The sequence below is a fragment of the Microvirga massiliensis genome (assembly GCF_001006805.1).
Lineage (GTDB): Bacteria > Pseudomonadota > Alphaproteobacteria > Rhizobiales > Beijerinckiaceae > Microvirga > Microvirga massiliensis.
The window spans coordinates 33,731-90,036 of the sequence record NZ_LN811369.1; the positions used below are offsets into that span (position 1 = coordinate 33,731).

Below are 56,306 nucleotides of genomic sequence, written 5' to 3' on the forward strand. Positions count from 1 at the left end.
TCTAAGATCGCTCATGGAGCGGCCTGCCTTTTCGGCCCGGCGCACGTGAAACGGAGTCATTGTCAAGCCGGGGCATACCGCATTCACGCGCACTCCGTGGCGCGCCTCCTCGAAGGCCAGCTTCTTTGTCAGTGAAATGATGCCTGCCTTCGTCACATCGTACTGCCCCATTCCGGCCCGTGGATTGAAGGCGTGAGTCGATGAGATATTGACAATGCTACCTCGCCCGGAGGCGCGCAGATCCGCAAGGGCTGCACGCACCAGATAGGCATAGCTCAGAAGATTGACGGACAGGATGTTGTGCCAGGTTTCGCTGCGCGCTTCCGCTAGCGGCTCATAAGCGCGAATGCCGGCATTATTGACGACTACATCGATGCGGCCGAACGCCTCCTTCGCGGCGACGACAATTCTCTCGGCTGCGGACTCGTCGCCAACATCGGCAGTAACCTCGACGACCTGCGCCCCGGGAACACCCGAGCGGATATCGGCCGATACAGCGGTAAGGGACTCGGCATCGCGATCGACGAGGACGACCCTGGCCCCCTCCTCGCAGAACAATCGCCCCGTAGCGGAGCCGATTCCACCGGCTCCGCCCGTAATGATTGCCACCTTCCCATCGAGCCGCTTCGTCATCGTGATGCTCTCGCCTTCTGTTCAACCGGTGATCGTTTCAGCGTTTCCAAGGCTTGGCTGATTCCTCACAACCCGCCAAAGTCCTGATACGCTGTAGACAGCCATAATGGCGCCGCATACCGGGAGGGCCGCGTACCAATAGGCTTTATCTACCCCGAGAAACGGTGTGATCTCCCCCGCATCGCGCAGAAACTCGTATCCCTTCAGTGCGAGGACGAGTGCAAAGGCCAGCATCAGGACATGGATGGAGAATTCGATCCCCCGCCGCATCCAGGAAGGAGCGGCCTGTTCAGCGAGCACGACACGGTAGAGCGTACCCTCGCGCCACAAAGCTAATGCTCCCAGAAAGGTCAGCCATGCGAACAGCAGCTCGATCACCTCGTCATAGCCGGCTATCACCAGAACGGGAACCATGCGAACCAGAACGGCAAGCAGGAGGAGAAAGAACAGGGCCGACAGGCACAGAATCACGCCCCACTTGCAAACGGTGGCGACGGCGAGATCGGCGGCAAAAATCCTCGTGATCACTGAATCACCCCAAATCCGAGCAGCCGGGGCAACCAGAGGGTAATTTCCGGTACATAAGTGATCACCCCCAGTACCGCGACCAGTGCAAGGAGGTATGGCCACATCTCCGAGGCGATCTCGGTAATAGGTACCCGGCTGATTGAAGAGACTACGTAGAGGCACAATCCGACCGGCGGCGTCACGAGTCCGATCATGATGTTGAGCACGATGATCACGCCGAAATGTACGGGATCCACACCAATCTTGAGCATGATCGGGAGCAGGACCGGGAAAGCAATGATGAGAATGGCGACGCCCTCGATGAACATTCCGAGTATCAGGAGGACGATGTTGACGATGAGAAGAATAAGCCAGGGCTCGGAGGATAGAGAAAGGATGGCTGCAAGCAGCGCATTCGGGATCTGCTGCTGAATAAGAATCCATCCGAATGGTGCCGCGGCGGCAATGATGAACATGACCTGTGCCGTCTGCCGACCCGATTCCCAGATGATCTCGAGCACGTCATCGAGCCGGAGTTCGCGATAGTACAATCTACCCAGCAGAAATGCGTAACCCGCTGCCACGACTGCGGCTTCGGTCGGCGTAACGATTCCGGTAAAGATCCCGCCAAGGATCAGCGGCGGCATGAGCAATGCCGGCAGTGCAGCCGAAACGACGGGCCAGGCCTTGCGCCAACCTGGGCGCCGGTCCCCACGCGGCAGGTCTTGCCGTTTCGCGACGACCGCAACGATCGCCATCAGTGCAAGGCCCATGAGGACACCGGGAACGATGCCTGCAAGAAACAATGCGCCGACCGACACGTTCGCCAGACTGCCATAGATCACAAAGGGTATGCTCGGCGGGATGATCGGCCCGATCGTGGAGGAGACGGCCGTCAGGGTGGCAGCAAAGCGTGCACTGTAGCCCGCCTCCCGCATTGCCTTGATCTCGACCACCCCCAAGCCGGCCGCATCGGCCACCGCCGAGCCTGACATCCCAGCGAAGAGCATGCTGGCAAGGACATTGACATGGCCGAGGCCGCCGCGAACCTGGCCAACCAGCAGATGAGCCACATTGAAAATGCGCGCTGTCATACCGCCGGTGTTCATCAGGTTGCCGGCCAATATGAAGAACGGAATAGCGAGCAACGGAAAGGACGTTGTCCCGGCATAGATCCGCTGTATGGAGATGGCGAGCAGATCGGGGCCGACCGCGATCCACATCGTGCCAATCGCAATGATCCCCAATGCGACGGCGATCGGCACACCACCCAGGATCAGCAAGCAAAGGGCGAGCAAAATCGCCGTTATGAACATGCGAGAGACTCACGGTGGCGCGTGCTGGCAGCACGCATACAGGATCAGGCGGAGCGCGCGGCGTTGACGAAGCCGGACCAAGTGTTCCAGGTCTGTTCGCCGAGAGCCTTGCGGAGCTGATCGTAGGCCGGAGCCATCTTCTCGCGGAACGGTGCAACCTCTGGCCGCGTGATCGCAACCCCGGCCTTCTGCATCTCGCTCAGGTACCATTCCTCCTTGTCCTGCACGCCCTTCCGTGCCGCGGCACCGGCCTTCTGTGCCTCCTCGGTGATGATCTGACGCTGCCCGTCGCTCAGCCTCCCCCACGGACGCGGATTCGCAGCAAACATGATCGGTGCGTAGATGTGCTTCGTCAGCGCGATATGGCTCTGCACTTCGAAGAATTTGGCCGCATAGGTCGTGCCGACTGGATTATCCTGGCCATCAACCGTCTTGTTCGCCAATGCCAGGTAGACCTCCTGGAATGCGATCGTCTGGATATTGGCGCCCAGCGCCTCGAATGCTGCCTTGATGGCAAGTTCCGGTGGAACACGGACTTTCAGACCCTGGATATCAGACGGAGCGTTCACCGCGCGACGGCTGTTCGAGAACGCACGGAAACCCCATTCAAAGTTTGCGATCCAGGCAAACCCGGCCGCCTTCATCTGCTCGGCCAGCCAGTCGCGGGCGGTGACGTCGAGAGTCCGATGCGCATGGTCGTAATTGTCGAATTGATATGGGATGTTGATCACCCCGATCGTCTTCGACAGCGCCTCGATATTCGCCGGATTGAGCAGGATGAAGTCGATTGCGCCAAGGCGTGTCTGCTGCGCTGTTTCCGTTGGAGAGCCGAGAGCGTTGTTCGCGAAGATTGCGATTTTCACCTCGCCCTTGGTCCGCTCGGCGATCCGCTGCACCATTTTTTCCGCTTCGATGTGCACAGGGTGCGCCGTGTCGGCAGGATGGGTGAGGCGGAGTTCCACCGCAGCACAGGCAGATCGGACATTCGCGGCAAGTGATGCGCCGACCCCAGCCAGCAACAGCGATCGACGGCTCAAATCCGGCATATGTTTCCTCCATCGGGTTGTGCGCGGGCTTATGATTCTTACGCGCACTCTTTCTCAAGCTTCTGACGCGGGTTCTTCCGCGCCGGCCTCTTCCATTTTGCATGCAAGTATTTGCGACGGTCAAGAGAGGCTCGGATGCCCCGGTTTGTTCTCCTAGTCGCTGTGCAGGCCGGTCGGGTTTTCGGGCCGGGTCGAAGCGGGCGCCTCACCGTCCTTGGCCGCTTCGATGACGACCGACAAACCATTTCGGACATGACGGTTCAACAGCCGGGAAAGTTTCTTGCCACCACGGACGATCAGCGCCTCAAGTATTTCCCGGTGTTCCTTCAAAGCCTCAGGCCAGCGTTGCGGTCTAAGGTTCGAGACGTGGCGGGCGCGATCCACGCGTAACGCAAGCAAATCCCAAATCCACAGGAGAACGGGATTGTTTGCTGCCCGGATGTTCTCCCGATGAAATGCTTTATTGGCCTAAAAATACTCCGGCATCTGATTGAGCCGCTTCGGACCTGCATTTCTTGACGCACTGCTGCAATGCGGGAGATCTGCGCATCGGTTACGACCTCGCCGGGGTCGTCAGCCAACCCGTCGACTGTTGCGACTACGATCTCGAGCGTCTTGACCTCCTTGAGATCCGCCTCCGTGACGACCGGGCTTCGGTTCGGCATGGCCCGGATGAGCCCCTCCTGAAGAAGAGCCTTGATGGCCTCTCGGACTGGGGCGCGGCATACGCCGAGCTGCTCGCAGAGTTCCCGCTCGCGGAGACGCTTTCCCGGCGGCAGGGCACCGGTGATGATCATGTTCCGGAGAACGGCCGCAGTCGAGCCATATAGGTGCCCCTTCTGCCGTGCCTCTTCGGAAATGGCCGCCCCCTCGCGGAAACGGTGCGGTGGATACGCTGGGATCCGTCATGCTCGCTCGCTTTTACCTCGTCTACCAGATGAGGGGACGACAGGAGACTGACTGGGTCTTGTATGCGAGAATGGTGGGCTTTCCCCGGGGCGGTCGTCAAATCGCTCGGGTAGGCTGTATATTCGAGAGCTGGGCCCCAATTGAACTTGCGGTGAGGCACCAATGCCGCTCGGCCCATTGTGGAATCCATGGCTATGGCCGCTCGCGGCAGCAACGCGAGTCGGGGAAGCGGTGGTGCGATCCTGGGCCCAGGTTTCTCCATCATCGGGACCGGCACCTCCCGAGAACGCTGGACCGATCTGGACGACCGATCATTCGGTCGCGCTCGATCTGACCTCGCTTCGGCTCCTCGACTTTTCGACAGTGCAGCGTGGCCTTCCGACGATCGTCGTTGCGCCTTTCGCTGTGCACGACGCTACGATCGCCGATTTTGCGCCTGGCCACAGCCTAGTCGAGCGCCTGCTCGTAGAAGGGATTCGGCGACTGCTTCTTATCGAATGCAAGTCGGCAATGTCCGAGACACGGTTTCTCGTCATCGACAACTATCTCGCCGACCTCCTCGTTGCTGTCGAGGAACTGGGCGGACGGGCGAACCTAGTCGGCTTGTGCCAGGGTGGCTGGCTATCAGCGATGTTTGCAGCCCGTTTCCCCGGAAAGGTCGCAAAGCTCGTGCTCGCGGCCTCGCCGATCGACCTCGAATCCGCAGGATCGGCAATCGTCGATGCGGCCCGCCTCACCAGCGCGGACGTCTTCAGGGCTCTCGTCGGTTCGAGCGGCGGGCGCATGCTCGGGTGCAACATGCGGGCGTCCTGGGATATGCAGGATCCGGATGACGCGCTGCTCGGGTCGATTCTCCAGGTGGACGACGACCGACCCGAGGTTTTCGAGAGATTCCGGGATTGGGACCGTCGAACGGTCGATCTGCCTGGAGCCTATTATCTCCAGGTCGTCGAGCAGCTCTTTCACCGAAACGAGCTCGCCCGCGGCGAATTCATGGGGCTTGGCCGGAAGCTCGATCTGAAGGCGATCCGGAGCCCGTTCTTTCTTCTGGCGGCCCCCGACGACGATGTCACGCCAGCCGAGCAGGCCCTTGCGGTCCGCGATCTCGTCGGGGCCGAACCCGGGCGCGTGAGATCCATGATCGCCACGGCGCCTGGGGGCCATCTCTCGCTGTTCATGGGCGCACGCACCCTTGCCCGTGAATGGTCCGCCATCGCGCGCTGGCTTCGCTCCCGTGCGGCAGGTTCATCTCCCGGCAGGGCGGCAGAATAGATCTCCCTCCCCGCCTCCGGCCACAGACACGCTACCGCTGCAGGACGTAGGTGCCGGGCGCATCACAAACAGGTGTGTAGCTCGGCGAGCCCAAGTGCGGCGGCTCTGTCGGCGCACCTGAACGTTTCTCGAGCCAATGGATCCATTCGGGCCACCACGAGCCCTCTTGGCGAGTGGCCTCGGACACCCATGTCTCCGGATCAAGATAACGGTCGCGGGCGGTCCGGGTCATGACAGAATAGCGGCGTCCCCGATGCCCCGGTTCCGAGACGATCCCGGCATTGTGGCCGCCGCTCGTCAGCAGGAACGTGACCGCGGTATCGGTCAGAAGGTAGATCTTGTAGGCGGATCGCCAGGGCGCCACGTGATCGCGCTCGGTCCCGACGGCGAAGATCGGGACGCGGATATCCGACAGAGCGACGGGTCGGCCATCCACCCTGAAGCGGCCTTCCGCCAGGTCGTTGTTCAGATAGAGCTGGCGCAGATATTCGGAGTGCATGCGCGCCGGCATGCGGGTCGCATCTGCGTTCCAGGCCATCAGATCGTTCGGGGGCGCACGCTCTCCCATGATGTAGTCCCGCATGATGCGCGACCAGATCAGGTCGCTGGATCGCAGGATCTGAAAGGTGCCCGCCATCTGGCGCGTGTCCAGGTATCCCTGGCTCCTCATGAGATCCTCGAGGAAGTGCACCTGGCTCTCGTTGATGAAGAGCCCCTGTTCGCCCGCCTCGGAGAAATCCACCTGTGCGGCCAACAGACTGATGGTGGCAAGGTACTCGTCTCCATCGCAGGCCATGGCGGCCGCAGCAACCGACAGCAGCGTGCCTCCGAGGCAATACCCGACGGCATGGACCTTCTGGTCCGGAACGACATTCCTCACGGCATCGAGCGCCGCCAGGAACCCGAGGGTGGGTAGTCGTCGAAGCTCAGGCCCCTGTCGTCTTCGACCGGGTTCTTCCAGGAGACGATGAAGACCGTAAATCCCTGATTCCTGAGATACCGGACGAGCGAATTCTCCGGCGACAGGTCGAGGATGTAGTACTTCATGATCCAGGCCGGCACGATCAGTACCGGTTCCGGCCGGACCTTGTCGGTCGTGGGGGCATACTGGATCAGTTCGATCAGGCGGTTCCGGAAGATCACTTTGCCGGGTGTGACGGCGACGTCGCGCCCAACCTGGAAATGCTCGGTGCCGACAGGGCCTGTCCCGAGGAGAATCCGGCTGTAATCGTCCATCCAGTTCTGGAATCCCTGAACGAGGTTGGCGCCGCCGGTCTCGAGGGTGCGCGTGAGGGCGACGGGATTCGTGAGGAGGGAATTCGACGGGGAGAGCGTGTCCAGAACCTGACGGCTCGCGAACTCGACGACCTGCTCGTGCTGCTTCGTCACACCGTCGATGCCGGTTGTCGCGTTGTGCCACCATTGCTGGTTCAGCAGAAAGGCCTGGGAGATCACATTATAGGGCCATTTCTGCCACGCCTCGTCCGCGAAGCGGCGGTCCTGCGGCAGAGGCTCGATGCAGCAGCCGGAATCCCGGCCGAGCATCGTGCGGCCGAGATACTCGTTCAGGCGGGCCGCTTTGCGGACTCCCTTGTGAACCAGTTGCAACTGCTTGCCGGGCGAGAAAGCAAGGTGAGCAGCCCAGTCCATCACCGCCCCGGCAAGCGCCATGGGCGAGAGGCCGGAGGTCAGACGGGCCAGGGCAGCATGTGCGACGCGGTCGATGGCAACTCCCGCAGCATCCAGCGGATCCTTCCCCCACTCATCGGTGGAAGGCCGCTCCTCATCCCTGCTCCGGTTCGCCCTGGCGGGCAACGCGAACACTTTTCTGGAGGAACTCGCTTCCGCCTTTTGAATCGTATTGCCCGCCATGGTCAGTATCCTCTCTTGTTGTGTCCTATTCCGGTCGTAGCGCCTGCAGGATCTCATCCTTGAGTTGAAGCCGACGACGACGCGCCTCGGTCTCCCTCTCCTCGGAGGCTGGTTCGATGCGCGCCTCCATCCGGTGAATCGCACGGTTCACGTCACGGTACTCATCGACGAGTTTGGCGAAGTGACGATCGCTCATCTTCAAATCGTGAATACGCTCCGCGTGCTCCGGAAATTCAGCCTGCAGGTCGTGGGCAACATGGCTCATGGGTTCTACTCCGGTCGGGGCATAGCCCTGCTCTACTCTATGGCAAGGCTTACGCGCCCCTCCGGGGCCGGTCCTTGATCGAGGTCAAGGATGAGGTAATACGAATTCCTTTGATCGAGCCGGTGAACAACACGGTTTTGCTTGCATGCGGCTCGCGCAAGTCCTCTGCGCTGGTGAGGAGCAGCACTTCATGGCTTCGCTCATCATGGTGGAGCGAGCCTCCGCTCCACTTTCATCATTGTGAGCCGTGGACGAAGCAGTTCATCCGTCGACGGGTAGATTGCTTCACTTCGTTCGTAATGACGAAGAGGGCGTGAGGACGCGAGGAGTACTGCCGGAAACGGAGCGACGCCGGACCCACTTCCGCCATTGCGAGCCAAAGGCGAAGCAATCCAGCGGTGTGGGCCCGCCAGCACCGACAGTCGACTCCATAGCCAGCTAGATCCGAGCGAGGTTCTGGAGCCCTATAGCCTCCTGCCCTGCTCCTTACCGGCCGCGGTCGGGACCACTATCTCCATACCCCACAGTTCCAGACCCTGAGACGGACGGCAGGCAGATGCGTATCCGGTACAACATGGATTGGAGATCGAAAATGAGAGGAATTGCAATTGTCGCTGCCTTTTGGGCTGCCACTGCCTTCGCGGCTCCCGCCTCGGCGGAGATTGTCGGCAAAGTCGGGACCGACTGGACTGGCAACGACATCGTCGTTGAGGCCATCCAGGATCCAAAGGTGCAGGGCGTGACCTGCCATCTCACATATTTCGACCGGAGCATCATCGACAGGCTCCAGCAGGGCAACTGGTTCGAGGATCCTTCGAACTCCTCGATCGCATGTCAGATGACGGGACCGGTGACCATCGGTGATATCGACCTCGATCGGAGCGGCGAAGAAGTATTCAACGAGCGCCGCAGCCTCGTGTTCAAGCGCCTCGTCGTGAATCGCATCTACGACCGGCAGAACAATACGCTTATTTACCTCGCTCATTCGCGGCAAATCCAGCAAGGCAGCGCGAAGACGTCGATCTCGACCGTGCCTCTCTACAATGCGCAGGTCACGTGGGCCAAAGAGCGGCCCCGGTAATGCCGATTGGAATCCCTGCTCGTGGCGTGGATGCCGACTTCTCTCGGTGATTGACTTCCCGGCTCCGGGCTCGGCAAATGAAGTCCGGCAACGGGTGGAGCAAATTGCCGGCGAGCTGACATTCGCTCGACGGCCGTGAGTGTGCGTCGGCAATATCCGGAGCGCCGGCGGACAGATGTGAGCTGGAGGAGGCGAAGATGCGGATGCGTGATCTCCTTGTTGTGCTGGGCCCCGAACTCGAAGCCGCAGGCCGCTATGCGTTATGGCTTGCGAAGGAGCTCGATGCCGGTCTGACAGCGGCCTCTCCAGTCCTCGAGCCGAGCCTGGCCTATATCAGTGCTGAATTGCCGAGCGAGATTCTGTCGAAGATCCAGGAGGAAGCCGAGCACGCGGCAAACATCGTCCTGACCGACTTCGCCGACCGGGGACGCCAGAGAGGCGTGAAAGTCGAAACGCAGCTCGTGAGAGCCTTGGCGGGCGAGGCTGGCCGCGAGATCAGAAAGATCGCTCGCTACTACGATGTCACCATTCTCGACCAGGGCAATCCCGAGAATGCCCGTTCGGGCGAATTGATCGAAAGTGCCCTGTTCGGATCCGGCCGGCCGATCCTGGTCGTGCCTTACATCTTCGAGGAGCCGGGCAAGCTCGAGACAGTTCTCGTGGCATGGGATGGCAGCCAGGCGGCCGCGCGGGCTCTCGGGGACTCACTGCCTCTCCTCGCCCGAGCCAAGCAGGTTCAGGTCGTCACCGTGGAAGGTGTGCGCGAGCCCGCGAATGACCACTGGCGGAAAGAGGTTGTCCGCCACCTGAAGCACCACGGAATCGAAGCGGAGGCCGACACTCTGATCAGCGCAGGCGACACTGCGAACACGCTCCTGTCCTATGCGGCGGATTCCGGAGCCAATCTCATCGTCATGGGCGGCTACGGCCACTCTCGCATTCGCGAGATGGTCCTCGGAGGCGTAACACGGGAGATTCTCCGCTCGATGACCATTCCGGTTCTGATGTCCCACTGATCGCGAGGAGCACGGTCGAGCTTGGCCGGGGGCACCTCAGGAGCGAAACTCGTGCCCAGCTCTCTTAGCGACCAGATCGCCGCAGCAGCCGTCTCCATGCACGTCCGCGGCGTTGTGTGTGAGTCACCCGCCCGGGAGTTGTTCATCTCCGAGTCCTTCCACGTGGTCTGCCCGCATTGTGACGCTGTCAACCGCATTCCGCGCGAGCGACCGGCGGCGAGCTCCGGGTGCGGAAACTGCAAGCATAAGTTGTTCGAGGGCCACCCGGTCGAACTCGATGGTAGACGCTTCCAGCGCCACGCCGAGCGGAACGATATTCCGGTGATCGCCGATTTCTGGGCTCCATGGTGTGGTCCGTGCCGCACCATGGCCCCGATCTTCGAGCGCGCAGCGCAGGAACTCGAACCCAAGGCGCGGTTCGTCAAGGTGAATGTCGACAACGAACCGGAACTCGCCGGCAGTCTGGGCATCCAGGGGATCCCGGCCCTGTTCGCCCTGAAGAACGGCACCGTCGTCGCCCGTCAGGCCGGGATCGCCAATCTCGGCACACTTCAGAACTGGGTCAGGCAATTTGGGGAGGGTTGAGCTCCTGCATTCATTGCATTCCCCGTCGCAATGAGCCGCAGTCATCCAGCCTGACGCGGATCCACTCCGTCAGTGCAGGCCGCCGGCGTGATGCGTAGCCCCTCCCGCCGCACCTCCGTCATTGCGAGCGGAGGCGAAGCAATCTACCCGTCGATGGTGGCGCTCCTGGATTGCTTCACTGCGTTCGCAATGATGGTGAGGGCATGAGAAAGGGAAGAGCACTGCCGGAAACAGAAACAAACTCCTGACTTGCTGCATCATTGCGAGTCTGAGGCAATGCAATTCAGGAGGAACTAGGGGCCAACCTGGATAACTTCACGCCACCTGCGATGACGATAGTAGCAGCCAGGACTCGAGCGCCACCCTACTCGGGGACCCGAGGCATCCTGTACATTTCGTCCTTGACGGCTCTGACCCCAGGCGTGGTCTCGGCCGCAACCCGCAACGCCGCTCTCTGCTCTTCAGAACTGGCAGGGCCGCGGAGTTCGGCAACGCCGTCATCGACTGTGACGGTGAGCAGCCAGGGCATGCCGCCCGGAGCTGCCTTCAGCTGCTCGAGGACACGTTCTCGCGTTGCCCGATCGTCACCGGTGCGAGGCTGCGTCCGCTCGGCGGAAGCGCTCGCAAAGGCCTGGAGCAGATTGGATCGGCTCACGATCCCGACGAGCTTGCCGTCGCGGATGATGGGTACGCGTTTGATCCCATGGCGCTCGAGCAGAGTCGCAATCTCGCTGAGAGGGGTGTCGTCCTGCGCCGTGATCAGGCGCTTGGTCATCACATCTTCGACCAGGAGTGCATTCGACTTCACGTAATCGCTCGCCCGCGTTTCCGACGAAGTGAACAGCTCCAGCCACCAGGAGCGTCGTTTTTCCGTGCCGATCTCCGTTCGTCGCATCAAATCGCCCTCACTGATGAGGCCGACGAGATGTCCGCTGTCGTCCACGACGGGCAAACCGCTGATGTGATGGTCGAGCAGCATTCGCGCGGCTTCCTGCACAGTCTGATGGCGGTTGATCGTGATGACGTTTGTCACCATGACATCGGCCGCGATGGTCGGGCGCTTCACTGCCGGAGCGCCTGTTTCGGATTCGTTCATCGTGCCGCCGGCTGCCGGTTGGCCCGCCTTCGGCCATGTGACGGACAGAGCACCCTTGTCCATCTGGACTTTGATGTCCCCGGCTCCAGTGCCCGGAGGAAGTTCGAAGGAGTGGGAGAACGCAGTGTAGCTGCGCTCCTGGACGCGAGCATCCGCGTCGTCGGTATCTGACTCCAATCGCTTCTTGCCCGTGACCGTGAGTATGTCGTCTCCAACCGATACCTCGACGTCTTTCTGATCGAAGCCAGGCAGCTCGATGGTAAGCTCGGTGTGTCCCTCGCGTTGGAGCATGTTAATGCGGGGCGTGAGGCCAACGATGTCGGGAGTCGTCCAGGCGCGACCGAATTCGTCGAAAAGACGGTCGATTTCACGCCGGAGGGCAAGAAGCGGCGTCTCGTTGCGCTCGGGTCGCGGCGTCAGGAAAGACTTCAAGGTCATGGCGCGTAATCCTACTCGATGAGCCATTCGGCGGGCATCCACAATCACGAAACCATCGGCGGCACGCTCTCGCTTTGAGATAGGTCAATCCCGGCCTCCCGCAATTGACAGCTCGGAGAGCATTCAGCAGGAGTCGAGGCACACCCCTGAGATCACCGGCCGCCCGACACTCTCAGGTTCGCTCCGGTGATGTAGGAGGCCTGATCGGAGAGCAGGAAAAGAACGGCTTCCGCGATCTCCTCGGGCGACCCGACGCGTTCCATAGGGATCAGGGGCCGGAGGCGCTCCACTCGGCCGGCATCGCCAGTGCTGAGGGCGTGAATCTCCGTCTCGATCAGACCCGGCGAGACGGCATTCACGCGGATACCGTCTCCCGCCAGCTCCTTCGACAAACCGATCGTGAGGGAATCGATCGCTCCCTTCGAGGCCGCGTACCACACATATTCTCCGGGACTCCCAAGGGTGGCCGCCACCGACGAGATGTTGACGATCGCGCCGCCGCCTCCGCCATACCGCTTCGCCATCCGGCGGGATGCCTCGCGCGCGACGAGGATCGCACCCGTTACGTTGAGATCGATGCAGGCTCGGATTGTCTCCGCCGATGCTGCGTCGAGGCGCCCCGAACGCCCTGTGATGCCGGCATTGTTCACGATACCGGACAGGCGATCGAGGCTCTCGACGGCATCATCGAACACCCGGACGACATCCCGCTCCATGGCCATGTCGCCCTGGAAGGCAAAGGCCGTCGCTCCGGCCTCGCGACAAGCTGCAACCGTTCGCTCTGCCGCCTCTTCATCCGACTTGTAGACGACCGCCAGGTCGTAGCCGCGGCGCGCGGCCAATTGAGCCACGGCCGCTCCGATGCCGCGACTCCCGCCGGTGATGAGAATGCCTGGCCGTTCGGAACTCATGCTTTCCTCCCTCGTGAGTTATCGTACCGAGGCTTCAACGCTGCCGCGAGTTGCGTCAAGTCTCGGGCGAGTGACGTGCTCGTGGGCCGTAGTCAAAAGGCCGACAGCTCGCGCGGGGTGCGGCTCGGCATAATATACGAGCACAACATGTTATTATTTCAATATTGACGCTATTGCATGTGGAATAGTAGCAACCACATCTGGTTTGTCCGAGGTATTCCCGCTACCTCGGCGGCACGAAGCTCGCGGGCCGGATTTTACCTCATGTCAGCCTCTGCAGTGGCTTCGACAGCCTCCATTCGGGCCACGCGGCAATCGGAAGCCAACACGCCGGTCGCACTGGCCGCGGCGGCAGCTGCACTGGGTGGCGCGGCTTTGATCGGAGCGGCCGTCAACCCTCGACAGGCCGCCCTCTACATTCTCGGTGCAGCCATGGGCCTCGTGCTCTACCATGCAGCCTTCGGCTTCACCTCGGCCTGGCGGATTTTCATCTCCGACCGGCGCGGTGAGGGCTTGCGGGCGCAGATGCTTATGCTGGCGGTCGCAACGGTTCTGTTCTTTCCCGTGCTGGCGTCCGGGTCCCTGTTCGGGCAGCCCGTAACCGGTCTGGTTTCGCCCGCGGGAATTTCCGTCATTTTCGGGGCATTCATCTTCGGGATCGGCATGCAGCTCGGCGGGGCCTGTGCGTCGGGAACGCTTTACACGGTCGGCGGCGGCTCCACGCGCATGCTGATCACGCTCGCGGCTTTCATCGCGGGCTCGGCGATCGGCGCGGCCCATCTTCACTGGTGGGCCGCGCTCCCGAGCTTGCCGAAGATCTCCTTCGTGGAACTCTGGGGGCCCTGGACAGCGCTCGCCGTGCATCTCGCCGTGTTCGCCGCCATTGCAGCGGTGACGGTCGTGATCGAGCGTCGACGCCACGGGCGGCTCCTCACAACCGGCACGGCGCCGCGTGAGGGCGTAGCGCGCTTTCTGCGCGGCCCGTGGCCCATTGCGGCGGGCGCGGTTGCGCTGGTCCTGTTGAACTTTGCGACGCTGGCTCTCGCGGGCCGCCCGTGGGGGATCACGTCGGCCTTCGCGCTGTGGGGATCTAAGATCGCGGACGGGATTGGTGTCGACGTCGCGAGCTGGCCCTATTGGTCGACCCCGGCCCGCTTGGCCGAACTTCAGGGAAGCGTCCTCAATGATGTGACCTCGGTGATGGATTTCGGCATCATCGTCGGTGCGCTCCTCGCAGCGGCACTGGCCGGTCGCTTCGCTCCGACTTGGCGCATTCCGCTCCGGTCCGCGGTAGCGGCGATAGTCGGCGGACTGCTCCTCGGTTATGGAGCCCGGCTGGCCTATGGCTGCAACATCGGCGCCTATTTCTCCGGAATCGCCTCCGGGAGCCTGCACGGCTGGGTCTGGCTCGTCGCTGCCTTCGCGGGGAACGTGATCGGAACGCGGGTGCGCCCGCTCTTCGGGCTCGAGGTCGAGCGGAGCCCTCGCTTGACGGGGTGCTGATCGCGTAACGGATCGGCATGAAACTGCATCACCGCTGGTCGTTCTTCGTCATGATGGAGTCCGACCATGGCATCCGGCCTTCACCTGCGCCAGACAGAAACTTCACAGAGGGATGATCACGGAGTGGTGCGCCGACATCGATGCCCCTTGTGGAGTCATCGCACCCTTGGGTCTGGACAGCGCTTAGGCCGGCTCCCCAAGAGCAGAAAGACTTGGCCGGAGCCTTCCATGCTGCACGCCCTCTCGGGCAATCATTGTGTCTGCACTCCGCCGAGCCTCGTTCACGCCTGCAACACGTCATGATATCGGATCGTCATGGGACCGGTCGGGAGGGGGACCCGTTCGGCCGCGCGAGCTATTACGTGGGGAGTTCATGATGCTGCCGATCGACATTACGCGCACCACCAGTCCAAAGCCTCGCGTCTCCGAGGAGGCCTTGGGGTTCGGTCAGGTCTTTACCGACCACATGTTCCTGATGGACTACGACGATGGAGACGGATGGCATTCTCCCCGGATCGTGCCCTACCAGCCTCTCGCGATGGATCCCGCGTCGGCGGTTCTTCATTACGCCCAGGCCGTCTTTGACGGATTGAAGGCCTATCGCGGCCAGGACGGGTCGCTTCGGCTGTTCAGGCCGGGAGATCACGCCGCCCGCCTGAACCGATCCTGCGCCGGGCTTTGCATCCCGCCCCTGGACGAAGCCATGATTGAGGCCTCGTTTCATGCCCTCGTGGATACCGACCGGGATTGGGTTCCGTCGCGGCCCGGAACGTCCCTCTACCTGCGCCCGGCGGTCATCGCCACGGAACGCTTTCTCGGCGTTCGTCCGGCCAAGGCATACACGTATTTTCTCATCGCCTCGCCGGTGGGCTCCTACTACGCCGAAGGCATCGATCCGGTCAGCATTCTCGTCGCCGAGCGTCATGTCCGGGCGGTCGAAGGTGGCCTCGGCGCCTTCAAGGCCGGCGCGAACTATGCGGCGAGCCTCTATGCGGCGGAGGAGGCGAAGCAGGAGGGCTTCAGTCAGGTGCTGTGGCTCGACGGGGTCCAGCATCGCTACCTCGACGAAGTCGGCACGATGAACATCATGCTCCGCATCGGCGACGAGGTGATCACACCACCACTGTCGGGAACGATCCTGGCCGGCATCACGCGCGATACGGCCATCACTCTTCTGAAGGATTGGGGAATAGCCGTCTCCGAGCGCCCCATTGCAATCGACGACGTCGTCGCGGCCAATCGCAACGGAACGCTTACGGAGATGTGGGGGACTGGAACGGCGGCGGTCGTCTCGCCCGTCGGAGAACTCGGATACAAGTCCGAGCATCTGACGATCGCGAACGGGCAAATCGGACCGCTCACCCGCCGATTGTTCGATGCCATCACGGGCCTGCAGTACGGCACCGCCCCGGACCCGCATGGCTGGGTCAAGCCGGTTCGCGCCGGTTTCCGGTCGTGAGAAGGCAGGGCAGAACGGATCGGAGGCAGAGGGCGCGTGCGATCGGCGGCCTGAAACGTGATCTCGCGCTGGACCCGGTCCGCCGACTGGTCGCCCTGCCCGATCGTGGCCAAGTCAGTCAACGAACTGACCGAGTGGCGGATCCGTGGCCTTTACGCTATTCGTCACGACAAAGGTGAAATAGCGGTCGATGCCGAGGTCGAGCATCAGGAGCCTGTCGATCAGCCGCTGGTAGGAATCGATATCGGCGGTCACGACCTTGAGGATGTAATCCACGCCGCCACCCGTCGCGTCACATGACACGATCGCAGGCTCTCTTTGGATGGCAGCTTCGAAGCGCTGGAAATCGGCCTGCTGGTGACGCTTCAGGGTGACCTCGATGAGGACCGTCGTCCTGCGCTCTATCCGGTCCGTGTTGATGCGCGCGGTATAGCCCGCGATGATGCCATTCTTTTCGAGTCGGCTGAGGCGCTCCCAGCATGCGGTTGGCGAAAGGTTGACCGCCTCCGCCAGGCGAAGCTTCGTCATCCGGCCGTCATCCCGAAGAACTGCGAGGATCTTCAGGTCGATCTTGTCGAGCTTCATCGCTGTTCAGAATTCCATTACAATGGCAAGATTATCTCATCACATTTGTTCGAGACAATCCCATGCGCCGCTCCGTGCCCTCCGGGGCAGATCGTGAAACCGAAGCAAACGATTACGAGGGTGCATCCATCGACTGGCGCCCCACGCTCGTCCGCCGCAAGGGTGTCCCCAAGCACAGGCTGCTGACGGAACAAATCCTGGCGGACATCGACGCCAGTATCCTCCCGGCCCATGCCCGCATGCCGACCCACCGCGACCTGGCGCGCCAGTTGGGGGTCTCGGTTCAGACCGTCAGCCTGAGCTACAAAGAGGCAGAGCGGCGCGGCTACCTGCAGGGCGAGGTCGGCCGCGGAACCTTCGTACGCAATCGCACCAGGGCGCATGCCGACCGCTTCATGCTCGATCGTAGCCCCGGCGAGACGGTCGACCTCTCCATTATCCGTGCCGTCTACTCGGAAGCGCATGAACGTGCCTCGCGCTCCATGATGCGGACGCTGGCCAGTGACGACAACAGTGCCTTCATGCGCCCCTGCCGGCCGATAGCCGGGCTCGACCAGCATCGTAGGGCGGCGCAGATCTGGCTGAAAAGACTCGGTGTCGAGGCCAGCACGGACCGCATCCTCATCACCAACGGCACGGCGCACGGCATCTTTCTCGCAATCGCGGCCCTCGTTCAGCCGGGCGAGGTCGTATTGACCGAGAACCTGACCGACCACGGTATCATCGGGCTTGCAAACGTGCTGGGCTTCAGCCTGCGCGGCCTGCCGACCGACCGGGAAGGCATTCTCGTCGAGGCCTTCGAGGAGGCCTGCAGAGCCGGCGGCGTCACTGCCCTCGTCCTTGTCCCGACTCTCGGAAATCCGACGAGCCATCTCGCCGGCGCCGAACGCAGGCGTGCCATCGCGCAGGTCGCGCGCCGCCATGGCGTCTTCGTGATCGAGGATGAAGTCTTCAAGCCGCTGCTCGACAAGCCCCTTCCTGCTATCACCGAACTCCTGCCGGATCTCGGCTTCTTCGTCACCAGCTTCACGAAGTCGGTGATGACCGGTCTGCGGGTCGGCTACCTTGTCGTGCCGCCGCAATACAGCATCCGAATTGCCAGCATCATGCGGGTGACGACCTGGAGCGCGACCAACCTCCCCTCCGAAATTGCAGCGCGCTGGATCGAGGATGGGACGGCGCAGGAGCTGATCGAGGTGCAGCGCACCGAAGCTCGCGCGCGCCAGGCCATCGTGGCGGAGACGCTGGGCGAGCACGTGGCCCAGACCCATCCGCTCTCGCTGTGCGCCTGGCTTAGGGTGCCGCCGCGATGGACCGAGGAAGGCCTCGTGCGCGCGCTGGCGCAACACAAGATCGCGGTGACCCCGTCCGATCCCTTTATTGCGGGCAAGGGGAGCGAGGGTGGCATCCGGATCTGTCTCGGCGGACGTCTGTCGCACGCCGCTTTGCGCAACGCCCTTCAGACCGTGCGGAGTACGTTCGAGCAGCTACCGCCGGTCTTCGACGTCGGCTCAATCGCGTAGGGCGCCGATTGTTTCATGACAATATAACAATTGACATGAAATCGGGCCGATCCCACCATCGCTCGATCTGGGCTGTGGTGAATGATGGACCCGAGACACGCGACCAACGCTCCCGTTCAATCGGCCAAAGCTGATTGGCTGGCGCGCCTGCAATCCGGATCCCCTGCCACGGTGACTTCGTCCGGTCGCGCGCGATGACGGCTATGGTTGGACTCGCTGACATCGTGCAGGCCAGAAGCCGCATTGCCGATCGAGTCCGTCGCACGCCCCTCGTGCCTTCTCCCAGCCTGGCGATCCGCTGTGGCACACCGGTCTTTCTCAAACTCGAAAGCCACCAGACGACTGGCAGCTTCAAGCTACGGGGCGCAACGAACGCTCTGCTCTCGCTGAGCGACGAGGCACGGCTGCGCGGTCTCGTCACCGCATCGACCGGGAATCACGGTCGGGCCCTCGCCTACGCCGCTCGCGAGGCAGGCGTGCGGGCGGTCGTGTGCATGTCGAGCCTCGTTCCCGACAACAAGGTCGAAGCCGTGCGCGCACTCGGCGCGGAGGTGCGCATCGTCGGTCATTCGCAGGACGATGCGCAGGAGGAGGTCGATCGTCTCGTGAGCGAGCAGGGTCTGACTGCAATCCCGCCCTTCGACCATGAGGCGGTGATCGCCGGCCAGGGCACGGCGGGCCTCGAAATCGTAGAGGACTCTCCCCAGGCAGAACTGATCCTGGTTCCCCTATCGGGTGGCGGACTCGCCGCGGGCGTTGCCGCAGCCGTCAAGGGCAGGATTCCGCACGCGCGCGTGGTCGGCGTCTCCATGGAACGCGGCGCAGCGATGCAAGCGAGCCTGCTTGCCGGCAAGCCGGTGCTAGTCGAGGAGCTCGAAACACTTGCCGACTCGCTCGGCGGCGGTATCGGCCTCGACAACCGGCATACCTTTGCGATGTGCCGGGATCTTCTCGATGACGTGGTGCTGCTTTCGGAAAGCGAAATTGCAGAGGGCATTCGGCACGCCTTTATGGTCGAGGGAGAAATCGTCGAAGGCGCGGGCGCTGTCGGCATCGCGGCGCTCCTGGCGGGCAAGGTCGCGCCGAAGGGGCCGGTGGTCGTTCTGGTTTCCGGCCGGAACATCGATGAGGTCCGGCATAGGACCATCGTCCACGCGAGCATTACGAACGCACATACTTCCCCGGAGGCTCGTGTCTGATGGCAAGGATGTTCATCCTGACCGAACCCGATCTGCGCAACATCGTGCGGCTCGATTCCAGCGCGATCGACTGCGTCGAAGACGCCTTCGCGGCGCTGGCCACCAAAGCCGTGGTGATGCCGCCGATCATGCGGCTCGATCTCGTCGAGAATCGCGGCGAGGTCGATGTCAAAACCGCCTATGTGCCGGGCCTTGATGGCTTCGCGATCAAGATCAGCCCCGGCTTCTTCGATAATCCGAAGCTCGGCCTGCCCAGCCTCAATGGCCTGATGATCCTCTTCAGCACGCGTACGGGGTTGGTCGAGGCGTTGCTGCTCGACAATGGGTATCTCACCGACGTGCGTACTGCAGCCGCCGGAGCAGTCGCTGCGAGGCATCTGGCGAGGCCGGATGCCAGGGTCGCCGCGATCCTGGGTGCGGGGGTGCAGGCCCGGCTGCAGCTGAAAGCGCTCACGCTGGTCCGCCCCCTCACCAGTGCCCGGATCTGGGCACGCGACCCTGCCAAGTCGGAGGTGGCCGCGCGCGAGCTGAGCGAGACGCTCGGTATCTCCGTCCTTACCGCAGAGAGCGCGGAGGCCGCCTGCAGTGGTGTCGATATCATCGTGACAACGACGCCCGCGGAGCGGCCGATCCTGCAGGCATCCTGGCTTCAGCCGGGGCAACATGTGACGGCCATGGGCTCCGATTCCGAGCACAAGAACGAGATCGAGCCTGCTGCCCTGGCGCGCGTGAAGTATGTCGCGGACAACCTCGGGCAGACGCGCCGGCTCGGCGAACTCCATCACGCGATCAGCGCGGGCCTGGTCACACTGGATCGATCTTTCCCGGAACTCGGGCAGGTCGTATCGGGCCGGGCACCGGGCCGCGAGCATGATCACGACATCACCCTGTGCGACCTGACCGGCACTGGAGTGCAGGACACCGCCATCGCCAATCTGGCCTACCGCCGCGCCATCGAGAATGGGGCGGGGCGATCCATCGACACACGAGAGGCATCTGGAGAGTGACTTTGAGCGCGCCCACCCTCAATTTCAGCAGAGCGGAATATGCCGAACGTCTCGCCAAGACCCGTCAGGCCATGGAGCGCGCCGGGATCGATCTCCTGATCATTACCGATCCGTCCAACATGCATTGGCTCACCGGCTATGACGGCTGGTCCTTCTACGTGCACCAATGCGTGGTGGTCCCGCCGGAGGGCGAGCCGATCTGGTATGGCCGCGGGCAGGATGCCAACGGCGCGAAGCGCACCGCTTATCTCGCGCACGATCACATCATCGGCTACCCGGACCATTACGTTCAGTCGACGGAGCGGCATCCGATGGATCTTCTATCGAAGATCATCGAGGAGCGCGGCTGGGACCGTCTCACGATCGCGGTGGAGATGGACAATTACTATTTCTCCGCAGCCGCCTACCTGTCTCTGACGAAGCACCTGCCGAATGCGACATTCAAGGATGCGCTCTCGCTGGTGAACTGGCAGCGCGCCGTCAAGAGCCCGACGGAAATCGACTACATGCGCAAGGCTGGCCGCATCGTCGAGGCGATGCACCGGCGCATCCTCGAGAGGGTCGAGCCCGGGATGCGCAAATCCGATCTCGTGGCGGAGATCTACGATGCCAGCCTGCGGGGTGTCGCGGACTACGGCGGCGACTATGCGGCCATCGTCCCGTTGCTGCCCTCTGGCGAAGAGGCATCCGCGCCGCACCTGACCTGGGACGACCGGCCGATGCGTCGCGGCGAAGGCACGTTCTTCGAGGTCGCAGGCTGCTACAAGCGCTACCACTGTCCCCTTTCGCGAACGGTATTTCTCGGAAAACCCACCCGGGAATTCCTGGATGCCGAAAAGGCGGTCCTGGAAGGCATGGAAGAAGGACTCGCAGCGGCGCGACCCGGCAATACCTGCGAGGACATCGCGAATGCCTTCTTCGCCGTTCTGAAGCGCTACGGCATCGTCAAGGACAATCGGACCGGTTATCCGATCGGCCTGAGTTATCCGCCCGACTGGGGCGAGCGCACCATGAGCTTGCGTCCCGGCGACCGCACGGAACTGCAGCCGGGCATGACCTTCCACTTCATGACCGGCCTGTGGCTGGAGAACATGGGGCTCGAGATCACCGAGAGCATCGTCATCACCCAGACCGGAGTCGATTGTCTCTCCAACGTTCCGCGCCAGTTGTTCGTGAAGCCATGAACGCGATTACGCCGATGCCGCGCCCGTCACCGGTCGCGGCCACTGTCGATCTCGATGCGGAGGGCGTGCAGCACGGATTCCTGCGCCTGCCCTACAGTCGGGACGATTCGGCCTGGGGTTCGGTGATGATCCCGATCACCGTCATCGCCCGCGGCAATGGCCCGACGGCGCTCCTCACGGGTGGGAATCACGGCGACGAATACGAGGGGCCGATCGCGTTGTTCGACCTGGCCCGCTCGCTCCGACCGGATCAGGTTCAGGGCCGCGTCATCATCGTGCCGGCGATGAACTATCCTGCATTCTGTGCTGGTACCCGGACCTCACCCATCGATTGCGGCAACCTGAATCGTAGCTTCCCCGGTCGGCCCGACGGAACCGTGACGGAGAAGATCGCCGACTTCTTCAGCCGCACGCTGCTCCCGCGGGCAGATCTCGTGCTGGATTTCCATTCCGGGGGTCGGACACTCGACTTTCTGCCCTATGCCGCCGCGCACGAATTGCCGGACAAGGGGCAGGAGCAACGCTGCTTCGCGGCCGTCGCGGCTTTCGCAGCGCCCTATTCCATGAAGATGCGCGAGATCGATGCCGTCGGAATGTACGACACGACGGCCGAAGACATGGGCAAGGTGTTCGTGACGACCGAGCTGTCCGGCGGCGGGACCTCCTCGGCGAGGACGGTGGCGATCGCCAAGCGCGGCGTGATGAACGTGCTCAAGCACGCCGGCATTGTCGAGGGTGTGCCCGAAACCGGGCCGACACGCTGGCTCGACATGCCCTCGGGTGATTGCTTCACGTTCGCTGAGGATCAGGGACTCGTCGAACCCTGTGTCGATCTCGGCGACGCCGTCCGAGCCGGCGACGTGATCGCCCTCATCCATCCGGTCGGAAGAACCGGGCAGACCCCGGCCGAATATCGGGCCGTGCTCGACGGCGTCCTGGCAGCCCGGCACTTTCCCGGCCTTATCAAGTCCGGAGACTGTCTCGCGGTCGTCGCAACGGTGGAGGACGCGATCTGAAGCCAGGAACCGCCGGCAATAGCGCCGAAAGCCGGGTCAGCCGGCACGCGGTTACACTTACATCCAGGAGAGAGGACATGCACAAGACAGTTCGATACGGCATCGCCGCGCTCGCCCTCATGGCGGGGCTGGGAAGCGCCCAGGCACTTACCCTCGAAGAGGTCAAGAGCGCCGGATACATCCAGGGCGCGACCGCCAACGAAGTGCCCTACGGATATATGAAGGAGGACGGCACCGCGGCCGGCATCGGCCCCGACGTGGCGATCGCCGTGCTGAAGAGCATGGGCATCAATGATGTCAACTGGACGGTGACGCCGTTCGGCACACTCATCCCCGGCCTGAAGGCACGTCGCTATGCCTTTGTGGCCGCCGAGCAGAACATCTCGCCGGAGCGCTGCAGGCAGGTGGCGTTCACCGAGCCGAACTCGAGCTATGGCGAGGGCCTCCTCGTCAAGAAGGGTAACCCGAAGAAGCTGACGACCTACGCAGATATTGCCAAGGACCCGTCCTTGAAGGTTGCGGTGGTATCCGGTGCCAACAACATCGATTTCCTGCGTGCCGTCGGCGTGAAGGAAGACCAGATCATCATTATCCAGGCCAATGCCGACGCGCTCTCGACGGTGCAGACGAGAGCGGATGCCTATGCCGCGACCGAACTCACCGTCGCGAAACTCGCCGAAGGCCAGCAGGGTGTCGAGCAGGTGAAGCCGTTCACCGATCCGATCGTCAACGGCAAACCGGTTCGCAACTACGGCGGCTTCGCCTTTCGCCCCGAGGACAAAAAACTCTACGAAGCCTTCAACACGGCGCTCGTCGCCTACCGCAAGACGGATGCATACAAGCGCACCCTGAAATCCTACGGCTTGAGCGAAGAGAGCATCGAGGCGGCAGCCGCCAAGAACGTGAAGGATCTCTGCGCCGGAAAGTGATCTGTCCCGTCGGGATCTGAAGCGCTTCAGCTCCCGCCGCCCGGCCTGGGTCGCACCCTCGCCGGGCGGGTCGGATGGCCTCCAGGCCGCCCCAGACGAAGGAGGAATCGTTCATGACGTGGACGCAGTATCTGGCGCCTCTCCTGAAGGGCGCGCAGATGACCATCATGATCTCCATCGCGTCACTTGTGCTGGGGACGATCCTTTCTTTCGCTGCGGGAATCGCACGCACGTCCAACAACCGGATCCTGTCCGGGATTGCATTCGGCTACGTCGCGCTGTTCCGCGGCACGCCTCTCCTCGTCCAGCTCTTCTGGTTCTATTATGCCCTGCCGCTGATCGGCATTTCGCTCGATCCGATCACCACCGGCATTCTGACGCTGTCGCTTCTTACAGGCGCCTATGGCTCGGAGGTGGTGCGCGGCGCGCTCCTTTCGGTACAGCCTTCACAGCTCGAGGCCGCACGGGCTCTCAACTTCAGCAGCAGCTACACGCTCTGGCATATCTCGATGCCTCAGGCAATCGTCGAGATGATGCCATCCTTCGGCAACCTCGCCGTGCAGAACCTGAAGGACACCGCTCTCGTCTCGCTGATCTCGATCGCGGACCTGACGTTCCAGGCTCAGTCCGTGCGCAACATCACCTTGGATAGCGCGACCATCTATACTCTGACGCTCATCGGCTATTTCATCATGGCACTCGCCCTGATGTTCTTCGTGCGTTTCGTCGAGTTTAAGCTCAGGCGCGGGCCCGCATTCCCGAGGAGTGCGCATTCATGATGTACGGCTATGCCTGGGACACGTCGTCGTCGCTCAACTTCGCCATTTCCATCCTCCCGATCCTCTGGTTCGGGCTGATCGTCACCCTCCAGGCAACAGTCGTCGGGTTTGCAATCGCACTCGTGCTGGGCCTCGTTCTGGCGTTGCTGCGGCGTAGCCATATCAAGGCAATCTCGTGGACAGTCGCTGGATTCACGGAATTCGTGCGCGATACGCCGCTGCTCGTTCAGCTCTTCTTTCTCTATTACGTCCTGCCCGATTTCGGGATCGTCCTGCCAGCCTTCATGACGGGAGCCCTGGCGCTCGGCCTGCAATATTCCGCCTATACGTCCGAAGTCTATCGAGCTGGCATCGATGCGGTGCAGCGGGGCCAGTGGGAGGCAGCGATCGCGCTCAACCTCACGCGCTTCCAGACGTATTGGGATATCGTCGTCCCGCAGATGATCCCGCGGATCGTGCCGGCCCTCGGCAATTATCTCGTCTCCATGCTCAAGGAGACCCCGGTCCTCTCAGTCGTGACGGTCCTCGACATGCTGGGACTCGCTAATATGATCGGTGAACGCACCTTCGATTATCTTGTACCGCTCTCCGTGGTCGGCCTGATCTTCCTGCCTCTCACGCTCCTGTGCTCGGCCATCATCCATACCTTGGAGAGGGCCCTGCCAAAAAGCGGGATTCCCCTTCGATGAAGTCCATCATTAGCTTCCAAGACGTTACGAAGCGGTTCGGCGCCCTCACCGTGCTGGATCACTTCAATTTCGACGTCAGCCCCGGCGAGAAGGTCACGCTGATCGGACCTTCAGGGTCCGGCAAGTCGACGGTCCTGCGCATCCTCATGACGCTGGAACCGTTTCAGGAGGGTGTGCTGGAACTTGCCGGCATCAGCTATCACCAGCCCCACGGGCATGGCCCCTTCCGGGCCAACGAGCGGCACCTGCACAAGATCCGCAGCAATGTCGGCATGGTGTTCCAGAGCTTCAATCTGTTTCCACATATGACCGTGCTGCGGAACATCATCGAAGCCCCGATTGCCGTGCTCAAGATGAAACGCGAGGAGGCGGAGAGCCGCGCCGTCGAGCTCCTTGGGATGGTCGGGCTCCTCGACAAGAAGGATCACTATCCGAGCCAGCTTTCGGGCGGGCAGCAGCAGCGCGTTGCGATTGCACGCGCTTTGGCCATGCGGCCCCGCGTCCTCCTGTTCGACGAGCCGACCTCCGCCCTCGACCCTCAGCTCGTCGGCGAGGTGCTCGGCGTGATCCGGGATCTCGCGCACGAGCATGATCTCACGATGCTTCTCGTGACCCACGAGATGCGCTTCGCCCGAGAGGTGTCGGATCGAGTGTGCTTCTTCGACAAGGGCCGTATTGTCGAGCAGGGTGAACCCGAGCGATTCTTCTCTGCTCCCGAACAGCCCCGAACCCGCGAATTCCTGGGCTCGATTCTAAACGCCTGATCAACCTTGTGGGCTGGGCATGCCGAGAGGATCCTTGCTCCGGAAGCCGCAAACTCTCGGCCCCGAACGCGAGAATCCGAGACTCTCTCTGTCTGCACGGGCAGGAACGGAAACTCTCTCGCTTCAGGACGACCTATTTTCCGCGGCATCAGCTTTCCGGGAGCGCGCCGCATGAACGCAATCACCCACATCGCCGTTGCCAGGGAGGCTCGATCCGAGCGCGGCAAGACGGATGCCCATCCGGCTCTGAGCCATCTTCGCGACCCGCGCCTGCTGCGCGAACTGGCCTATATCGACGGACGCTGGACCGGAGCCGTTTCGGACGAGCGGCTTGTCATCACCGATCCAAGTTCCGAGCGAATTATCGCCCGCGTCGCTCGCTTAGGTGCGAACGAAGCCGGTCTGGCCATTGGTGCGGCAGCTTCTGCCTTCCCGGACTGGAAGGTACTCCTGCCGCAGGAACGCTCTGCACGGCTTCGGGCCTGGTTCGAGCTGATCCTCGCGGCGCGAGAAGATCTCGCTCTCATCATGACTCTCGAGCAGGGCAAGCCTCTGGCCGAGTCCCGCGGCGAGATCGATTACGCGGCGTCCTTCGTCGAGTGGTTTGCGGAAAAGGCCAGGCGCCTGAACGTCGAGAGCGTGAGGAGCCACCTGCCTGGCGCAGAAATGATAGTGCGCCGGGAGCCGCTCGGAGTCGCAGCCCTGCTGACGCCATGGAACTTCCCTTCTGCCATGTTGACTCGCAAGGCTGCCGCCGCCCTCGTGGCCGGCTGTACCGTGGTGGCACATCCATCCTCCCATACGCCCCTGTCGGCCCTCGCACTCGCCGAACTCGCCGAGCGGGCCGGGTTTCCAGCCGGAGTCTTCAACGTCGTGACTGGCGATCCGGAGCCAATCGCGAACCGGTTCTGCGACGACGAGCGCGTTCGCATCGTAAGCTTCACAGGTTCGACGGAGATCGGCAGGACCATTGCGGCACGTTGCGCATCGACCATGAAGCGCCTCGTTATGGAGCTCGGCGGGCATGCGCCGCTCATCGTGTTCGACGATGCCAATCTCGATCGGGCAGTCGAGATCGCGATCGGCGCGAAGTTCGCGACCTCCGGCCAGGATTGCCTTGCAGCGAATCGCATCTATGTCCAAAGGTCGATCTATCCTGCCTTCTGCGAGGCCTTCGGGAAGCGCATCGCAAGCCTGAAAGTAGGCTCGGGACTGGAGCCGAATGTCGACATCGGACCGCTGATGCATAGGGGTGCCGTCGCAAAGGCGAAAGCCCATCTCGATGATGCGGTGAAGCGCGGAGCACGGCTCGTCGTGGGCGGCGGTGATGTACCCGGGTCGCTCTTTGTGATGCCAGCCATGCTGACCGACGTGCCGGACGACGCTCTCATCATGCATGAAGAAACCTTCGCGCCGATTGCAGAGGGCACACCATTCGACAGTGAGGCGGAAGTCGTCGCACGGGCCAACAGCTCCGAATATGGCCTCGTCGCCTATGTCGCGACATCGAACGCCGCGCGGGCCTTGCGGCTTAGCCGGGCGCCGGAATACGGGATGGTTGCGATCAATCGCGTGAAGATCACCGGCGCGCCGATCCCGTTCGGCGGAATGAAGCAATCGGGCATGGGCCGTGAAGGGTCGCGATATGGTCTCGAAGCCTACACGGACCTCAAATACCTTTGCCTCGACATCGATGAATGACGTAAACGGCTGCCGAGCGCGAAGATATCGATCATCCGATGCCAAGAAGCTATCAATTGAATGGAGACAGCCGTGCTGAATGCCGCGCCCCTATCCGATAACGAACTCAACGCGTGGGATCGGGATCACTTTTTTCATCCGTCAACTCACATGGGTCAGCATGCGCGCGGTGAAACGCCGAACCGCATTATCACCGGCGCAGAGGGAGTGTACATCACTGACCGGCAAGGCAGGCGCAGCCTTGATGCTTTCGCAGGTCTTTACTGCGTCAATGTTGGATACGGGCGGACAAAGATCACCGACGCCATCGCGGCTCAGGCGGTCGCCCTGCCCTATTACCACGCCTATGTCGGCCATGGATCCGAGCCCTCGATCAGGCTCGCAAAGATGATCATCGACCGGGCGCCGCGCGGAATGAGCCGTGTCTTCTTCGGGCTGTCCGGATCCGATGCGAACGAGACGAACATCAAGCTTGTCTGGTACATCAACAATGTCCTGGGGCGGCCGGAAAAGAAGAAGATCATCTCGCGCTGGCGCGGCTATCACGGCTCCGGCTTGATGACCGGCAGCCTCACGGGTCTCGAGGCCTTCCATAACCTGTTCGATCTGCCCCAGGCGCCGATCCTCCATACGGAGGCCCCATACTATTTCCGCCGGGCCGATCGAAGCCTGAGCGAGGAGCAGTTCTCGCAATATTGCGCCGATAAGCTCGAGAAGATGATCCTGGCTGAGGGGCCGGAGACGATTGCCGCCTTCATCGGCGAGCCGGTCCTCGGCACCGGAGGCATCGTGCCGCCGCCGCGAGGCTATTGGAACAAGATTCAGGCGGTCCTCGGGAAATACGATATCCTGCTGATCGCCGACGAGGTGATTACCGGGTTCGGGCGCCTCGGCTCGATGTTCGGCTCGGACCATTACGGGATGGAGCCAGACCTCATCACCATCGCGAAGGGCCTGACTTCGGCCTATGCGCCGCTCTCCGGCGTGATCGTGTCCGAGAAGGTCTGGCGCATTCTGGAGCAGGGATCTGACAGCTTCGGAGCCATCGGACATGGCTGGACCTACTCGTCGCATCCTCTCTGTGCCGCTGCGGGCGTCGCCAATCTCGAGCTCGTCGACGAGCTCGATCTCGTCCGCAACGCACGCGAAGTCGGCACCTACTTCAATTCAGCGCTTGCAGAGGCCGTGGGATCGAGCCGGTTCGTTGGTGAGGTGCGTGGCGAAGGCCTGTTGGCCGCCGTCGAGTTCGTCCGCGACCGGGACGGCCGGGTCTTCTTCGATCCGAATGAGAAGGTTGGAGCCCGCATCACTGCAGCGCTTCTGGAGCGTGGCGTCATCGGGCGCGCGATGCCACAGGGAGACATCCTCGGCTTCGCTCCGCCTCTCTGTCTCACGCGCGAGGAGGCGGATATCATCGTGGATGCCACGAAGAGTGCCATCGAGGCCGTCACGGGTTCGCTTTGAGGGCGGACGGAAGCTGAGATATGGATAGGGTGCCGGAGCGGGCCCAATCGATCGGGCCCGCTCCGGCACCAAGCCGTTCGGTGGAGCCCATAGGACATGCCAGGCGAGATCGTTTTCTATCACAACCCCATGTCTCGTGGCCGGATCGCCCACTGGATGCTCGAGGAGGTCGGCCAGCCATACCGCACCGTGATCCTCGACCTCACGAAGGGGGAGCACAAGGCGCAGGACTATCTGAGGATCAATGCCCTCGGGAAGGTGCCGGCGATCGTGCACGAGGACACGGTCGTTACCGAGACGGCGGCCATCTGCGCCTATCTGGCCGATGCATTTCCTGCGGCCGGCCTCGCCCCTTCGACCCATGATCCGCAGCGCGGCACCTATTTTCGGTGGTTGTTCTTCGGCGCCGGCTGTCTGGAGCCGGCCATTTCGGACAAGCTGCTGCAGCGGCCGGAGGTCGAACGCAAGAGCGTGCTGGGCTATGGCTCCTACGAGGACACCGTCGATGCTCTCGCGGATGCTCTCGCGCCGGGTCCCTGGATCCTGGGAGAGACCTTCAGTGCGGCCGATGTCTATGTTGGTTCGCAGATCATGTATGCGATGCGGTTTGGCGCTCCCGGGCTGAAGGAGCGCGCCGCCTTCACCAATTATGCGGAACGCCTGTCCGCGAGGCCGGCCTACATTCGAGCAAACGAGACCGACGACAAGCGGCTGGGTTGATCGGCTGCTCATACCGGGTGGTGAGGAACGCGCACGGCGGGGTGGCGTTGGTCCGGAGTCAGTTGGCATGGACACGGACGAGGCGATGAGCCCGCGCATTCACGACAACCGAGAGAAGAGCCGGTTCGAACTCGATGTGAATGGACAGATCGTCTTTGCCAATTACCGGCGCCAGGACTCGGTGCTCGTGATCCTGTATGTTGAAGCTCCCCCTTCCCTTCGTGGAACCGGAGCCGCTGGCAGGCTGATGCACGCGATCGCCGAGATTGCGCGTTCAGAGGGTCGGAAGATCGCACCGCTTTGCGGCTACGCGGCTTCGTGGATCCGCAGCCACGACGAGCATCGCGACCTCCTTCGATGAGGGTGCGTCAAAGTCCCGGACCTTTGCAGACGGCTCCTCCAAAATAGCCGGTTTCCGTGCAGGGCCGGCATCTATTCTTGTCGAGATCTGCGGAAGTAGATAAATCTTTCCCGGTCATGCATTGCACACGCCGTGGTGAGAACGTGTTTCTCTTTTCAAGCCATGGTGGGGAACAATTTACCACTTTTGCTGCGAACGGCAGATGGACACCATTGACCGCAAGATTCTGGACCTGCTCCAGCGCGATGCGACGCTCTCGATTGCCGAGATTGCCGATCGGGTCGGCCTCTCTCAGACCCCCTGCTGGAAACGCATCCAGCGGCTCGAGTCGCAGGGCGTGATCGAGCGGCGGGTTGCACTGCTCAACCCCGAGAAGCTGGGCCTTGGGCTGACGGTCTTCGTCTCGATCGAAACCAACGATCACTCGCAGGAATGGCTCGCCCGCTTTGCCAGCCTCGTCTCGTCGATGCCCGAGGTGCTGGAGTTCTACCGGATGGCAGGCGACATTGACTACATGCTGCGCGTGATCGTCTCCGACATGGCAGCATATGATGCCTTCTACAAACGGCTCATTGCAGCGATTCCACTCAAGAACGTCAGTTCCCGGTTTGCCATGGAGCGCGTGAAGGCGAGTACGGCGCTTCCCATCGAAATTCGTCCGGTCTGAGAAATTTCTTCCCTCCGAGCGCTGGGGCGAATGTGTTGCGCTTCGTAGATCGTTCTCTAAAAAGAATAACTCCTTCGGAGAGTCCCCTCCCCCGCATTTCGCAGTCGTACCTTTGGACGCGAGAGTTGATTGAGGTGGCCGCGCAGAAATCATCTCTGTCGAGTTCCCGCGAGAGAACGAATCCACTGCTCCCACTCGTTCTTTAAAAAGAACAATCTCGTTGACTTGGCGGCACCTGAACCGGAGAATCCGGGCCATGTCAGCATCGGCTCTTCTCCCCCACACCGCGCCTTTCGGCGACGACGATCGGCGCAGTCTCGACCAAGTGCTCGGACCGGCATCGCCCGTACAGAGGGCTTGGCTTGCAGGCTTTCTCGCGGGCATTGACGCTTCGCACGGGGTCGCACTAGCCCCGGCACAGGAATCCCGAACCGCTGAGCCGCTCGCGATCGTCTATGCGAGTGAATCCGGCAATGCGGAGCGTCTGGCCCAGGACGCCGCAAAGCGCGCACGCAAGAGCGGATTCAAACCGACGCTGATCGATTTTGCCGATCTCGCGGTCGCGGACCTCGCGCGCCACAAGCGCCTCATCGTCATCGCGGCAACATGGGGCGAAGGCGAACCGCCCTCTCGCGCCACTCGGGCCTATGCCGAGCTTATGAGCAGTACTGCTCCGCGCCTCGATGGCGTGACCTTCGGCGTGCTGGCACTCGGCGATTCGGCCTATGCGGAGTTCTGCGCCGTCGGCAAGGCCATCGACACACGCCTCGAGGCGCTCGGCGCTACACGCGCCGTCGATCGCGTCGATTGCGATCTCGATTTCGATGCGCCGGCCGACGCCTGGATCAAGGGCACGCTGGACAAGATCGCTCCGCCTCGCACGCAGGCCGACAACGTCGTGTCGGTCGACTTTGCTCGCACGAGCGCAGACGTTAGCCGCGAGCCCGTGACTGCGGAGATTGTCGAGCACGTGAATCTCAACTCGTCCCGTTCCGACAAGGAGACAATCCATCTCGCATTGGGATTCGATGGAACGGTTCCCGCCTATGAACCAGGCGACTCTCTGGAGCTTTTTCCGGAGAATGATCCCGCACTCGTCGAGGCCGTCCTTCAAGCGACCGGCCTTTCAGCCGAGGATGACTTGCGCAAGGCGCTCACGACAGAGCGCGACGTCACCACCCTTTCCGTCAAGACGCTCGAGACCTATGCGGCCACAACAGGACACTCGGAAGCGCGCCGACTTCTCGAGGAGGGCCAGGCCCGCGCTTGGATCGAGGGGCGCCAACTCATCGATCTCGTCGAAGGCTTTCCGGCTACCCTCTCGCGGGAGCAGTTACAGGCCCTGACGCGCCCGCTTCCGCCACGGGCCTACTCGATCGCCTCCTCCCGCAAGGAGACCGGCGACGAGGCGCACCTTCTCGTCGCTGCCGTGCGCTATGCGAGCCATGGTCGCCAACGCGCCGGTGTTGCCTCGACCCACGTTGCCGATCGCCTCAAGGCCGGCAGCTCGGTGCGGGTGCGCCTGAAGCCGAACAAGCATTTCCGCCTGCCGGACGGTGGCACGGACATCATCATGGTCGGGCCCGGCACCGGAGTCGCACCATTCCGCGGCTTCGTGCAGGAACGCCGCGCGATCGGCGCAACGGGTCGGTCATGGCTCTTTTTCGGCGACCGGCGCTACACCCATGACTTTCTCTACCAGCTCGAATGGCAGGACGCGCTGAAAGACGGTGCACTCACCTGCATCGACCTCGCCTTCTCGCGCGACACGCCGGAGAAGATCTACGTCCAGCATCGCCTCTTCGAACGTCGCCGGGACGTGATCGACTGGCTGGAGAATGGCGCGCATTTCTACCTATGCGGTGAAGCCAAGGCTATGGCGAAGGATGCGCGCGCGGCGCTCGTCGCCGCCTACGCCGACGTGAAGGCTCTTTCTCCCGATGCGGCGGAGGCTGCCGTGGAGACCCTTGAGCGCGACCGGCGTTTCCTGCAGGACGTCTATTGAGCACAGGCTGATGACAAAAGAACTTTCACGCAACGAACGCCTCAAGGAGGCGAGCGCTTACCTGCGCGGCACGCTCGCCGAGGGCCTCACGGAAGTCGTGACCGGCGGGATCACCGAAGATGACCAGCAGCTCGTGAAGTTTCACGGGATGTATCTGCAGGACGATCGCGACCTCAGACCTGAGCGGACGAAGAAGAAGCTCGAGAAGGCCTTCGCGTTCATGATCCGCCTACGGATCCCAGGTGGCGTCTGCACGCCGGCCCAATGGCTCCAGCTCGACCGCATCGCTCGCGAATACGCGAACGGAACGCTGCGCCTCACGACACGGCAGACATTCCAGTTCCACGGCGTCATCAAGTCGAATCTCAAGACGACCATGAAGGCGATCGACGCGGCGCTCCTCGATACGCTCGCGGCCTGCGGTGACGTGAACCGTAACGTGCTCGCCTCCACGAATCCGCACCAGTCGCGCGCGCACCGAGCCGCCCACGATCTCGCCCACAGGATCTCCGATCACCTGCTGCCGCGCACGCCGGCCTATCGCGAGGTCTGGCTCGACGGCGAAAAGATCATTGGTGGCGAAGAGGAGGTCGTTGAGCCCATCTATGGGCGCACCTATCTGCCCCGCAAATTCAAGACCGTCGTCGCAGTGCCGCCCTCGAACGAGGTCGACATCTTCGCACAGGATCTCGGTTTCATCGCGATCCTGGACGACACCGGTGAGGTCGCGGGCTGGAACGTCACGGTCGGCGGCGGCATGGGCATGACTCACGGCGAGCCGGAGACCTATCCGCGCACCGCGGACGTCATGGGGTTCTGCGCGCCCGAGGATGCGGTCGCGGTGGCCGAGGCCGTCGTAACCGTGCAGCGGGACTGGGGCGACCGCACGAACCGCAAGCATGCGCGCCTCAAATATACGCTCGAGGATTACGGCCTTGCTGCCTTTCGTGCCGAGGTGGAGCATCGCGTCGGCAAGCCCTTTGGCGAGCCCCACCCCTTCCGGTTCGACTCGACGGGCGATCGCTATGGCTGGGTCGAGGGTGACAACGGAAACCACCACCTGACGCTCTTCATCGAGAACGGGCGCCTCCGGGACATTCCAAACGGGCCGGCGTTGCTCACAGGCCTTCGGCGCATTGCGGAAGTTCACGACGGGGAGTTCCGGCTCACGGCGAACCAGAACGTGATCATTGCCAATGTGAAGCCGGAGAACCGCGACGCCATCGAGAGGCTCGTCGCGGAGCACGGCCTCACGCGGCATGCCACCGCGCTTCGCCACAACGCGATGGCCTGCGTGGCCCTCCCGACATGCGGGCTGGCTCTCGCAGAAAGCGAACGCTACCTGCCCGACCTCGTCGGCGCCCTCGAAGAGCGTCTCGCAAAGCATGGGCTCGCGGAGGACGAGATCGTGATCCGCATGACCGGCTGCCCGAATGGCTGTGCGCGGCCCTACCTTGCGGAAATCGGCCTCGTGGGGAAAGGGCCCGGCCGCTACAATCTCTATCTCGGCGCGGCGTTCGACGGCTCTCGCCTGTCGAAACTCTACGCGGAAGACCTGCAGCACGACGGCATCGTTGCGGCCCTCGACTCCCTCTTTGCGGCCTATGCCCGGGAGCGTGAGGATGGCGAACGCTTCAGTGCGTTCCTGATCCGCTCGCAACGGATCGCCGCGACGGCGAACGGACCCGACTTTCACCGCAATACCGGACCTCTCGCCACTTCTGCCTTGGAGGCCGTCCCATGACGCGCCACGTCGCACCAATCGAGACCCGACCCGCTCGGCTCCAGTCACTCGCGAAGCTCCCCCTATTCCTGGACGTCGCAGACCGTCGGGTGGTGATCGCCGGGGGAGGTGCGGCCGCTGCGTGGAAGGCGGAGCTGCTCGCCGCTGCCGGCGCTAAGGTGGATGTCTATGCCGTCGATGCGACAGCTGAACTGCAGGCGCTGGCGGCTGCGACGCTGGCGATCACGCTCATAGCCCGCCCTTGGCGGTCCGCCGATCTCGTAGGGGTTACCGTTGCCGTTGCGGAGACCGACGGCGAGGAGGCAGCCCGCTTCGCCGAGGAAGCTCGCCGGCGCGGCGCTCTCGTCAATGTCATCGACCAGCCGGACTTCTGTGACTTTCAGTTCGGCGCCATCGTCAATCGTTCGCCGGTCATCGTTGCAATCTCCACGGACGGCGCGGCTCCCGTTCTCGCGCAGGCCGTGCGCCGCCGCGTGGAGGCGATCCTCCCAAGATCGCTGAGCGGCTGGAGCGAAACAGCGAAAGCTTTCCGCGAGCGCTTGGCTACCATGCTGCCCTCGAAGCAGGCGCGCCGCCGATTCTGGGAGAACTTCGTCGATGTAGCCTTCATCTCGCAGGCCGAAGAGGACGAGCGGCTCGCCGAGCTCGAGCGTATGGCGAAGGCCCTGCTCGACGGCAAGCCACAACGCGGCAAGGGCGAGGTGGTCGTCGTCGGCGCGGGTCCGGGTGATCCGGAACTCCTGACCCTGAAGGCTGTCCGCGAGTTGCAGGCCGCCGACGTTATTCTCTACGATCGGCTGGTCTCGGCCGAAGTGCTTGAACTCGGTCGTCGCGAGGCGCAACGGATCGCCGTCGGCAAGCAGGGGCACGGTGCGTCCTGCCGCCAGGAGGATATCAACCGCCTCCTCGTCGATCTCGCCGGCGCGGGGCAGCGCGTGGTCCGTCTGAAGGGTGGCGATCCTGCGATCTTCGGCCGGGCCGGAGAGGAGATCGAGGTCTGCCGTGCACACGGGATTCCCGTTCGCATGGTGCCGGGCATTACCGCCGCCCTCGCCGCTGCTTCCGCCCTCTCGCTGTCGCTGACCCACCGCCGCCATGCCCAGCGCGTCCAGTTCGTCACAGGGCATGATCGCCACGGCGAGCTGCCGTCCGAGCTCGATCTGGACGCCTTGGCGGACCCGCGAGCCACGACGTGCATCTATATGGGCCGTGAGACGTCGCGCGCCCTTGCCGGGCATCTGATCGCCCGGGGCATGCCCGCTGCTACGCCGGCGACCATCATCAGCAACGTCTCGAGGAAGGATGAGAGCGCGGTGGTGACGAGCATCGGCGAGTTGGCGGCAGGAGCAGCCGAGTTTCCGGATGCCGGCCCCACCCTCGTGCTAATCGGCGATGCGCTCGACGCGGACCAGCGCGCTCGACCCGAGCCGGAGGCCGTTTCGGTTCCGCAAGTGCCATTCGTGGATTCACAAATCTACCCGAGGTGAAGGCGCGCCGTTCCGCGCCAGGGATGCGACCACCGGCCGGATGCCGATGCGGACGCTCGAGCCGCACAGCCTGCGTGCGTCCCGGCCCACTCAGCCGTTGCCGCTAATCTTGTTTGCGAGGGCAGGACCAACGGTCATCAGGTCGAGGGTGATAACGACCCCTACCGTCACGAGCGCCGCATAGACGGAGGCAGACAGAGACTTCAGCATCGCCGGCTCTCCTACCTCTCTCAGGTGGTGGGGCGATACTTTTGGCGCAAGAGCCGTAACCCTGGCGCCGGTGCGGCGTTCGCTCCTACAATCGCGTCCTGGGCAGCCGGAGGTCTCCAGCATGCGACTCGGATTGCGATTGCTCGCCCTCTCCGCGGCATCCGTACTAGTGAGTACAGCTCACGCCGCGCCCTTCATGATCGTCGGCAACGACGAGAAGGTCCTCTGGGACGACGAAGGAAAGGCCGTCCTCTCGGCTCCTGGTCGCGACAATGTCCTTATCGTGGACCTCGCAGAGCCCGAGGCGCCCAAGATCGTTGCCAATTTGCCGCTGAAGAACTCCGTCATCGGCCCACCTGTCAATCTCGCGATCACACCCGATGGAACGCTCGCGCTCGTGGCCGACTCTGTCGACGTGATCAAAGAGGGAGACGCCCTGAAGCAAGTGCCCGACGACAAGATCCATGTGATCGATTTAAGGTCCGCTCCGCCGAAGCTCGTGACGTCGCTCACGGCCGGAAAGCAACCATCAGGCCTCGACATCGCCGCTAACGGCGACTGGGCCATCGTTGCCAATCGCGGTGATGGCACGGTGAACCTCCTGTCCATCAAGGGCATGGATGTCTCAATCGCCGACACGGTTGCTCTCGGCTCTGCGGGCGATCAAGTCGCACATGTGGTGTTTACCCCTGACGCTCGCAAAGCCCTGGCCGTCAAGTTTGCGAGCCACAAGGTGTCCCTTATGGAGATCCGGGACGGCAAGCTGAGCTATGAAAAGGTCGACCTTCCGACAGGCTTGTGGCCATACAACGTGGTGGTTGCCCCCTCGGGTCGGATCGCCCTGACGGCCGACAACGGCAATGCAGGTGCCTCTGACGGCAGCGTCGATACGGTGAGCGTCATCGATCTCGAAGCCAATCCCCCGCGGATTACGGACCGGGTCGTCGTCGGCGACGGGCCCGAGGGGCTCGGGATCAGCCCACAGGGTGGCGTGGCGGCCGCCGCTATCCTGCGCGGCGGCAATGCCTCCAAGACCGCATATTTCCGCCACAAGACCGGGACTGTCGCGGTCCTGAAGATCGACGGCCAGACCGTGACCCATATGAAGGATATCGAGGTCGGCGGATTGCCCGAGGCCGTGTGCTTCACTCCCGACGGACGGTATCTCTACGTCGGGAACTACCTCGACCAGGACTTCTCCATCCTCAAGGTCGATGGCACGGACGTGACGGATACAGGCAAGCGCTTCAAGGTTCCGGGCCATCCTGCCTCGGCTCGCATGAGCGTGCGTTAGGTTTGCACTGCCGAAACTGGCCTCCTCACAACGGGTCACGACGAAGACCGTCGGTTTGGAAGGCCGAAATCCTCATTGCACCTTGGCGGCTGCACTGCATACCGGTACCCATCGTGTGCCGCCCCTCTCCTTTCGGATTTTTGGGACTACCTCAAAAGCCGTAGTGTACCGTTGCGTCCTCAACTAAAGTGTGTATTTTCTCCCCAATACGCCTGTCTCATTTAGAACAAAGTTCATTCTGACTCTGGCGGCCAAGAGAAACCAGTCTAGTTCTAATCAGTGATTTACCATTAGAGAGTTGGAGATACGCCCTCACCTGAGATGACGGCGTGCATGCCAAGAGGTTCGTTGTTCACGCTTGGAGATACGTTCTCGAGCTGAAACCCGTAGCACTCATCATGAGTCGCAGAGCTACACGACGGCCGCGATCGCGTATCCGAGCAGTAGCGGGAAACGGGCAGGCCGGCACCAAGGCGCCCGATTAGAGATAATGGAGCACAGTCGGCGGGTCCCAAACCGAGATGGTTTGAGCATGATCGGTTTCGAGTGTCTCCGTTGTCTTTCAGTATTGCCGCCCCGGCGGCGGTGGCTGATGTAGGTCCAAAGAGGCGCTGCAATGGGAACTTCGGTCGTCCAATCACAGGATCAGAGGCGGGCACGAGGCGGGTTTGGGTTGCGTCAACTGCTCGCGACGTTGCTGCTCGCCTTGCTCCCCCTTGGCGCCGAAGCAGCCGAATATCGCCTCGCAGCCCAAGACAAGTTGCGGGTCAAGGTCGTCGAATGGCGGGCCGACAAGACCGAGTATTTCGATTGGGCCGTCCTCGGCGGCGAATATATTGTGAGCACCTCTGGCACCGTCTCGCTGCCGCTGATCGGGAGCCTGCCTGCGCAAGGCAGGACGACCGACGAGTTTGCCGCCCTCATTGCGGAAACCCTGCAGCAACGCTCGGGCGCCGTAAACCGGCCCGAGGCATCGGTCGAAATCGTCCAATACCGGCCGATTTACGTCGTCGGAGCCGTAGAGCGTCCTGGAGAATATCCCTACAGGCCAGGATTGACGGTCCTGCAGGCGGTCGGAATTGCAGGTGGCATTTATCGGCAGGTCGAACCGGGGCTCGTCCGTCTCGAGCGCGATCAGATTACTGCAACCGGAACCCACGAGAGCGCTCGCCTCGAGATCCGTCGGCTCCTGGCTCGCCGTGCCCGCCTCGCCGCGGAACTCTCGGAAGATCCCCAGATCGGCATACCAGACCAGTTGCGCAACGATCCTGATATCGCACGGCTGATCGCCGACGAGGCCGCGATCATGAATGCGCGCATCGATGCCTTGCGGTCGAAGCTGACCGCAACCTCGGAGTTGAAAAATCTGTTCGCACGTGAGGTCGAATCACTCGAGCAGAAAATCGTCGCGCATAACCGGCAAATTGAACTTGCGCGACAGGAACTGAAGAATGTGAGCACCCTGGTCGGCAAAGGCCTCGCGGTCAGTTCACGTGAATTCGCGCTCGAGCGGACGGTTGTCGAGCTGGAGAACAAGATGCTCGACTACACGACGGCTGCGCTCCGGGCGAGGCAGGAGATCGGGAAGTCAGAGCGGGACGCGACCGACCTGAGAACAGAGCGCAAAGCCAGCATCGTAGCCGAAATACAGGAAACGGAAGCCGCGCTCGACCAAGCCAAGGCACGGATGGTCACGGCGCAAAAATTGATCGAGGAAGCCACGACCGTTGCACCGCGCCTGGTGCTCGATCGCTCTCTCCAGCTCACTCCGCGCCTCGCCTTCTGGATCGTGCGCCAGGGTACAGGAGATACGTCGAAGATCGCGGCTGATGAGAATGCTGCCGTCAACCCGGGTGACGTCGTGCATGTTGAAGCGGTGACCGGGGACAATCTTTCCGGCGGCAAGCTCGGCCTGACGACCGCGAGTGAAAGACCGACCGAGCGTTCGCAGTTGGGCGCCAACTAAGGCTTCATGAAAATGCGGGTGAGGTGAGCAGCGATCCAATCTCAAATATGATTAGATGACGGACTAGGAGGATTTCGCCGGCATACTCGCGGCGGGAGGCATGGCTCGGAATGGAATTATACGATGCCACCTCATTTCACACGCAGATGCCTAATTGACTCAGGTGACGATCTCAGCAGCCACGAATGGAGATCCGAATGAGGCTGATCTCAACGAAAGGCTTCCAGAAGCCAGCCACCGTCAGCCCTGGCGCAGTGCCGATGCTGCAATGGATCCGGATCGAAGATCTCGTTGTCGATCCCTCCTACCAGCGTCCCATTGTCGGTCAGGGCCGTCGCAACGTTAATCGCATCGCGCAAGCCTTCGCGTGGTGCTGTTTCTCTCCAGTCGTCGTGTCTCCCGTAGAGGGGGGCAAGTTCGCGATCATCGATGGTCAGCACAGGACAACGGCCGCCGCGCTTGTCGGCATCGAAAGTGTCCCTTGCCAGGTCGTTATCGCAGCACGAGAGCAGCAGGCAATCGCGTTTAAGGCAATTAACGGCATCACGGCGCCGATTTCCGCCATGGCCCTCCATGCCGCCGCTCTGGTAGGACGCGAGCCTTGGGCCGTCGAAGTGGCAGATGTGTGCGCCAGGGCTGACGTGGAGCTTCTTCGCTACCCGCTACCGGTCGAGCGTCAAAACCCCGGGCAGACGATGGCTGTTGGTGCCATTGCACGCTGCCTCAAGCGCTATGGGCAAGCGACCCTGATTACTGCATTGCAGTGCATCACCCAAACAGCGAACAATAAGCCTGGCGCTCTCACGGCGCGAATGATCCGCGCCCTTTGCGAGGTCCTCCACGGCAACCACCACTGGAGAGACAGTGGACTCACCCTTCTAGATGCATTTGACGCGATTGACCTTACGGCCATCCAAAGTGAGTCGGCGAAGCTCAGCGGAACAATGCGTGTAAGCCAAGTAGAGAGCATCACAGAACTGATCCGAGCGGAACTAGCCCGGCTGCTGCCCCACCTGCAGCTCAAAGAGGTCGCCGAGCCAATGCTTCCGGATCTGGTCAATGCTAGCGCTGAGTTCATTGCGCATCGGTTGGCCGAGCCGGTAGCTGGTATAGGTTTGAAACATTCAACCACGGTCGACAGCGCGTCTAACCTCACCGGTAGAGGCTGAAGCAGCGAACAGCCACTTCGCGAGAAGCGGCAGGAGACTTCAACGGTGCGCAAGCGCCATCCGCCGGAGTATTAGGCATGGAAGCGGAGTCGGTCCCGACCTTTCCTCCATACGTTGTACTCGGCGTCTTCCTCACTCTGCTGCCCATTACCATTATCACGGCGCACCGCTTCAAGGACGGAGCAACACGGTTCCTGATCGCAGCCATTTGGCTGCGTTACCTGATGTCCGCATTCCATCAGTATACATTTCCGCCAGTGATTGGCGGGCTGTCGCTCAATGCCTTGGCGTCGGTCGCGTTTATTGCCGTTGGCTTCATGATCACTGACTGGCGCTTTCTAGGACTGAAAGGTTTCGCGGGCATTTATCTCATGATCATAGTTTTGGTGACCAGTTCAATCATCAACGGCATCACCGGAGGGGCGATCGCCAATCTCGCAAAATGGGGCTATCTCGTCACCCTGACAGTTGCAGCATACCAAACTCTCCGACGACACGGATCGGTACCCCTGTTTCGGGCACTGCTCACAGTCTTTTTAGCACCGCTTGTGCTGCAGGCACTCTCAGTACTGTTGGGCATGGGCAAAGGCAGTGAGGACGACGGATCCATTTGCTTCATCGGCGGCTATAACCACGAAGGGGCGTTCTCTATTCTCACGCTCACCTTCCTCTATTGCGCATGTTTCCTTGAACCCGACAGGCCGAAATTGACACTCGCCTGCATACCAATTGCGCTCGTCTCACTCTTTCTAGCAAACTACAGGACGTCGATTCTCGCAGCACTACCGGTGCTGGCAGCAGCCATGTTCTTCGGCATGATCAGACGTTCTTCTCCGCGTGACCGCCCTCTCGTTGTAATTGTAATCGGCCTTACCGGCCTCATGCTGTTCTTGGCCGCCGGAATCGCAGTGCAACAGCGATTCAATGACCTCTTCGTGGTGCTGTCGAACAGTGGCAACCTCATCAAGCCACCTGAATACTACACGACGGCGGAGTCCGGTCTTCTTTCGGCTCGTGCACTCATCTGGAGCCGCTACATCACGGCTTACCTCAATGGTCGAATTACGAACCTCGCCTTTGGATTCGGCCCGGAGTCATGGGAAGGCGTCTTTCCTCGATACGCTCACAATACCTTCGTATCAATACTCTATGAGGCGGGCGCTTTCGGTCTAGCAAGCATGGTACTGTTGTTCGCCTGGAACTTCAGACTTGCAGCGAGAGCAACTTTGGGCCGTCGGCCTCTAACTCTGGGTGCTCACGCCGGATTTCTCGTACTCAACTTGGCTACAATGGGGTTGTGGCAAATCGAGGGAAATGTCCTTCTGGCTCTCACGCTTGCATACACGCTCCATGTACAGGCGCCTAGACGAGTATGGGTCCCCCAAAGGCAGTGGAAAATGTCCACCGGCTGAAGTGAATGGAGAAAGCATCTCGCTCTGGCCTGAGACGAGGCGCAGATCTCTCAAATGGAGTTCTCCTCGGAAGTTAAGCAGTTCCTCTCTCGCCAGTCTCAAGACGGTGATAGATCTCCATAATCCGGCGGGCATGCAAACTCGCCGACACATCTATTTTGACCTTATCTCGCTCCTGGCTACTCAGGATCACGGCTTCGGGTTTGCGGAGGATGCTGAGCGCGAGCAATGCGAACTCATCCGCACTTGCTCCCACAGGCGCCAAGCCGCCCCCACCCCAGCGAGCCCAGATTTCCCGGTGGCCTGCATCATCTGTGGCGAGATACGGCGTTCCGAGAGCTGCCGCCTCCACCAGCGTGCGCCCGAATGGCTCGTCCAGCGCGGTCGCTAGAAGAAGATCGATTGCGGCGATGTTTTGTTCGCCCGGCAGACGAAAACCCGCCCACGTGACACGATCCGCAATTCGAAGATCTCTGGCAAAGCTCAGTAGATCGTCCGCAGTTTCCTCTCCATTGCGTCCGAACATCACAAAGTAGCAGTCTGGCCGCGATGACGCCAACCGCGCACAAACCTCTAAGAAAAAACGTGGCCGCTTTCTGGACCAGAAGTTCCCCACGAAACCGACAAGAACTCCTTCCTCGGGGCAACCAAAACTGGTCGCGCGGCGACGTGCATCACAACGAAGCAGGTCATTGCCGGTCACACGGATTGGATTGACTACACGCGTCCTCCTCGACGAGGGTACGAATGCAACATTGTGCTCACAACTTTGCGAGATGCACACGACCTGGTGCGCAAGGCTCACGAATAGCCTTTTCGGCAGAGTCATCCGGCTGAGGGATCGGTGATGATATACGACTGGCCTGCCGGCAAGGCGTGCCACAGGCCCCCAAGACTGTACTGACCAGAGATCGTTGAAATGAATAACGCTGTCAGTGGCAAGTTCCTTCATAATCCGCCATCGCTTGACGAATTGGGCAACGTCGTAGGCTGGGTGGTAACGTCGTGGCGCAGGCGCCTCGCCGGTGGGGACTACTTGGAAACCGCTCCTGGTGGCCTGCTCCGCAATTACGGTGTTGGTGGAACAAAGAACACTGCATTGAACCCCATACTCGTCCTGCAATACCTGGCCGAGCGTGAAGGCCGAGATGTGACTGCCACCAATCTCGCTCCCGATAAATGGAAAAACGACGGATCTTATAACCTTTGATCGCGAGTATCCGAATGGGGCGAGGATTGACGTCAAGACTGCGATCTCTTTGCTACTGCGGTTTACAAGCATCGAGGCTGCTCGTGAGGGTGATGGAATTCTTTCTCTACGCCTGCAGATGGCCGGAATGTCTCACGAGGTAATTCGTATTTACAGCCCATCTGGCCTGCAGTGGCGGTCCACGAATAGTAAATACACCCGGCGTTCTAGATCGAGTGTCGCGCAGTCAATCCATTTAGCTTACGGTAGGATGATCTTGGTACAGCCGGAGCAGCTTCATATCCACACGATTTAGAACCACGCCGATGCATTGCGGCGCAGATACCTCGCCAACGGTAAGCATTTCCTTGACGAGGGTCATGGGTGTATGTCCCCAATCGATGACAAGAAGCAGACAGTCGATCTTCCTGGCCATCACCCATGCCTCGCTTTCCGTTCCAAGCGGTGGTAGGTCCACGATAATCCATTCGAAGCACTCAGATGTCTCACGGAGGACCTCCTCAAAGTGATCACTCATGATGGAACGGCTCGTATTGGGTGCATCCGAGCAGGAGGTGGCCGGAATCATCATCAGGTCGGAGTCACTGACGCGGTGGAGGGCTGTGCGCCAAGGTTGACCATTCGTGAGGACTTCCAAGAGACCGCCAGCAGCATCAGGGGCGAAAGCCTTCGTTAGTGTGGGATTTCTGATGTCTGCGTCTATGAGGAGAGTGTGGCCTCCCTCTTGAGTAAAAACTTCAGCGAGACTTGCCGCAAGAACCGTCCTGCCCTCGTGGCGTGCCGCGGACATCACCCCAATCACCCTCGCGTTACGGCCGGAACAAGTATGAGCCGAGGAGGTCGCAACGGACCGAAGGGCTGCCGCAAACTCCGACTGCGGCGCACGAAGGACGTAGCTCATAGGCGAATGTGCGTCCATCCCCTGGTCTCTCGACGAGGCAGGTCGAGACAACCAGTGGCCAACGGTACTCCCGCGCGCTGGGCGTTTGATGATGGGAAGCATTCCCAGGCATTTGAGCCCGAGTTCCTCGCGGACTTGCGCAGCGGTCCGGAAAGAGACGTCGCGATACTCGCGTATGGCTCCATATGAGCCTCCAATGATCGCCCCAATCAGCGTCGATAAGAGGATAATAGGGACCGTCTTCGGGTGACTCGGTTGTAACGGAGGTACCGCCGGAGTGACGACGCGCGCCTCACTCATGGGAAACGATTGCTGCTGAACAGTCTGCTGATAACGCTGTAGAAATGACTGATAGAGGGTCCTGTAGGTTTCCGCCTCTCGCTCCAGTTCCCGGAGTTGTACCTGCTTATTGTTTGCTTCGGCGGCAACACTGATCAGCCTATCAACATTCTGATCAAGTGATTCGAGGCGCGACTTTGCGATGTGGTATTCACCTTCGTAGTTCTCTGCGATGCGAGTGAGTTCCTCAACGAGCTGGCGTGTGATCTCTGCCTTCTCAGACCGGTATTGCACCGCCCTCTCATGATCCGGTCCGAATTGCGCACTGATCTCGGCTTCGCGTCTGGATGCCGCTAAGTATCGTGTCTGAAGTTCACTGATTGCCGGATTCCCTGATGCTTCCGCGAGGAGCGCGTCAACCTCTTTACTGCTTAGGACCGCGCGAATCCTCTCGAGCCGCGCGCCAGCCTTGGCAACGTCTCCGCGAGCCATACTAACCTGGGTACTCAACTCCGCGAGTTGGGACTCAGAGACGAGTTGCCCACCCACAGCAATCAGCTGGTTCGCTGCTCGAAATTGCTGAACTGCGAGATCGGATTGTACCGACTGTTGCCGCAGTTCATCCAGCCTCGCCTGGAGCCACACGTTAGCTCGCCGGGTCACATCATACTTCGCGTCGAGTTGATCCGCGAGGTAGGCCTCGACGTAGGCATTCGCTATTCTGACAGCCTGATCTGGATCGGTGGCCTCGACACTTACCGTGATGATATAGGTTTTTCCGAGTCGCGTGATTGTCGTTTTGCCGAGCAGACGATAGACGGCGGCCCATCGTCGCGCTTCCTGTTCCTGTGCAGGATCCCGTTCCAGCTTAGACTCGCCTAGCAAGTCGGCGAAGAAGCCGCGTAGGGCCCGATTGACTGACCCGTATATCCACGTGAACAGCCAGCCCTCAGGAGCCCAGAAGCTCGAGTCGCTTACCAGATTCAACTGATCGACTACAGCGAGCGCAATCCTCTCGGACTTGAGGACCTCTACTTGGCTGTCGACAACGACCGGAGCATCGAGCCCAATATCTGTGACCGCAGAGACGTCCTGAACTGCTCGAACCTGACGACGGTCGATAATGATGCTAGTGGTTGTGGTGTATAACGGAATCGATGTTGCGACATAAATAATTCCAACAATCAGCCCTATTACTGCCAAGCCCATGATCAACTTGGATTGACGTCTGATGGCTCCAAAAATGTACCTCAAGTCGAAGTACTCGTTACTATCCCGCTCTCCCGCTGGGACAATCCTGGTGTCCTCAATGGGCTTGCGTGTCGGCATTTGGAGCATTAGGCACCTCATCGAACTTTGAAGAAGCTTGCCGTTGCATCCCGGCCTCTTAGTAGGACTCAAAGTACCGGGCCGATTTTTCATCGGAAGTGTCCGATGCTCAGGGCAGAGAACCCAGCAACCCAGCAGTATCCAGGTAACATCGCATCGTCCTATCCGCTGCTCAAGTGTCTCACTGCCCAGGCGCTACTTCGTAGCTTCATCGATCTGCCAACCACTGGCGAAGGCGATGGGATGTAACGGGTCGGTGCAGGATCAGATTTGCCTGACTCCAAGGCCGTGCGCAGCAGACGATACCGTTAAGCTTGCCCGTCTCGATGCTCATTCTTCTATCCTGTACATACCGTGACCACATTGAGGCGCTGGAACCTTGGCCGGCAGTTTAACTCCGCAGAGCAGACGGCGGGAGTCGATGGAACAACTAGGCGCCACGTGCAGCATAACAACTGGAGCGCTAGCAGTTCTGCCCTTGATCCGCAAAGGGTGAGAAAGCAACACCACTCGAGGATTCACTCCGTCGATTGAAGATCCCAAGCAGGTTGCGGCGGGATAGCCAACGGATGCTGGTCGTGTTTCGATCTCGTAGTTTGCTGTGGGATGCGGCTCATGGTGAGCCAATCTCCTGTTGCGGCAAGCTTCGAGCAGCGGCGCGACCTCATGGCTCTCAGCCGCTCGCGGGATCGAGGTGAAGCGGATCGAGCACGGGCGGTCCAGCTGACCCTGTCGGGCTGGCCCAGCCCGCGGGTCGCCGAGGCCTTCGGGTTCCGCGAGGACACGATGCGTCTCTGGTGCAGCGCCTTCATGAAGGCCGGGGTTCAGGCGCTGTAGAGATCGGTCGCGCCAGGGCCAGCCCCAGTCAAAGCCAACCGCGCTTTGGCTGGGGCGGAAGACGTTCTGTCCGGGCTGGTCGCGGTTCGCCCCAACTGGACCTTGTCGCCTCTGGCGGACGAGATCGCGACGCGCGCGGGCGTGCGGATCTCAACCTCGCGGCTCTCGGTCGTGCTGCGCCAAAAGGGGATTTCCGCTGGCGGCGGCCGCGCCACACCCTGAAGGACCGCCAGGATGCGCCAGCCGTGGATCGCGCCGGCTTACGCCGCAAGCTCCTCAAGGCGCAGGCCAAAGCCGGCGATAGCGTGCTCTTGTTCGGGGATGAGTCCGAAGCACTCACCCATCCCGATCTCGCGCATGTCGGGGCTAAGCGAGGCGGCGATCTGCGCATTCCAGTGTCTACCGGACCAGCCGCCGCTTCGTGGAAGGCAACCTGGAGAAGGCACTCCGCGAGGAGCCGCGGCCGGGGGCAGCGCGCAAGCTCTCCGGCCAAAAAGAAGCTCCCCTGGTGGCGACCGCTCGAAGGCCGCCCCGCTGGACGCTTGAGCTCTTGGCCGGTTAGATGGTGCTGTTGACCCGACACGACAGCCTCGCGCGCGAGACGGTGCGGCGGCTCGCCGAGAACACGCTCAAGCCCTGGCGCGAGAAGATGTGGTGCATTCCGAAGATCGACGGCGAGTACGTCGCCCGCATGGAGGACGCGCTCGATCTCTACGCCGAAGCCTCCGATCCGCGGCACCTAATGGTGTACTTCGAAGAGAGCCCGACCTAGCTAATCGGCGAGACGCGCCTGCCGCTCCCGGCTACGTCGGGGTAGGTCGCGCGCGTCGATTACGAATATCGCCGCAACGGCACTCTCAACCCGTTCGTGTGCTTCGCTGCGTTATCGATCCTGGCACCAAGTCACGGTCAGCATGCGGCGCACAGCCCTCGATTTTGCCGCTTGCCTGCGCGACTTGGCCGATGTGCACTACCCACAGGCCGAGCGGATTCGGATCATGATGGACAATCTCTCAACGCACACGCCAGGATTGCTCTACGAGGCCTTCCCGGCCCCAGAGGCGCATCGCATCCTGCGCCGCTTGGAATTCCACTCTACCCCCAAAGCACGCCAGCTGGCTCAACATGGTCGAGATCGGGGTGCTCAAGGGCCAGTGCCTGGACCGGCGCATCGACGATCGCCAGTACCTCGAGCGGGAGATCGCCGCCTGGGAGCGCAAGCGCAATGCCGCCGGCGCCCGCGTGAAATGGATGTTCACGACCGAGAACGCCCGTGCCAAGTTGGACCGCGCCAACCCCAAGCCAGCCACTCTCGACCATCTCACCAAAGCGTCATAATCACTGCGCCGACGATCTAGCACTTGAGCACAGGTTAGCGTCGTTCAATCATTGTTGCACCTTGAGCCTGTTAGGGACTGAGGGGGGTATGGTTTTTAGCACAAGCCAGGCGAAGGCGAAGGCGATGAAGTAGAGGCCTCGCACGATTTCGGGCAAGCGCTCGTAATCACGGACAAGACGCCGGATGCGAGTCATCCAGGAGAATGAGCGCTCCACGCTCCCCTGTACAACGTTTCCTTGGTTTGCCGTGGCTATCCCCCTGTGTCCCAGGAAGGCGGAAGACGATCTCGATGCGATGGTCCATCAGCCGAATGACCTCGCGCTTGGCAGGCCAATCGAGTAGGTCGAGGTTCTCGCGCATCTTGATCGCGAAGTCCTCCAAGTGCCCGATGACCAGGGTGAGGTCACGGCTGGTCTCGGCAGCCGCGACCATACTGCCTGTCGAGCTTTTCCAGCAGCGCGATGAAATCCGCGCTGCGCTTGCTCCGGCTGGTGCGCACGCTCAGTGCACGCGGCGCCCAGTCGAGCCAATCCCAGATGGTGCTCATCCTGGAACGCGAAGGCCTCACCCGATGCCAGCTGGGGATGGCGCGCTGCATCGAGGTCTTAGTGGCCCCGCAAGATCTGCCCGTCCTCCACCACTCCCAACCCGTCAAAACCTCTGTGCCGGGGATCTAGTTTAGTACTTTCGCCCGTGAACGATTGGTTGGAAGGAAAGGCTTAACGGCTGGATCCTCACCCTGCCTGCGGTTCTTTGGACTCGGACCGAGTATCGCGAAGTGAGTAGGCCCTCGGCACCTCCTCACAGCCCACCCAAACCCCATCTGTCCCCCGTCCAAAGGCTGGACTACACTCCGCGAGACTCCGCCGGCAGTGACATCAGATGCATAAATTTCCTCAGCTACGGCTATCTTAACGCTCGCAACACAGCATAATACGTGTCAAGGGGTAAGTAGCCTCAGTCTCCGCCTTCGCGTCTGACGCAACTTCTATGATGCAACATCCGGGTAAATGCATCACTCAAATAATTAGAAGTAAGAATTGTCAGCGCCCCAAACTGCAAACCAGCCTCCACTCTGTTCTCTTAAACCTCCCATTGTGCTAGCATTCCCCACTGTGCTGATGCACTCCGATCAACAGTACTCATGGTCCGCGTGAGCTTGCTTCTGTTGTCAATATTGCAGGACAGTGCGGCGCTGCAGCCTTGCTTGCGAAGTTTTAAGCTCTATCGGACCTCTCTCTAGCCTACGTGCTCGTGGCAGCGAGTCTCGTCGCTTCGCATCCGCGCCGACGTTAGCAGTCCGGGAAAAGTACATGGGTTCTGACTCAACTCGACATACAGCTATGAACGGCCACGCACTCATGGCAATGATCCTTGCCGTGGCATGCTTGGTCCCGGGAGTTGCGTTAGGTCGCGAGCCCCGCACTTTTTATGTCGCTCCATCTCCTGCCGGAACCAGCGATGGTTCTGACTGGACCAATGCTGGCCCTTTGGAAAAGCTACCTGCATTCGTCGCCAAGGCTGGTCCTGGCGGGAGGGTAATGCTCCGGGCTGATGCGGGGCCCTACAGAATTGCACGACAGATCACTATCCGCGCCGGTGGAGACGTTGAGGCACCTGTGACAATCACAGGCGCCGACGGTACTGGGAGGCCTGCGAAAGCGGAAATAGTAGGGAACCGCTCCGATCCGTGGACGGTCGATGGCGATTCCGGGCCTGAAGTCTTCCGTCTCTCCGCTGGAGCGAACCATCTCCGGTTTGAGCAAATCCTATTCCGTAACCAGGGCAATGGTTGCTTTCGCATCGCGAGCGACGTGCAAGGCTTGGAGATACAAGACGTGGACGCGCGGAACGTGCGACGCTTTATTGAGAACTATGCCGGTAGACCGGGAGAAAGTGCGAGCATCGACGGCCTCATAGTTCGCCGTGCGACTGTTCGGGGATATTCAAAGGGTGCGATCAGGTTGCGGAGTAACTCGCGAAACATCGTGATCGAGGACATCATCGGCGATAGTGAGCGTCAGGACGGCGACAACTTCGCAGAAGGCATCGCGCTAGAGGGCACGGTTCACGACGTCGTGCTTCGCCGCGTAACGATGATGAATAGTCACGACAGCATACACGAGTACTGGAACGGAGACGGCTTCGTGACCGAGGGGCGTGTGTACAATGTTCTCTTCGAGGATACTGTCGCATCCGGGTCGACTGACAGTGGCTACGATCTCAAATCTTCTGCGACCACTCTGCTCCGGGCCCGTGCCGAGGACAATGCGCGAAACTTCAAAATTTGGGGCGACTCGATAATCCTCAACTGCGTCAGCCGCAATCCACACAAGCGGGGTGGAAACGGCAAGCAAAATCACTTCTGGGTCGGGAAAGACGCCAACGTACGTGTCACCGGATGCCAAATCGAAGACTCGGATACCATTACTACTGCGTTTGAGGTGCACGGACAAATTGTTGTGCAGAACTCAACCGTTACAATAAGCCCGAGCGCTCGCCTTTCGTTGATTGGCGACAGCGGTTCACTCGACATCGTGCCCGGTAAGTAGTGGCGCAGGCTGGCGGTGCAATATGAAAATCTGTGTCATTGGACTAAGAGGAATTCCTCACGTCATCGGGGGCGTTGAGAGTCACTGCGAGCACCTCATCCCGAAACTGCAAAAACGACGTCCGCAAGACCAGTTCACAGTGATTGGACGCAAGGCCTATTGTTCTCACCCAACTCGCGAGTACGAAGGTGTCCGTGTCATCGCTCTCGGACATATCGCGAGCAAACGTCTGGAGACAATCTCGAATGCTTTGATAGGCCTTTTCTATGCACGATTTTGCGTTGGTGCCAAGATAGTTCACATCCAAGCGATCGGCCCCGCGCTCGTTTCTCCCTTCGCCAGGGTTCTTGGCATGAAAGTGATCGTGACATACCATGCAGCGGATTACAAAAGAGATTGTTTCAATGTTTTTAGCAAGGCGGTTCTTCGAATTGGCGAGTTCTGTGCGCTGCACTTCGCTAATCAGGTAATAGTGGTTTCGCCTTCCCTCACTGAACACCTCAAAGCTCGCTACAGGTCCAGATCGTCCCACATCGCGTATATCCCGAATGGAGCTACACACATGCTTCGGCAGCCCGCGGCCGAATACGATTGCCGTTCACTCCTGGAGAGATTTGGACTTGTGCCGGGCGAATATATTGTCACTGTCGGGCGGCTTGCCCCTGAAAAGCGAATCGAAGATCTCATCCGCTCATTTCGAGGTGTCGCCAGTCCGCCCAGACTCGTAGTCGTTGGCAGCGCCACGCTAGGCGATTCATACGTAGAGTTCCTTCACCGCGAGGCCGATGACAGAGTCATATTCACTGGCTTTCTCAGTCAAGGGGAGATAGCCGCCCTGCTCCGGGGTGCCTCGTTATTTGTGCTTGCGTCTCGGTACGAGGGGCTGCCTATTGCCGCGCTTGAGGCGGCGATTCTTGGTTGTCCAATTCTGCTGAGCAGTATTCAACCGAACCTCGATTTGGGCTTAGCGCCGACCCACTACTTTAAGGTTGGTGACGTAGACGAACTTCGGCGGAAACTTGCCGAACCCCACGAAATCTTCCGCGTCGATCCAGACGCCATTCTGGACCGATATGACTGGGATAAGATCAGCGAGATGACGAGCGCTGTATACTCGGCCTTGCTAGTGAAGTCTCAGACGGCGCTGGCGGGGCACTCACCACCTGGCGATGGAGATTCGTCGGTAGATCTCAAGCACGTTCGCAGCGTGGCTCCGTGGCGCGAGTTCCTCCGCCACCCGCTGGCGAGCTTGGGCTCGGAGCGTAACCTCTCCGGGCGCGGCTAGGACATTCAAAGCCACATCCGCGAACTGTTCCGGAGTCGCGTCGATCCTGACAAGACGCCCTCCCCCCCATCGAGCCGCAATCTCACGGTGGCCCGCATCATCGGTCGCTACGAAAGGAATCCCGAGCAATAGAGCTTCAACGAGGGTGCGACCGAATGGTTCAGCAAGTGCAGGTGCGAGTAGGACGTCTAAAGTAGCGAGGTTCATTTCCGGCGGCGACCGGAAGCCGGCCAGAACGACCTTGTCCCTGAGGCCTAGTTTCCGCGCGCGGTCCTCCAAATCCTTGTCCCGGAAATCCCGCTCTCGACCGAACATCAGGAAGCGGGCGTTAGGCTCCCGATCAGCGATGATGCGACAAACATCAAGGAAGAAATCGGGCCTCTTTCGATGCTGAAATTGTCCCACAAAGCCAACCAGAATAGGGGGCTGGTCCTCCTGCCATCGCGCATTGAACTCGGCTCTCCATCCGGTCGAGCGCTCGAGTACCGGTTCGGGAAAGGGGTTCAAGAGAGGATGAACCCGGTGGCCCGCGAGAAAGCTGAGATTGTGCCGGCACGGCTCCGATATACTGATCACGGCGTGTGCCATTTGAATTCGCAGCCTGTCAAACCAAGACATGGCTAAAATTTTTCTATGATGATAGACGACCGGGAGGCCCAGCAGCCTCCCGGCTGAGCCCCAAGATTGAAGAGTCCATAGATCGCTGCAGTGAACCACGGCACGAGGCCCGTAGATGCGCAGTGCCTGCATGCGAAGAGGAAGCTTTACGAGATCATTCCAGGGCCTGAGGGATTTCGCAGGAGGATCGCCGGTCGATTGAACCCGGAGTCCCATCGCGGAAGCCTGGCCAGCCACACCTGAACCCACGGCGGCCATGATAATGCACGGGATGTCGTGGTCTTGCATCAGCGAGCGCGCGAGATGGAACGTTGAAATATGGCTTCCACCAACGTTTGCTCCTGTAAATGGAAACAGGATAGGCCCCACCGACGCATCTGTCTTCGAGTTCATCTCTTTTTCCCGCTGGCCACCGGGATATCTCCATTCGGACATATTGCAAGTGTTACCTGATGCCCTTCTTTCGTCAAACGGATCTGTCGTCCGAGAGCTAGAGCGCTTGACCGGTAGGCCCTTTATAGCTCAAGCTCCCGAGGTCCGGTAAATTACACCATTCCAGACTACAGGTGGGAGTGGAGGGGATATGGATCTATCGCTGCAACCGGCCAAGGCCACGGTAGCCCGGGCTTTGTCTCCACATCTGCGATGGCTTGAAGCGGAGTCGATTACTATAATCCGGGAGGTGACGACGGAGTTCGGCAACCCAGTCATGCTGTATTCCATTGGCAAAGACTCGAGCGTGATGCTTCATCTCGCGATCAAGGCTTTCTATCCATCGAAGCTACCCTTTCCATTGCTTCACGTCGACACCACATGGAAGTTCAAGGAAATGATCGCGTTTCGGGACGAGACGGCGCGTCGCTTAGGACTTCAGCTGCTCATCCACGTCAATGATGAAGGTTTGGCGCGCGGGATTAATCCAATTACTTCAGGTTCGATCTTGCACACGCAGGTAATGAAGACGGAGGCTCTTAAACAGGCTCTCAACAAGCATGGGTTCGACGCGGCTCTCGGCGGCGCAAGACGCGACGAAGACAAGAGTCGCGCAAAAGAGCGAATCTTCTCGTTCCGATCGGCGAATCATAGCTGGGACCCGCGCAACCAGCGACCTGAACTCTGGAAGCTCTTCAACACGAAGATCTGCCCGGGCGAATCTGTCCGCGTATTCCCGCTCTCGAACTGGACTGAATTAGACGTCTGGCAGTACATCAAAGCTGAGCAGATTCCAATTGTGCCGCTCTACTTCGCGAAAGCAAGGCCAGTCGTGAGCCGCTCTGGCGTATGGATTATGGTCGATGACAATCGGCTGCCGCTGCGAGCTGGCGAGACGCCTGAGATGCGCGTTGTACGGTATAGAACTCTCGGGTGCTATCCCCTGACCGGTGCAATTGAATCCTCCGCGGCAACTCTCGACGACATCATCGCCGAAATGCTTACGGTTCAGATCTCCGAACGTCAGGCGCGTTTGATCGACACGGACGAGGCTTTTTCGATGGAGAAGAAGAAGCGAGAGGGTTACTTTTAATGATTGCTATACCTCTCGAGCACTGTGGGACTGCAAATTTCAGCAAGAACCTACTGCGCTTTCTGACTTGCGGCTCCGTGGATGATGGTAAATCGACTCTGATCGGCCGCCTCCTCTACGACTCCAGAATGATCTCTGACGATCAGCTCGCCGCACTGGAGAGGGATTCCAGGCGGCATGGTACTACGGGTGATATTGATCTCTCGCTTCTCGTCGATGGTTTGGAAGCAGAGCGGGAGCAGCGCATCACGATCGACGTCGCCTATCGGTATTTTCGGACACCGGGGCGCTCATTCATCGTCGCCGATACACCCGGGCATGAGCAGTACACGAGGAACATGGCAACCGGAGCCTCAAACTCCAGCCTCGCGGTGATACTGATCGATGCACGCAAGGGCGTGCTCGTTCAAACCAAGCGGCACTCCTATATCTGCTCGTTGCTGGGCATCAGGCACATCGTCCTGGCCGTCAACAAGATCGACCTAGTCGACTTCTCCAAGAATGCATTTAACTGTGTCATCAGCGATTACACAACTTTCGCGACCAAGCTCAACTTCATCTCTATCGTGCCAATCCCGATCTCCGCTAGATTCGGAGACAATGTTACAATGCGGTCCGGTAATATGCCTTGGTATACCGGACCTACTCTCGTCGAGTATCTAGAGCAGGTCGATACAGAGATGGACCTCGAGGACAAGCCATTCCGGTTCCCAGTCCAATGGGTCAATCGGTCTGACCTTGATTTTCGTGGATTCAGTGGGACCGTGGTATCAGGCCGCATTCGCCGGCGGGATTCTGTCGTGGTGGCTGCCTCCAACCTAGAGAGCCAAGTTCGACGTCTCGTCACCGCGGATGGCGATCTCGATGAGGCAGTTGCCGGGGATGCAGTTACAATCGTGCTCACAGATGAAATCGATGTTGCACGCGGCGATCTCATTGTAGAACCTCTGGCACGTCCCACGGTGGCTGATCAATGTGCCGCCCACATCCTTTGGATGAGTGTAGACCCGCTTCTCCCTGGCCGCTCTTACCTCCTGCGAATTGGCACACAATGGAAGCCGGCAATCGTGACTGCCATCAAGCACAAGATAGACCCTAACACACTCGAGCACCTCGCGGCACGCACGCTCGAGTTAAATGAAATCGGTTTCTGCAACATCGCGACGTCGGGTTCGATCACCTTCGATCCTTACGAGGAGAACGGCAGTACCGGTGCCTTCATATTGGTCGACCGATTCACGCACGAGACTTCAGCAGCTGGGATGATCTCCTTCGGACTGCGACGCGCCGCAAACATACACCACGAGAGCCTTGCAGTAGACAAAGCTGGCCGTGCCGCATTGAAACACCAGACACCTACAATCCTATGGTTCACGGGCCTCTCAGGCTCCGGAAAATCTACGATTGCAAAGCTCGTGGAAAGGAAGCTGCACGAAGCCGGCCATCACACCTATATGCTCGATGGCGACAACCTTCGCCAGGGTCTTAGCCGCGACCTCGGCTTCACGGATACCGATCGGGTCGAGAATATTCGCCGAGTCGGCGAAGTAGCTAAGCTCTTCATCGATGCCGGCCTGATCGTGCTTTGCTCGTTCATCTCTCCCTTTAGGGCCGAGCGCCGGATGGTTCGCGAACTCGTCCAAGCCGAGGAGTTCGTGGAGATCTTCGTTGATGCGCCGCTGGAGGAATGCATTCGACGTGATCCGAAGCGACTATATGCCAAGGTAAAGGCCGGTCTTATCAAGAACTTTACAGGCTTCGACAGTCCCTACGAGCCTCCGGAGAACCCAGAATTGCATCTCGATACAACCTCCGCAGATGCAGAGATGTCAGCACGCAGAGTTGTCGACCATTTGAGGCAGGCCGGCATCATTTTCTAGAAGTCTACAATGACATCGCGTAACAGAAGGTCCTCGGTGTCAAAGAGTGTCACGCATAGAGCTGACTGTTCGGGCGGGCTGCAATCGTGCTGGGCGCCTCGGCACGCTTGCTCAGGCAATGTGGCACTAGAGCGTGTCTGCAAAGGATGAAAGCTGTGACTTGAATCCCCATCTGATGGGGTGTGAAGCGTTATGATTTGAAAGACTGGCAGTGGCAGCGGATCGCGCCGTTGCTGCCGCCGCAGCGGCCGCGCACGGGCCGCCCCAATCACGATCACCGGACCATCCTCAACGGCATTCTGTAGATCCTGCGCACCGGCGTTCCTTGGCGCGACCTGCCGGAACGCTACGGCTCCTTTGGACCTGCACTTCGTCGACAGCAGCATCGTTCGGGCCCATCAGCACGCCGCCGGCGCCCGCCGGTGCGGCGAAAAAAGGGGATGCAGAGCGAGGCGCTCGGCCGCAGCCGGGGCGGGTTCTCGACCAAGATCCACGTGCGGGCGGAAGGGTATGGCAAGCCCGTCGTCTTCCACCTCACCGGCGGCGAGCGGCACGACAGCACGATGCTTGCCGCCCTGCTCGATGCCGGCGCGGTCTGGCGCCAGCGCGGGCGTCCGCGCCTGAGACCCCGGCAGGTGGCGGGCGACAAGGCGTTCACGGGCCGGCCCGCCCGCGCTCACCTGCGCCGGCGCCGCATCGGCGCGGTAATCCCGACAACCGCTCAGCAGCGCCGCCGCCCCGGCTTCGACCGTGAGGCCTATCGGGCG

The 56,306-nt window shown here is 61.0% G+C and carries 44 protein-coding genes and 7 pseudogenes; 35 read left to right on the plus strand and 16 right to left on the minus strand.

The features are described 5' to 3' along the window. The 6 genes and pseudogenes from BN1233_RS38260 to BN1233_RS51445 form a co-directional block, all read right to left on the minus strand. The coding region (locus tag BN1233_RS38260; RefSeq protein WP_046868920.1) for an SDR family NAD(P)-dependent oxidoreductase at positions 1-633 on the minus strand (633 nt) is incomplete at its 3' end. A gap of 21 nt (positions 634-654) precedes the next feature. After that, positions 655-1,161: a TRAP transporter small permease gene (locus BN1233_RS38265; protein ID WP_046868921.1), complete on the minus strand. Its 507-nt coding sequence runs from the start codon at positions 1,159-1,161 to the stop codon at positions 655-657. After that, on the minus strand, positions 1,158-2,456 hold the full coding sequence (locus tag BN1233_RS38270; protein ID WP_046868922.1) for a TRAP transporter large permease: 1,299 nt from the start codon (positions 2,454-2,456) through the stop codon (positions 1,158-1,160). Before BN1233_RS38270 ends, BN1233_RS38265 begins: the two co-directional genes overlap by 4 nt. A 44-nt stretch (positions 2,457-2,500) precedes the next feature. Beyond that, a complete protein-coding gene (locus tag BN1233_RS38275; RefSeq protein ID WP_048709878.1) occupies positions 2,501-3,502 on the minus strand; it encodes a TRAP transporter substrate-binding protein in 1,002 nt (333 codons plus the stop codon). Between the two features lie 153 nt (positions 3,503-3,655). Next, a pseudogene (locus BN1233_RS45500) lies at positions 3,656-3,958 on the minus strand (FCD domain-containing protein); the annotation flags it as partial. Between the two features lie 254 nt (positions 3,959-4,212). After that, positions 4,213-4,299: pseudogene (locus BN1233_RS51445) on the minus strand (GntR family transcriptional regulator); the annotation flags it as partial. A gap of 346 nt (positions 4,300-4,645) precedes the next feature. On the opposite strand from BN1233_RS51445, the gene BN1233_RS38290 reads away from it, so the two are divergent. Then, on the plus strand, positions 4,646-5,683 hold the full coding sequence (locus BN1233_RS38290; RefSeq protein WP_187144466.1) for an alpha/beta fold hydrolase: 1,038 nt from the start codon (positions 4,646-4,648) through the stop codon (positions 5,681-5,683). Positions 5,684-5,714: 31 nt separating this feature from the next. On the opposite strand, the pseudogene BN1233_RS46390 reads toward BN1233_RS38290, so the two are convergent. Both BN1233_RS46390 and BN1233_RS38300 read right to left on the minus strand, forming a co-directional pair. After that, a pseudogene (locus tag BN1233_RS46390) lies at positions 5,715-7,555 on the minus strand (PHA/PHB synthase family protein). Positions 7,556-7,580: 25 nt separating this feature from the next. Beyond that, positions 7,581-7,820, minus strand: coding sequence for an HP1242/YdcH family protein (locus BN1233_RS38300; protein WP_046868926.1), 240 nt, complete (start codon positions 7,818-7,820; stop codon positions 7,581-7,583). Between the two features lie 592 nt (positions 7,821-8,412). Between BN1233_RS38300 and BN1233_RS38305 the strand changes: the two genes are divergently transcribed. From BN1233_RS38305 to trxC, 3 genes are all read left to right on the plus strand, one after another. Continuing rightward, on the plus strand, positions 8,413-8,901 hold the full coding sequence (locus BN1233_RS38305) for a CreA family protein (protein WP_147707777.1): 489 nt from the start codon (positions 8,413-8,415) through the stop codon (positions 8,899-8,901). 197 nt (positions 8,902-9,098) lie between these two features. After that, a complete protein-coding gene (locus BN1233_RS38310) occupies positions 9,099-9,917 on the plus strand; it encodes a universal stress protein (protein ID WP_048709874.1) in 819 nt (272 codons plus the stop codon). 51 nt (positions 9,918-9,968) lie between these two features. After that, positions 9,969-10,502 (plus strand): thioredoxin TrxC, encoded by a 534-nt coding sequence (trxC, locus tag BN1233_RS38315; RefSeq protein WP_342341697.1) that lies wholly within the window; start codon positions 9,969-9,971, stop codon positions 10,500-10,502. A gap of 364 nt (positions 10,503-10,866) precedes the next feature. Here the strand turns inward: trxC and BN1233_RS46395 are convergent, their stop codons facing one another. Together BN1233_RS46395 and BN1233_RS38325 are read right to left on the minus strand one after the other, a co-directional pair. After that, positions 10,867-12,036 carry a CBS domain-containing protein gene (locus BN1233_RS46395; RefSeq protein ID WP_187144467.1) on the minus strand — a complete coding sequence of 390 codons (1,170 nt, stop codon included), beginning with the start codon at positions 12,034-12,036 and terminating at the stop codon, positions 10,867-10,869. Positions 12,037-12,188: 152 nt separating this feature from the next. Beyond that, complete coding sequence (locus BN1233_RS38325; protein ID WP_046868927.1) at positions 12,189-12,947, minus strand: SDR family oxidoreductase; 759 nt, start codon at positions 12,945-12,947, stop codon at positions 12,189-12,191. A gap of 264 nt (positions 12,948-13,211) precedes the next feature. Between BN1233_RS38325 and BN1233_RS38330 the strand changes: the two genes are divergently transcribed. After that, complete coding sequence (locus BN1233_RS38330) at positions 13,212-14,450, plus strand: YeeE/YedE family protein (RefSeq protein ID WP_082145899.1); 1,239 nt, start codon at positions 13,212-13,214, stop codon at positions 14,448-14,450. Positions 14,451-14,823: 373 nt separating this feature from the next. Further along, a complete protein-coding gene (locus tag BN1233_RS38335; protein ID WP_187144468.1) occupies positions 14,824-15,909 on the plus strand; it encodes a branched-chain amino acid aminotransferase in 1,086 nt (361 codons plus the stop codon). A gap of 114 nt (positions 15,910-16,023) precedes the next feature. Here the strand turns inward: BN1233_RS38335 and BN1233_RS38340 are convergent, their stop codons facing one another. Then, on the minus strand, positions 16,024-16,494 hold the full coding sequence (locus BN1233_RS38340; RefSeq protein ID WP_046868928.1) for an Lrp/AsnC family transcriptional regulator: 471 nt from the start codon (positions 16,492-16,494) through the stop codon (positions 16,024-16,026). A gap of 128 nt (positions 16,495-16,622) precedes the next feature. Here BN1233_RS38340 and ehuR point away from each other — a divergent pair, with 128 nt between their 5' ends. The 21 genes and pseudogenes from ehuR (at position 16,623) to BN1233_RS38445 (ending at position 41,784) form a co-directional block, all read left to right on the plus strand. Beyond that, positions 16,623-18,017 carry a MocR-like ectoine utilization transcription factor EhuR gene (gene ehuR, locus BN1233_RS38345; RefSeq protein ID WP_046868982.1) on the plus strand — a complete coding sequence of 465 codons (1,395 nt, stop codon included), beginning with the start codon at positions 16,623-16,625 and terminating at the stop codon, positions 18,015-18,017. A gap of 203 nt (positions 18,018-18,220) precedes the next feature. Continuing rightward, positions 18,221-19,216, plus strand: coding sequence for a hydroxyectoine utilization dehydratase EutB (eutB, locus tag BN1233_RS38350; RefSeq protein ID WP_046868929.1), 996 nt, complete (start codon positions 18,221-18,223; stop codon positions 19,214-19,216). Further along, positions 19,216-20,223 (plus strand): ectoine utilization protein EutC, encoded by a 1,008-nt coding sequence (eutC, locus tag BN1233_RS38355; protein WP_046868930.1) that lies wholly within the window; start codon positions 19,216-19,218, stop codon positions 20,221-20,223. Before eutB ends, eutC begins: the two co-directional genes overlap by 1 nt. A gap of 2 nt (positions 20,224-20,225) precedes the next feature. Next, on the plus strand, positions 20,226-21,407 hold the full coding sequence (doeA, locus tag BN1233_RS38360; protein WP_046868931.1) for an ectoine hydrolase DoeA: 1,182 nt from the start codon (positions 20,226-20,228) through the stop codon (positions 21,405-21,407). Next, the gene (gene doeB / locus BN1233_RS38365; protein WP_046868932.1) at positions 21,404-22,423 is read left to right on the plus strand and encodes a N(2)-acetyl-L-2,4-diaminobutanoate deacetylase DoeB; all 1,020 of its coding nucleotides are present in this window, start codon (positions 21,404-21,406) and stop codon (positions 22,421-22,423) included. The genes doeA and doeB overlap by 4 nt, the downstream gene beginning before the upstream one ends. A 77-nt stretch (positions 22,424-22,500) precedes the next feature. After that, positions 22,501-23,352 (plus strand): ectoine/hydroxyectoine ABC transporter substrate-binding protein EhuB, encoded by an 852-nt coding sequence (ehuB, locus tag BN1233_RS38370; protein ID WP_046868933.1) that lies wholly within the window; start codon positions 22,501-22,503, stop codon positions 23,350-23,352. Between the two features lie 113 nt (positions 23,353-23,465). Further along, a complete protein-coding gene (gene ehuC, locus BN1233_RS38375) occupies positions 23,466-24,131 on the plus strand; it encodes an ectoine/hydroxyectoine ABC transporter permease subunit EhuC (protein ID WP_046868934.1) in 666 nt (221 codons plus the stop codon). Then, positions 24,128-24,820, plus strand: coding sequence for an ectoine/hydroxyectoine ABC transporter permease subunit EhuD (gene ehuD / locus BN1233_RS38380; protein WP_046868935.1), 693 nt, complete (start codon positions 24,128-24,130; stop codon positions 24,818-24,820). The genes ehuC and ehuD overlap by 4 nt, the downstream gene beginning before the upstream one ends. Then, complete coding sequence (ehuA, locus tag BN1233_RS38385) at positions 24,817-25,584, plus strand: ectoine/hydroxyectoine ABC transporter ATP-binding protein EhuA (RefSeq protein WP_046868936.1); 768 nt, start codon at positions 24,817-24,819, stop codon at positions 25,582-25,584. Before ehuD ends, ehuA begins: the two co-directional genes overlap by 4 nt. 171 nt (positions 25,585-25,755) lie before the next feature. Continuing rightward, positions 25,756-27,285, plus strand: coding sequence for an NAD-dependent succinate-semialdehyde dehydrogenase (locus tag BN1233_RS38390; protein ID WP_046868937.1), 1,530 nt, complete (start codon positions 25,756-25,758; stop codon positions 27,283-27,285). 72 nt (positions 27,286-27,357) lie between these two features. Next, positions 27,358-28,749, plus strand: coding sequence for an aspartate aminotransferase family protein (locus tag BN1233_RS38395; protein WP_046868938.1), 1,392 nt, complete (start codon positions 27,358-27,360; stop codon positions 28,747-28,749). Between the two features lie 96 nt (positions 28,750-28,845). Continuing rightward, complete coding sequence (locus BN1233_RS38400) at positions 28,846-29,469, plus strand: glutathione S-transferase family protein (RefSeq protein ID WP_046868939.1); 624 nt, start codon at positions 28,846-28,848, stop codon at positions 29,467-29,469. Positions 29,470-29,536: 67 nt separating this feature from the next. Then, positions 29,537-29,830 (plus strand): GNAT family N-acetyltransferase, encoded by a 294-nt coding sequence (locus BN1233_RS38405; protein ID WP_244471007.1) that lies wholly within the window; start codon positions 29,537-29,539, stop codon positions 29,828-29,830. Positions 29,831-30,032: 202 nt separating this feature from the next. Further along, the gene (locus BN1233_RS38410) at positions 30,033-30,497 is read left to right on the plus strand and encodes an Lrp/AsnC family transcriptional regulator (RefSeq protein WP_046868940.1); all 465 of its coding nucleotides are present in this window, start codon (positions 30,033-30,035) and stop codon (positions 30,495-30,497) included. Positions 30,498-30,753: 256 nt separating this feature from the next. Continuing rightward, the gene (locus BN1233_RS38415; RefSeq protein WP_046868941.1) at positions 30,754-32,502 is read left to right on the plus strand and encodes a diflavin oxidoreductase; all 1,749 of its coding nucleotides are present in this window, start codon (positions 30,754-30,756) and stop codon (positions 32,500-32,502) included. A gap of 19 nt (positions 32,503-32,521) precedes the next feature. Beyond that, positions 32,522-34,246, plus strand: a pseudogene (locus tag BN1233_RS38420) (NADPH-dependent assimilatory sulfite reductase hemoprotein subunit); the annotation flags it as partial. Next, complete coding sequence (cysG, locus tag BN1233_RS38425; RefSeq protein WP_046868943.1) at positions 34,243-35,733, plus strand: siroheme synthase CysG; 1,491 nt, start codon at positions 34,243-34,245, stop codon at positions 35,731-35,733. The pseudogene BN1233_RS38420 and the gene cysG, both read left to right, overlap by 4 nt. Positions 35,734-36,112: 379 nt before the next feature. Beyond that, positions 36,113-37,237 carry a YncE family protein gene (locus BN1233_RS38430; RefSeq protein WP_244471006.1) on the plus strand — a complete coding sequence of 375 codons (1,125 nt, stop codon included), beginning with the start codon at positions 36,113-36,115 and terminating at the stop codon, positions 37,235-37,237. 616 nt (positions 37,238-37,853) lie between these two features. Beyond that, entirely contained in the window at positions 37,854-39,203 is a 1,350-nt protein-coding gene (locus BN1233_RS38435; protein WP_082145903.1) for a polysaccharide biosynthesis/export family protein, read from the plus strand. A 197-nt stretch (positions 39,204-39,400) separates the two neighbouring features. Next, complete coding sequence (locus BN1233_RS38440; RefSeq protein WP_052764109.1) at positions 39,401-40,372, plus strand: DUF6551 family protein; 972 nt, start codon at positions 39,401-39,403, stop codon at positions 40,370-40,372. A gap of 77 nt (positions 40,373-40,449) precedes the next feature. Next, on the plus strand, positions 40,450-41,784 hold the full coding sequence (locus tag BN1233_RS38445) for an O-antigen ligase family protein (protein WP_046868945.1): 1,335 nt from the start codon (positions 40,450-40,452) through the stop codon (positions 41,782-41,784). Between the two features lie 73 nt (positions 41,785-41,857). Here the strand turns inward: BN1233_RS38445 and BN1233_RS48855 are convergent, their stop codons facing one another. Continuing rightward, positions 41,858-42,487: a glycosyltransferase family 4 protein gene (locus BN1233_RS48855; RefSeq protein ID WP_187144469.1), complete on the minus strand. Its 630-nt coding sequence runs from the start codon at positions 42,485-42,487 to the stop codon at positions 41,858-41,860. A 216-nt stretch (positions 42,488-42,703) separates the two neighbouring features. Here BN1233_RS48855 and BN1233_RS48860 point away from each other — a divergent pair, with 216 nt between their 5' ends. After that, positions 42,704-42,994, plus strand: a complete 291-nt coding sequence (locus tag BN1233_RS48860; RefSeq protein WP_187144470.1) for a hypothetical protein — start codon at positions 42,704-42,706, stop codon at positions 42,992-42,994. A gap of 235 nt (positions 42,995-43,229) precedes the next feature. On the opposite strand, the gene BN1233_RS38455 is transcribed toward BN1233_RS48860, so the two are convergent. Continuing rightward, complete coding sequence (locus tag BN1233_RS38455; RefSeq protein ID WP_048709866.1) at positions 43,230-45,512, minus strand: GNVR domain-containing protein; 2,283 nt, start codon at positions 45,510-45,512, stop codon at positions 43,230-43,232. 606 nt (positions 45,513-46,118) lie between these two features. On the opposite strand from BN1233_RS38455, the gene BN1233_RS38460 reads away from it, so the two are divergent. Continuing rightward, positions 46,119-46,340, plus strand: coding sequence for a helix-turn-helix domain-containing protein (locus BN1233_RS38460; RefSeq protein ID WP_046868947.1), 222 nt, complete (start codon positions 46,119-46,121; stop codon positions 46,338-46,340). Positions 46,341-46,731: 391 nt separating this feature from the next. Beyond that, positions 46,732-47,678: pseudogene (locus tag BN1233_RS45530) on the plus strand (IS630 family transposase); the annotation flags it as partial. 166 nt (positions 47,679-47,844) lie between these two features. On the opposite strand, the gene BN1233_RS48865 reads toward BN1233_RS45530, so the two are convergent. Beyond that, on the minus strand, positions 47,845-48,111 hold the full coding sequence (locus tag BN1233_RS48865) for a hypothetical protein (RefSeq protein WP_046868948.1): 267 nt from the start codon (positions 48,109-48,111) through the stop codon (positions 47,845-47,847). Further along, positions 48,083-48,226, minus strand: coding sequence for a hypothetical protein (locus tag BN1233_RS47865; RefSeq protein ID WP_154678342.1), 144 nt, complete (start codon positions 48,224-48,226; stop codon positions 48,083-48,085). Before BN1233_RS47865 ends, BN1233_RS48865 begins: the two co-directional genes overlap by 29 nt. 1,441 nt (positions 48,227-49,667) lie before the next feature. On the opposite strand from BN1233_RS47865, the gene BN1233_RS47870 reads away from it, so the two are divergent. Both BN1233_RS47870 and BN1233_RS45540 read left to right on the plus strand, forming a co-directional pair. After that, positions 49,668-50,231 carry a hypothetical protein gene (locus tag BN1233_RS47870; protein WP_147707779.1) on the plus strand — a complete coding sequence of 188 codons (564 nt, stop codon included), beginning with the start codon at positions 49,668-49,670 and terminating at the stop codon, positions 50,229-50,231. Between the two features lie 22 nt (positions 50,232-50,253). Then, entirely contained in the window at positions 50,254-51,516 is a 1,263-nt protein-coding gene (locus tag BN1233_RS45540; protein ID WP_074078466.1) for a glycosyltransferase family 4 protein, read from the plus strand. 9 nt (positions 51,517-51,525) lie between these two features. On the opposite strand, the pseudogene BN1233_RS51450 reads toward BN1233_RS45540, so the two are convergent. Continuing rightward, a pseudogene (locus BN1233_RS51450) lies at positions 51,526-52,569 on the minus strand (glycosyltransferase family 4 protein); the annotation flags it as partial. A 148-nt stretch (positions 52,570-52,717) separates the two neighbouring features. Here BN1233_RS51450 and cysD point away from each other — a divergent pair. From cysD to BN1233_RS50290, 3 genes and pseudogenes are all read left to right on the plus strand, one after another. Then, positions 52,718-53,659, plus strand: coding sequence for a sulfate adenylyltransferase subunit CysD (cysD, locus tag BN1233_RS38495; protein WP_046868952.1), 942 nt, complete (start codon positions 52,718-52,720; stop codon positions 53,657-53,659). Further along, the gene (gene cysN / locus BN1233_RS38500; protein WP_046868953.1) at positions 53,659-55,539 is read left to right on the plus strand and encodes a sulfate adenylyltransferase subunit CysN; all 1,881 of its coding nucleotides are present in this window, start codon (positions 53,659-53,661) and stop codon (positions 55,537-55,539) included. Before cysD ends, cysN begins: the two co-directional genes overlap by 1 nt. Before the next feature lie 182 nt (positions 55,540-55,721). Then, positions 55,722-56,306 (plus strand): annotated as a pseudogene (locus tag BN1233_RS50290) (transposase); the annotation flags it as partial.

Bases quoted from the DNA above. Each gene is read 5' to 3' on its own strand.
- BN1233_RS38270 (WP_046868922.1), bottom strand. From the start codon at position 2,456: ATGTTCATAACGGCGATTTTGCTCGCCCTTTGCTTGCTGATCCTGGGT.
- BN1233_RS38275 (WP_048709878.1), bottom strand. From the start codon at position 3,502: ATGCCGGATTTGAGCCGTCGATCGCTGTTGCTGGCTGGGGTCGGCGCA.
- BN1233_RS38300 (WP_046868926.1), bottom strand. From the start codon at position 7,820: ATGAGCCATGTTGCCCACGACCTGCAGGCTGAATTTCCGGAGCACGCG.
- BN1233_RS38305 (WP_147707777.1), top strand. From the start codon at position 8,413: ATGAGAGGAATTGCAATTGTCGCTGCCTTTTGGGCTGCCACTGCCTTC.
- BN1233_RS38310 (WP_048709874.1), top strand. From the start codon at position 9,099: ATGCGGATGCGTGATCTCCTTGTTGTGCTGGGCCCCGAACTCGAAGCC.
- BN1233_RS46395 (WP_187144467.1), bottom strand. From the start codon at position 12,036: ATGACCTTGAAGTCTTTCCTGACGCCGCGACCCGAGCGCAACGAGACG.
- BN1233_RS38325 (WP_046868927.1), bottom strand. From the start codon at position 12,947: ATGAGTTCCGAACGGCCAGGCATTCTCATCACCGGCGGGAGTCGCGGC.
- BN1233_RS38330 (WP_082145899.1), top strand. From the start codon at position 13,212: ATGTCAGCCTCTGCAGTGGCTTCGACAGCCTCCATTCGGGCCACGCGG.
- BN1233_RS38335 (WP_187144468.1), top strand. From the start codon at position 14,824: ATGATGCTGCCGATCGACATTACGCGCACCACCAGTCCAAAGCCTCGC.
- BN1233_RS38340 (WP_046868928.1), bottom strand. From the start codon at position 16,494: ATGAAGCTCGACAAGATCGACCTGAAGATCCTCGCAGTTCTTCGGGAT.
- eutB (WP_046868929.1), top strand. From the start codon at position 18,221: ATGGTTGGACTCGCTGACATCGTGCAGGCCAGAAGCCGCATTGCCGAT.
- eutC (WP_046868930.1), top strand. From the start codon at position 19,216: ATGGCAAGGATGTTCATCCTGACCGAACCCGATCTGCGCAACATCGTG.
- doeB (WP_046868932.1), top strand. From the start codon at position 21,404: ATGAACGCGATTACGCCGATGCCGCGCCCGTCACCGGTCGCGGCCACT.
- ehuB (WP_046868933.1), top strand. From the start codon at position 22,501: ATGCACAAGACAGTTCGATACGGCATCGCCGCGCTCGCCCTCATGGCG.
- ehuC (WP_046868934.1), top strand. From the start codon at position 23,466: ATGACGTGGACGCAGTATCTGGCGCCTCTCCTGAAGGGCGCGCAGATG.
- ehuD (WP_046868935.1), top strand. From the start codon at position 24,128: ATGATGTACGGCTATGCCTGGGACACGTCGTCGTCGCTCAACTTCGCC.
- ehuA (WP_046868936.1), top strand. From the start codon at position 24,817: ATGAAGTCCATCATTAGCTTCCAAGACGTTACGAAGCGGTTCGGCGCC.
- BN1233_RS38390 (WP_046868937.1), top strand. From the start codon at position 25,756: ATGAACGCAATCACCCACATCGCCGTTGCCAGGGAGGCTCGATCCGAG.
- BN1233_RS38400 (WP_046868939.1), top strand. From the start codon at position 28,846: ATGCCAGGCGAGATCGTTTTCTATCACAACCCCATGTCTCGTGGCCGG.
- BN1233_RS38405 (WP_244471007.1), top strand. From the start codon at position 29,537: ATGGACACGGACGAGGCGATGAGCCCGCGCATTCACGACAACCGAGAG.
- BN1233_RS38410 (WP_046868940.1), top strand. From the start codon at position 30,033: ATGGACACCATTGACCGCAAGATTCTGGACCTGCTCCAGCGCGATGCG.
- BN1233_RS38415 (WP_046868941.1), top strand. From the start codon at position 30,754: ATGTCAGCATCGGCTCTTCTCCCCCACACCGCGCCTTTCGGCGACGAC.
- cysG (WP_046868943.1), top strand. From the start codon at position 34,243: ATGACGCGCCACGTCGCACCAATCGAGACCCGACCCGCTCGGCTCCAG.
- BN1233_RS38435 (WP_082145903.1), top strand. From the start codon at position 37,854: ATGGGAACTTCGGTCGTCCAATCACAGGATCAGAGGCGGGCACGAGGC.
- BN1233_RS38440 (WP_052764109.1), top strand. From the start codon at position 39,401: ATGAGGCTGATCTCAACGAAAGGCTTCCAGAAGCCAGCCACCGTCAGC.
- BN1233_RS38445 (WP_046868945.1), top strand. From the start codon at position 40,450: ATGGAAGCGGAGTCGGTCCCGACCTTTCCTCCATACGTTGTACTCGGC.
- BN1233_RS48860 (WP_187144470.1), top strand. From the start codon at position 42,704: ATGAATAACGCTGTCAGTGGCAAGTTCCTTCATAATCCGCCATCGCTT.
- BN1233_RS38455 (WP_048709866.1), bottom strand. From the start codon at position 45,512: ATGCTCCAAATGCCGACACGCAAGCCCATTGAGGACACCAGGATTGTC.
- BN1233_RS38460 (WP_046868947.1), top strand. From the start codon at position 46,119: ATGGTGAGCCAATCTCCTGTTGCGGCAAGCTTCGAGCAGCGGCGCGAC.
- BN1233_RS48865 (WP_046868948.1), bottom strand. From the start codon at position 48,111: ATGGTCGCGGCTGCCGAGACCAGCCGTGACCTCACCCTGGTCATCGGG.
- BN1233_RS47865 (WP_154678342.1), bottom strand. From the start codon at position 48,226: ATGAGCACCATCTGGGATTGGCTCGACTGGGCGCCGCGTGCACTGAGC.
- BN1233_RS45540 (WP_074078466.1), top strand. From the start codon at position 50,254: ATGAAAATCTGTGTCATTGGACTAAGAGGAATTCCTCACGTCATCGGG.
- cysD (WP_046868952.1), top strand. From the start codon at position 52,718: ATGGATCTATCGCTGCAACCGGCCAAGGCCACGGTAGCCCGGGCTTTG.
- cysN (WP_046868953.1), top strand. From the start codon at position 53,659: ATGATTGCTATACCTCTCGAGCACTGTGGGACTGCAAATTTCAGCAAG.